The organism is Nakamurella sp. GG22 (genome assembly GCF_052976845.2).
This window is the reverse complement of record NZ_JBRIIO020000015.1, coordinates 1-56,893: the sequence shown is the minus strand read 5'-3', so window position 1 is coordinate 56,893 and position 56,893 is coordinate 1. Positions and strand designations below refer to the sequence as shown.

Genomic DNA, 56,893 nt, shown 5'->3' with positions numbered 1-56,893 from the left:
GAGCGAGAGCGTCAGGCCCTTGGCGTCGACCATCTGGGAGGCGATGGTTCGCTGCCAGATCAGCTCGTACAGGCGGAACTCGTCACCGCTGATCGACCGCGCGACCTGGCCGGGGGTGCGGAAGCTCTCGCCGGCGGGCCGGATCGCTTCGTGCGCCTCCTGCGCGTTCTTCACCTTGCGGGTGTACTGCCGGGGCGCGTCGGGCACGTATTCGGGCCCGTAGAGCTCCCGGGCCTGCGCCCGCGCCGCCTCCTGCGCAGTGCCGCTCAGCGTCGTCGAGTCGGTCCGCATGTAGGTGATGTAGCCGTTCTCGTACAGCCGCTGCGCCGTCCGCATGGTGCGCTCGGAGTTGAAGCCGAGCTTGCGGCCTGCCTCCTGCTGCAGCGTCGACGTCATGAACGGTGGGTACGGGCGGCGGGTGTAGGGCTTCTCCTCGACCGAGCTGACGGTGGCGGTGCCGCCCTGCAGCGACGCGGCCAGGGTGCGGGCGCCGTCCTCGTCGAGCAGCAGCACGTCCGAACCGGCCTTGAGCCCACCGGTGGCGGCGTCGAAATCACGCCCGGCAGCGAGCCGGCGGCCGGCCACCGACGACAGCGACGACTTGAACGCGTCCTTCTCCGCCGATGCCGTCGGCGCCATCGACGCGTCCAGGCCCCAGTAGGTGCCGGCCCGGAACGCCATCCGCTCACGCTCGCGCTGCACGATGATCCGGGTCGCGACGGACTGCACGCGGCCGGCCGACAGCTTCGGCATGACCTTCTTCCACAGCACCGGCGAGACCTCGTAGCCGTACAGCCGGTCCAGGATGCGGCGGGTTTCCTGCGCGTCGACCAGGTTGTCGTCCAGCGCGCGCGGGTTCTCGGCGGCGGCGCGGATCGCGGCGGGGGTGATCTCGTGGAACACCATCCGCTTGACGGGCACCTTGGGCTTGAGCGTCTCCAGCAGGTGCCAGGCGATCGCCTCGCCCTCGCGGTCCTCGTCTGTGGCGAGGTAGAGCTCGTCCGCACCGGCCAGCAGCGACTTCAGCTTCGCCACCTGGGCACGCTTCTCCGGCGAGATGACGTACAGCGGCTCGAAGCCGTTCTCCGTGTTGACGCCGAGGCGCGCCCAAGGCTCACCCTTGTACTTGGCGGGCACGTCCGCGGCGCCGCGCGGCAGATCACGGATGTGCCCGACCGACGACTCGACGATGTAGCCGTCGCCCAGGAAACCGGAAATGGTCTTGGCCTTGCTGGGTGACTCGACGACCACCAGGCGCACGCCGGAACCCGGGCTCGCCGATGATTTTGCAGTGGCCATCAGGCTCACGCTCTCCTCTTATATATGCGCTCCTCCGGCTCCCGCTCCGGGCGGGTAGCTGGAGGGCGGTTGTGCTGATCCACCCGCGATGGCGAAGTGCGCCACCGCCGGGCAACGCGTGCAGGATGCCACAGTCGGTGACCGACGCATCGCTCTTTCCACGATTGCGCCAAGCTGTCAGTTCCCCGACGGCCGTGCGATCCGTGCCACCGCGGTGGTGCGGCCGGCTCAGTGACCGTGCGGCGGGAAGGAGTGCGGGGGCGCCTCCGGCGGTGGGGTACCGATCATTTCGGCCAGCCGCGAACACCGTCGATAGCCGACAATACGCACAGCCGGGCCGCCGCCACGCACGCCCAGCAGGGAGCCGGTCAGTCCGGACGCCGCGCAGGCAGCGGCCAGCGGCTCGTGGGTGTCGGGTGCGTGCGGGTCCAGACCGAGCAGGAACCCGATCTCCGCCGGTCGACCGGCGGCCAGTGTCCAGACCCGCAGGAATCCGGCGCCGACCACCAGGCCAGGCGGAACGGCCTTGACGGCACCCCGTGTCCATTCGTCCGCGAGGCCCGCCAGCAGCGGGCTCCGGTCGGTGGCCAGCAGCGTCCGGCCGACCGGTCGCTCGGGGTCGGCAGCCGGATCGGCAGCCGGATCGATTACGACGTCGGCAGCCGCATCGGGCTCGACGTCGCCCGGAGCTGTGACATCGGACACCTTCGCCGGGATGTCCCGCACCCGGCACTCCCTGAGCAGGGCGGCGGCCCGCCACTCGTCGGCCAGCAGGATCGACACTCTGGTGCCGCCGTCGCCGACCGTCAGCTGACCGTGGGCGGCGAGCAGACCGCCGAGATCGGCGAGCTGCGGAGGGGTGAGGTCGGCAGAGAACAGCGACAGCTGCGTCACACTTGCCCCCTCACCACGGATCGCCAGGGTATCCCCCACCACCCCGGCACACCTGCCGGGTGCGGCGCCGACACCCGGCGGCGCGGGTCAACCGGTGGCAGGATCCGCCGCGGGGAATCGCTCGTACAGCGGTGACGCGCGGTTGAAGACGCCTGACACCGCGTACAGCACGTTCGTGACGACGATCAGCGCCACCGTGGTCACCGCGATCAACCCGGTGGCCAGTGCCGGCACCACGTCCGGCGGCAGCGTGTACGCAAACACAATGCGCAGCAACGCATCTGCCATCGTTCCGAGTCCGTACAGCGCGCTGGACACCCGCCACATCCGGCGCCAGCGCGGTGCGGTCGCCCACAGCCCGTCCCAGTCGGCCGGCCAGTGCAGCCGACCCTCCATCAGCGGTTTCGAGAACAGGTAGGCGAGCGGCCGGTCGGTGAACGCACTGGCGATGAACCAGGCGCCGGTCACACCGGTCAGGACCGCTTCCTTGGCCAGCAGGAACTGCGTGCTGCCCGCCAGCGCGGCGATGACGACGCTGCCCAGCAGCATCGTGGTGAAGTACGCCGACAGCGCGTTCACCCGACCGTTGCGGATCAGGCCGACGATGCTGGGCACGGCGGACGCGAGCGTCGACACCAGGATCGCGGCGTAGACGCCGACGTCGGCCGCCCGCAGCCCGTAGTAGATCGCCAACGGCACGAGCAGGCCGACGACGGCGCGGCCGGCCACCCCCAGCAAGCGGCGACTGACGCTCATTGCTCCGCCCGCGCCGGATGTGCGGTGGCGAGCTCGAACAACGTCACCAGTTCCGCCGCGTATTCCGCGCAGTCCAGGTCGGGTTCCGCGCGCAGCAGGAAGGGCAACCCGTCAACCGATCGCTGCACTGTCGTTGCCATCACCCGGGTGTCGAACCGGCGGAACTCGCCGGTCTGCTGACCGTGCAGCAGGATGGCCGCCACCCCATCGGTGGCCGATCGGTCGGCCTCGATCCCATCGTCGAACCCCGCGCCGAGCACCACCTCGGCGAGCGCGATCATCGAGGCCCGGTCGCGGTCGATGAACCCGACGACGGCGAGGATGTACGCGCTCAACTGGCCGGCAGCAGTCGTCTCGAGGGCGACCCGCTCCCCCACGTGGCGCCCGATCCGCCCGATGACGTCGGTGACGACGGCATCCATCAACTCGGATCGACTGCTGAAGTGGTACGAGATCAGCCTGGTGCTCGACAGGCCGGCATGCTCGGCGATTTTGGCGAACGAGGCCTTCGCGTATCCGACCTCAGCGATGACGGCGATCGCGGCCTCGACGATCTGCGTCCGGCGGGCCTGGGAGGTCACCGAGCGACTGTCCGGCACAGATTTTACTGACACAGGTAAAGAGTAACCTGGCCAAGTAAATTTGTCTGCCGATGCGGGGAACCCGGGTTCAATCGGCTGGTCGCCCCGGGATCAGCATCGAACCGCACAGCCCGAGCTCAGGACCCGACCGTCAGTTCAGGACGTTCTTGCAGGCGGGCAGCGCCTTCGCGGCGGCGATGACGTCCGGATCGACGGACGACATCGAGTCCGGCGTCGAAGCCTTCGCCTCCGCCTCGATGGCATCGATCGCCGCCTTCAGGTCGGACTGATCGGAGGGCTTCAACGCGGCGACGGTTTGCGCCCCGCGGCCATAGACATCCGACACAGCGCTGAACCGCTCGATGGCGATCGACTGCAGATCCTCGCCACCGGCCACCGTGGGCGGCGGGGTGGCCTGCAGCAGGCCGACCGTCGTCGACGCGCTGATCGAGATGTTGCTGTAGGTCTCGACCACGGTGGCCTGCGCCTCGGCGAGCGTCTGGCCGGCGGTGTTCGGCGAGACGTACTGGACCAGGTCGGTGGCGCCGTCGCAGAAGACCGTGAACCACTCCTCCGACGTCGAGTCCAGGCTCGAAGAGCCGGAATCGTCGGAGGTGCTGGTGTCCTCCGAGCTCTCCGTCGACTCCGAGGTGTCCGTGTCGGAGCTGTCGGAGGTCGAGGTCTCGCTGGTCTCCGACGTGGATGTCTCGGAGGTGGAGGTTTCGGAGGTGGACGTGTCGGAGGTCGCCGATGTGGAGACCGGCGAGCTGCCCGCCTGGGCGGTCCCCTGCACCTCGGAAGAGCAGCCGGCCAGCAGCAGGCCCGCCGCCCCGCAGATCGCCACCCAGCCCGAAACAGTGCGCCTCATCGAAGTCCTCTGCCGTGTTGTCGTGTGCGGGTGCGGGTGCGGTGTCGCGATGCCGACGTCAGCCGTTGAGCGCCTGGCAGGCCGGGATCTGCTGGGCGGCTGCGGAGACGTCCGCCGGCAGTTCGCCCAGCGCCTGCAACGGCGCGACAGCGGACTGCAACTGCGTCGCCAGGCCGCTCGATGCCTGCTGCAGGGCAGCGGTGTCGCTCGGGTTGATCGCGCCGAAGGTCTTGGCCAACTCCGCAAGCTTGGGCCCGGACTCGGCGAGCCCGGTGGTCATCTGCGACGCGAACTGCTCGCCGCCCTCGAAGGTCGGCGGCTCGGCCGAGGCCAGTTTCTCACTGGTGTCGGACAGCACGGTGCCGAACTTGGTCAAGGCGTCGACGCCGGTCTTCTGCGCCGTGGCGGGGTCCTGCCCGGAGGTGTCCAGGTTCGACAGCTCCTGGATCGGCGCGACGCCGGTGCACAGCGTGGTGAACCAGGCGACGGTCTGCTCGTCGAGCTCCGCCGGCGCGACGCTGCCGCTGGTGGCGCCCGATCCGCTCGACTCCGACGAACCGGAGGTGACGGCCTCGGACGACGACGCGACCGACGATTCGGCAGCGGAGGAAGCGGCCGACGAGGACGCCGACGATGTGGTGGACCCACCGCTGTCCGAGGAGCTGCAGCCCGCGACCAGCAGGACACCGGCCGCTCCCACCGCCAACAGGGGGCGGGCGGTCCAGAGTGATCGCTTCATGAGGCGTCCTTCCTTGACGTCATCCGGCCCGGGCCGGAAGTGGAACCGATGCGAGGCCCACGGACGTCGATGTCGACCCCCGTCACGGCAACCCCGGACCGCGATGGCTGTGCGCCACGCGATCGAATCACGACGAATCGAAACACTGCTGATCGAAGAACATTGCCCCGGCGAACCGTGCTGCACGGGAGATGCCCGAGAACGCGTGCGGTCAACCCCAGCGGGACGACTCAACCTGTCCCGCCTTGATCATCACCCCGCGTTCACCGTGGTGAACCTACCGCGACGGCCCGCCCCATACGCGGCGAGGCCACCCGCGTGTTCCACGGATGGCCTCGCCGACTGGAGACGAACAGATGCCGGATCAGACCGGTTGGGTCTCCTCGGCGTGCAGGTGCGACTCGCGGCGCTTGGAGACCACCACGGCGCCGACGATGATCACCACGGAGACCGCCGCAATGCCGTACCGGATCGCGCTGTTAGCGCCGTCCCCGACGGTCAGCGAGACGATGGCGGGGGCGATCAGCAGGGCGACGAGGTTCATCACCTTGAGCAGCGGGTTGATGGCCGGCCCGGCGGTGTCCTTGAACGGGTCACCGACGGTGTCACCGATGACGGTGGCCTCGTGGGAGGGCGAACCCTTGCCGCCGAACTTGCCGTCCTCGACGATCTTCTTGGCGTTGTCCCAGGACCCGCCCGAGTTGGCCAGGAAGACGGCCATCAAGGTGCCGGTGGCGATGGTGCCGGCGAGGTAGCCGGCCAGCGGGCCGACGCCGAGACCGAAGCCCACGGCGATCGGCGCGAAAATCGCGAGCAGACCCGGCGTCGCGAGTTCACGCAGCGAGTCCCTCGTGACGATGTCCACGACCTTGCCGTACTCCGGCTTGTTGGTGCCCTCCATGATCCCGGGGATCTCGCGGAACTGGCGACGGACCTCGCGAACGACGGCTCCCGCGGCCCGGGCAACGGCGTTGACCGCCAGGCCGGAGAACAGGAACACCACGGACGCACCGAGCAGCATGCCGACCAGCGTTCCGGGCGACACGACGGTCTCCACGAACGAGGTGAGCCCGGCGGCGATGACGGTGGCGGTGTCGCCGGCCGAGGCCAGCGCCTGGGTGATGGCGTCCGAGTACGAGCCGAACAGCGCGGTCGCCGCGAGCACGGCAGTGGCGATCGCGATGCCCTTGGTGATGGCCTTGGTGGTGTTGCCCACCGCGTCGAGCTCGGTGAGGATCTGGGCGCCCTCGACGGAGACCTCGCCGGACATCTCGGCAACGCCCTGGGCGTTGTCGGAGACGGGGCCGAAGGTGTCCATCGCGACGATGACGCCGACCGTGGTGAGCAGACCGCAACCAGCCAGCGCGATCGCGAAGAGCGCCACGATGATCGAGCCGGACAGCAGGAACGCGCCGTAGACCGCCGCCGCGATGACCAGCGCGGTGTAGACGGCGGACTCGAAGCCGACCGAGATGCCGGCGAGGATGACGGTGGCCGCACCGGTGAGCGAGGAGCGGGCAACGTCCTGGGTGGGCTTGGTCTCGGTGCCGGTGAAGTAGCCGGTCAACCACAGGATGACGCCGGCCAGCACGATGCCGATGATGACGGCGGCGGTGGCGATCAGTGCCGGGTTCCCCGACTGCGTTGCGACGGCCTCGACACCGAGATCCTGGAAATTGCCAGGCAGGTAGGTGAACGCGGCGACCGCACAGAGGACGGCGGAGATGATCGCGGAGATGTAGAACGACCGGTTGATCGTCACCAGACCGGGTTCGCCGACCTTCGCCTTGGTGATGTAGACGCCGATGATCGCGGTGATGACACCGATCGCCGGGACGATCAACGGGAAGATCAGGCCCTTCACGCCGAACGCGGAACTGCCCAGGATCAGCGAGGCGACCAGTGTGACGGCGTAGGACTCGAAGAGGTCGGCGGCCATGCCTGCGCAGTCACCCACGTTGTCGCCGACGTTGTCGGCGATGGTGGCGGCGTTGCGGGGGTCGTCCTCGGGGATGCCCTTCTCGACCTTGCCGACGAGGTCGGCACCGACGTCGGCCGCCTTGGTGAAGATGCCGCCGCCCACCCTCATGAACATGGCGAGCAGAGCGGCACCGAAGCCGAAGCCCTCCAACACCTTCGGGGCGTCCGCTGCGTAGACCAGGACCACGGTCGACGCACCGAGCAGGCCGAGGCCGGTGGTGGCCATGCCGACTGCGCCGCCGGTCCGGAAGGCCACCTGCATCGCCTTCTCGCGGCCGCCGTCACCGTTGGCCGCGGCCGCGACACGGACGTTCGCCCGGGTGGCCAGCCACATGCCGAAATACCCGATGGAGGCCGAGAACAGCGCACCGAGCAGGAAGAAGATCGACCTGCCGATCCGCTCACCGGTGCTGTTGGCGGGCAGCAGGAACAGCAGAACGAACACGATGACGACGAAGATGCCGAGCGTGCGGAATTGCCGGCCGAGGTAGGCGGCGGCACCTTCCTGAACGGCGGCGGAGATCTCCTGCATCTTGGGGGTGCCCTTACCGGCGGCCAACACGCCGGCACGGAGGACGAAAGCGATGACCAGGGCCACCAGCGCGACGACAGCAACGCCGATCACGATTGCTTGATCACTACCGGTAACCACGAGGTCCGCGGCGGCAATTTGGGAAGACATCGAGCTCCTGATCCATGGGACACAAAAGAGTGGACCGGTCAACTCGTTGCAGACCGGCGCTGGTCGAACGGCGTCGCATGCCGGTCACCCGGTGTGACGCTCAGTACTGTAAAGCACCGGTAAGGCCGAGTCCTCCCGAGACGACGTTGTCCGAACACGTCACAACGGAGCGACGCGCCGGATGGACTGTATGTCGGTGGGTGGCGGGAGAATGACCTGGTGACTTCACCGGAGCCGTGGGCGAATCCTGGCGGCTTCGTGGACCTGCTGAACCGGTGTAGCACCGATACAGTGAGCACCGTCACACCATGTATCACCCATGTGGAGCAAATCGCCCCTCGGGCTGGTCGGAGCGCGCCCTGGCCGTCGTGGGTACCCGCCGACGTCCGTGAATCGTTCTGCGCCAAGGGAATCGCGACGCCATGGTCGCACCAGGCGGCGGCGGCCGAGCTGGCGAGGTCGGGCGTCGACGTGGTGCTGGCCACCGGCACGGCATCCGGGAAGTCATTGGCCTACCAACTGCCCGCGCTGGCGGCACTCACCGCCGATCACCGCGCCTCCGTGCTCTACCTCGCCCCGACCAAGGCGCTGGCGGCCGACCAGCTCCAGGCCCTCGAATCGCTCGGGTTGCCGGCGCTGCGGGCAGCCGCCTACGACGGCGACACCCCGATGGCCGACCGCGACTGGGCGCGGTCGCACGCTAACTGGGTGCTGACCAACCCGGACATGCTGCACCGCGGGATACTGCCCGGGCATGCCCGGTGGGCCAGGGTGCTGCGCAGGCTCCGGTACGTGGTCGTCGACGAGTGCCACGCGTACCGCGGGGTCTTCGGGTCGCACGTCGCGCTGGTGCTGCGGCGACTCACCCGGCTCGCCCGGATGTACGGGTCCGATCCGGTGTTCGTGCTGGCCTCGGCCACGTCGGCGGACCCGGAGGTGGCGGCCGGCCGGTTGATCGGCCGTCCGGTGGTGGCCGTGACCGACGACGGGGCCCCGCGGGCGGGAGCCGACTTCGTGCTGTGGGAACCGGGGATCGTTCCCGGGTCCGAGGGCCAGGACGGCGCGCCGGTACGCCGGTCGGCGCCGGCCGAGGCCTCCAGGATGATGGCCGACCTTGTCGCCGCCGGGGCTCGCACGCTCACCTTCGTCCGTTCCCGGCACGGCGCCGAGCAGGCCGCGCTGTCGGCGCAGCGGCGGCTGGCCGACGTCGCACCGGAACTGGTCGACACGGTGGCCGCCTACCGCGGCGGCTACCTACCGGAGGAGCGGCGCGAACTCGAACGCGCGCTGGGCTGCGGGGAGCTGATGGGCGTGGCTTCCACCAACGCGCTCGAACTCGGCGTCGACATTGCGGGTCTGGACGCCGCGGTGCTCGCCGGTTACCCGGGAACGCTGGCGTCGGTCTGGCAACAGGCCGGGAGGGCGGGCCGCCGGGCCGATTCCGGACGCCGCGCGCTGGTGGTGTTCGTCGCCCGCGACGACCCGCTGGACACCTACCTGGTGCACCACCCGGACAGAGTTTTCGGGCACCCGGTGGAGGCTGCCGTCACCGACCCCACCAATCCATACATCCTCGGGCCACACCTGGCCTGCGCGGCTGCGGAGCGGCACCTGACCGCTGACGACGTCGAGCTGTTCGGCGGACCGGACATCAAACCGCTGCTGGACGACCTGGTCGCCCGCAGGGTGCTGCGCAGGCGGCCGACCGGCTACTTCTGGGCCGAGCCGGGTCACCCCGCCGACGGCGTGGATCTTCGCGGTGGCGGCGGCGGGCAGGTCGCGATCGTCGACGAGGACACCGCCCGGCTGCTCGGCACGGTGGACCTGCACCGCGCGCCGTCCGCCGTCCACACCGGGGCGGTGCACCTGCACCGCGGCGACAGCTACGTGGTGCAGGACCTCGACCTGCACCACGGTGTGGCGCTGGTCCGGCGTGAACGCCCGGACTGGTCGACGATCGCCCGATCCCACTCGACCGTGACGATGGGCGAGTTGCAGCGGCAGCGCGGACTGCCCGGTGACGTGACGGTCGGCGTCGGCCCGGTCGAGGTGACAGAGCAGGTGATCGGCTACCTCCGGCGGCGGCCCAACGGCGAACTGCTGGACGTCATCGGGCTGGACATGCCTCAGCACACTCTGCACACCCGGGCCGTCTGGTACACGATCGGCCTCGACGCCCTGCTCGCCGCCGGCATCCCGGAGGGCCGGGTACCGGGGGCGCTGCACGCCGCCGAGCATGCGGCTATCGGACTGCTGCCGCTGTTCGCCGGCTGCGACCGGTGGGACATTGGCGGGTTGTCGACGGCGCTCCACCCGGACACCGGCGAACCGACGGTCATCGTCTACGACGGCTACCCGGGTGGCGCGGGTTTCGCCGACCGCGGCTACGGCGTGCTCGCGGACTGGCTCGGCGCGGTCCGGGATGCGGTGGCGGACTGCGCATGCGAGGCGGGATGCCCGTCCTGCGTGCAGTCGCCCAAGTGTGGCAACGGGAACCACCCGCTGGACAAGGCCGCTGCCGTCACCGTCCTCGAGCTGGTCACCGCGGCGCTCGGCGCTGCCTGACTACTGACACGCGATCCGGCGGCCGCTGTCCGCCACGTCACCCCTGCTCCGAAATGGTCGCGGCGGCCGGGCCGGCCCGCGCTCGCGCCGTCGCGGTCCCGGACAGCGGGCCGGCCCGGATCTCTGCATTCACGATGACGAGCACGTCCGCACCGACGACCGAACAGGATTGCAGGGCCAAGCCGTTGGCCGAGGCGACATCCATGGCCGTCGCGCACGCTGCGTCGGGGCCGCGCAACACCCTCGCGGCACCAGCGAGGGCGGCCAGGTCCGCGGCCGACTCCGCTCGCTGCCTTGCCAACGACGCCGCCCCCAGCTGCGCTGCCAGGCCGGTGACGATCAGCAGCAGGACGCACCCCAGGCATGCGTACACGGTGGCTACTCCGCGATCACCGGCCCTGACCGTGGATTCCGGTTGCAGAACGCCTGCACCGCAGCTCATCTCCTCACCCCTGTTCGCGGGCGGCCGTTGCGGACGCCGAGATCGTCACTCCGGGGAGCAGGCCGCCGACGGGCCGGACGGAGACAGTCGCGACCACCCATTCGTCCTGCGCGCTCAGGTCGAGCACCGCGCCTTGCGGAGCGATCTGCGCAACGGCGCCCGACGCACCGCTGTCGTCGCCGCGGCCCGCCAGCCGGGCTGCTTCCCGGGCGGCATCGGCACATCGGATCTGGGCGATCATGCAGGCCAGCCCGGCCAGACAGGTGACGAGCACGAGCGCGAGAACCGCCAGGGCGATGGCCGCTTCGACCGTCACCCCGCCGGCCTCGCGGTCGATCCGCTGCGGGTGATCCGGGTCGTCCCGTGGTGGCAACGCTGACCGAGCTGGCTGTGCTCGCGGTGTTGAAGGTGCTGTCCGTGCTCGCCGTTCTGTGAGTGCTGTACGGGGAGGTGCCGGGACAGAACAGGATTCGCGCCGTCCCGGAGTTCCCCGGCGGCAACGACATCGTCTCCCCGGCATGGTGTCCGCCTCAGAACGTCGTCGACAACGCCGAATTGATGAGATCGGTCAGGCCGGCGACCACCGAGTCACCGGTGACGATCTTGTACAGAACGGCGGCGAACGCGGCGGCGACGACGGTGCCGACCGCGTACTCGACGGTGCTCATGCCCGCGTCGCTCTCGAAGGGACCTTGCGCTGCGTAGCGGTGTTCCGCCCCCTCGCAGCACACCGTGCCACCCGACTCCGCGGCTCCCGAGAGCCCCGCACGCGCATCCACGGTCGCGCACCCGCACGCCGGCGCGACGAGGGCGAGCAGCGGCACGCTACCTCCGTCGATCCGCGCCTGCCCGTCCCGTCCGCGCACGTTGAACACAGCAGAGATACGTTGCACCACAACCACTCCCCTCGTGGCCGACCGGTTGTCGACCGCTCCCTGAGCTTCCGCCGGCAGCACCGACCGATCCAGGCGCAGCGAACCGGTGTGGATGGAACAGGGCCATGTGAACAAACACTGGCGGTCAGTCCGCGGCCGAATGCGGCGTGGTCAGAACATGTCGAGCTGTCCCAACAACCCGACGACGACCGGCGCCAACCCGAGACAGAGGAATGCAGGCAGGAAGCACACACCGAGTGGTGCCGTCATCAGGACCCCCGCCCGACCCGCGGACCGCAGATCCGCCGCCGCCGTCTGCTGCCGGAGCTGGGCGGCGTGCTCCCGCACGGCCTGTGCGAGCGCACCACCTCCGGTGGCGGAACGGCGCGCGGCCGCGGCGATCGGAGCGAGGTCCTCGCTCGTTTCCGCGGCCCGCCAGGCGGTGGACGGGTCGGCGCCCAGCCGGAGCATCGCCGCGACGGAGTCGAGCAGATCGATCGGTCCGTCCCGCCGGCGCACCGGACCGGCATCTCCGGAACCGAAACCGGTACCCGCCGCGTCGAGGACGGATCCCGCGCCGCCAGGTATCGATCCCGCCGACGGGTCGAAGGCGGCCAGCGCCTCCGAGACGGCCCCGAGCGCACCGGCGACCGCCATTCCGGCGTCCAGGCACGACGCCAGCAACTCGCAGTAGGTGGCGATCAGCTGGCGGTCCGCCGTCCGCGTGGCCGCCGGGGGTCCCGCACTCCGCCGCAGCACGCCGATGACCGTGACGGCAGCGACGATCAGGGCCAGCCACCACAGATCGGGATCGAGCAGAACGATGCCGGTGCCGGTGAGCAGTCCGACCGTCGCCGCCCTCCTGCTCCGCGGAGCGGGTGAAGGCAGCGGCGGGCCGTCGTTGCGCGGGGGCAGCCGGACGGGCGGCGGCACGGCGAGCAGAGCGGCTGAGGCCACCAGCATCGCCGTGATCGTTCCGGTCACCTGCATCAGTGCCCACCTCCCGCGGGCGCTCGAGGTTCGATCGGCGTCACCGGGCGACGATGCGGGCGGACCACAGCAGGCCACCGCAGGTCAGGGCGGTACCCACCAGGAGCAGCACGTTCCCCAGGTGGCTGCGCAGCAGCACCTCGACGGGGTCGGCGCCCATCCCCGCTCCGAGCAGCAACCCCAGGAGCGGCAGCACGGCCATGACATAGCCGGACATCCTCGGCCCGGCGACCTCCCCAGCTCGCTGCGAGTCCGCGACCAGTTGCTCGGCGAGCTCGGCGGCGAGTGCATCGATCAGTGGGGTGAAGGCGATCCCGTGCCGCCGGGTGAGCATCCAGCCGCTGCGGAGTCTGGCCGTCGCACGCCGCCGAGGTTCCAGAGCTGCGGTTCGACGACTCCGCGCGGGTGTGACCGCGTCCGACCGGCTCTGCGGCGGCGCCCCACGGCCAGGCAGCCGGTTCGAGAGCACCCGCGGCCCTGCTGACGGACGATCACCGGTCCCGATCGCCCGGACCAGATCGGCCACCACCAGAGCACCCTCGCCGGTCGCGGCGGCGGCGGTGTTCTGCGCCGCGAGCGCCGGATCCGCGCCTGCATGCAGTTCCCGAGCGAGCATCCGAAGCGCCGCCACGATCTGCTCCAGCGCCACTCGTCGGTAGCTACCGGCCCGGAGTCGTCGCGACAGCGCCCACCCGGTTGCGGCGAGCACCGCTCCAGCAATGGCAACTGCGGCGCCCCAGCGGAGCAGCAGCACGGCGGCAACGGGCACCATCGCGCCACCGACCGCCGCCCGCCCGGTCATCAGTCGGCGGGAATCGCGTCGGCCCGCATCGCGTCGGCCCGCATCGCGTCGGCCTGCGTCGCGTCGGCCGAAGTACCGTCCCGGTCGCCGACCGGCCGCACGCAGCACGGACGGCACCGTGGTCGGCCAGATGACGGCTGCCGCAGCGATCAGCAGGGCGATCACCATGGAACAGGTTCGCCACGATCGGCCAACCACCCGGCGAGGACGGCGGCCCCCGGCCCATCCGGCCGGCCCGCCACAATTGCCGGCTCCGCCGCGACGAAGCCGCTGGAATCCCTGCGCAGGACGGCGATCTCGTGCAGCACCCGTCCCTGCCCCTCGCGTCGAATGTGCATGACGACGCGAACCGCGCCGGCCAGCTGCGCATGAACGGCGTCCCGCCCGATGCCACCGAGCGAGGCCAACGCCTCGAAACGGGCCGGCACGTCCGCCGCTGCATTCGCGTGCAGGGTGCCCGCGCTGCCGTCGTGGCCGGTGTTCAATGCGGCGAGGAGATCGACGACTTCGGCTCCCCGGACCTCCCCCACCACGATCCGGTCGGGCCGCATCCGGAGCGCCTGCCGGACCAGGTCCCGCACCGAGATCACGCCCGCCCCTTCGACGTTGGCCTGACGCGCGACCAGCCGGATGACGTGCGCATGCGGCGGCCGGAGCTCCTCGGCGTCCTCCACCGTGACGATCCGCTCGTCGACGGGAACGGCGGCGAGCAGAGCCGACAGCAGGGTGGTCTTTCCGGAACCTGTGCCGCCGGAGACGACGAAGGACAGGGCGGCGCGCAGCACCGCACACAAGGTCGGATGCGTGACCCCGGGCAGGGTGCCGCTGTCCCGGAGCGCATCGAGATCGTGCCGCACCGGGCGCAGCACCCTCAGCGACAGGCAGGTGCCGGAGGCCGCCACCGGCGCGAGGACCGCATGCAGCCGGGTGCCGTCGGCCAGTCGGGCATCGACGTGCGGGTGGGCGTCGTCGAGCCGACGGCCGGCGGCGGTCGCAAGCCGGCGGGCGAGCCGCTGCACCGCGGCCTCATCGGGAAACGTCACTCCCGTCAACTGCCAGCCGGACCCACGGTCCACCCGCACATCGCCGGGCGCGTTGACCACCACGTCGGTGGTCGCCGGGTCGGCGAGCAAGTCGGACAGCGGGCCCGCGCCGACGAGCTCACGCTGCAGCAGCCGTATCTGGTGCAGCATTTCCGCGTCGGTCAGCAGCACCGCTGACTCCGCCCGCAGTGCTCTGGCGAGCGCCGTCGGGTTCGGGTCCGCACCCTCGTCGACGAGCCGCCGCTGGACCCGCTGGATCACGTCCTCGGGGAGCACCGTTCCCGCCGGAACCATGGGATGGGGAGCTGTCACGGCCGTACGCGTGACAGCGGCGGCCCTCCGAACCGCGGCCCCGCCATCGGGGAACCTGGAACGAGCCGCGCTGTCGCCGCCCGTCATGACGATCGGTCCACCGCGGCGAGGACCCGCCCCGCCGCCCTCGACAGTGGCCGACCCGGACCGGCAACCAGCGCCAAACCGATCTCGAGGTCCCGCGGGAGAGCCGGGTCCGCACGCATCCTGGCCAGCAGCGGCAACTGCAGGACACCGGCGAGATCACCTGCCCCGAGACCTCCCGGTGACGGACCTCGCACGACAACGCCTGCCCGACAACCGACCTCCAGGATTCTGGTGCGGACCCGTTCCGCGGCCCAGCAACCCCGCACGTCCGCCGGCGTCACCACAACGGCGAGGTCGGCGCGCTCCAGGGCACGATCGGCCGCCGGACCGGGATGCCGCGGCAGGTCCACGACGGTGGTCCGTCCCACCCGCCTGCCGGAGGCGAGGACCGCGTCCATCGTGGACGACTCGATGGTGGCCGGTGGGGTTCGACCGAACGACAGCACGGCAACCCGACCCCGTCCCGCACCCACCGACGGCAACGCGCGTTGCAACGCGTCCGCGGGCAGGCGACCGGAGGCCGCGGCGAGGTCAGCCCAGCGCAGTCCCGGTGCGCCTTCGATACCGAGCAGCACATCCGAGCCTGCTCCCCACGGGTCGGCATCGACGAGCAGGCTGTCGGCGCCGGTGCGTGCCGCCGCCAGCGCGAGCGCTGCCGCGAACACCGACGCGCCGGCTCCGCCGCACGCCCCGAGCACCACCAGACACCGTCCACGACCGGATCCGCCGGCGAGGGCATCGGACAGCAGCTCGATCAGGAGCTGCTCGGAGGCGGCGCCGCCGAACGCCACGGTCCGCTCGACGCCGAGCCTGACGCACAGCTCCCACATCTGGTCGGGCGGTTCGCCGACCACGACCACCACGACGCCGGACCGCCGCGGGAGGCCCGCCTGCACGGCGCCCCACAGCTGGGCGGCGTCGAGCAGCACAACGGGCGCGGATATCCACCGGGCCCGCTCAGAGGCGTCCGCGCTGTGCTCCACCTCGACACCGGCGGCCGCTGCAATCCGCTGCAGGTCGCCCAGCAGTGCATCGTCGGCCGTGATCAACAGTGCTCGATCGTCCACGAAGCCCGTCCCGTCCCGGCCTCTCCCGGATCGGATCCGGCCGCACGAACAGTCGAGCACCGATGACCGGGCCGGCCGCCGGTCGGCTGCGGGATTGTGGAGAGAAGCCGGCATGTGCGCAGCTACCCGGGGTCAGTCCGGATGTGGGCGTCCCCTGGCCATTGACGCCGAGGGCGACACCGCGGAGACGTCCATGTAGCCGCATGGAGAGGCAGGGCACGTCAACCGTCACAAACGTTTTCTAGCGATCTGGAGGCCGCGCCCACGACGACAAGTCGGGGAATAGGGGCGGCCCCCGCCAGGGGGGAGGGCGGGGGCCGCGGGGTTCAGCTCCGGGGGGTTGAGCTGAACCTAGTGGTCGGCTCCCGGGGGGGTGGAAACCGACAAGTTCACTGTAGACCTGAGGTCATGGGTTCGTCACCTAAAGACGGGGACAGGTTGCAAAGATCTTCAGCTTCGATCCGCTTCTACCTCATTCGGGTGCATCTGAATCGGTCCCGGCAAATTGGCGGCCGTTCTGCTGTTGCCCGCGGGGCCGTCGCGGCGTATCACTATGTCAGGGACCCCCGATCGGCCAGAGACGGTGTGGAAGAGAAACACCGCCTACCCCCATCGGAGCTCCCCGCGTTGGCCCCGGTACCCACTCACCGCTATAAGCCGCGGGAGGTACGTCGTCAGGGTTACCGACGAAGGTCGCGGAGCCCGTCACGACGAGTCGTGGTGAAGCTTGGTAGCTGGTCAGCCTGCGCAGACGGCGTCTCACTCCGGTGAGGCGCCGTCTTTCACGTCTGCGGTCCGGGCATTCCGCCCGGGCTCATCCGCGGCGACCTAGGGGCGTGTTCTCCGCCCGCCGGGACTGTGACCGCGCCAGCTGTCGAGTGGCCTCGATGGCAGTGCGCTCGCAACAAGTATTTGCCGGCGAAATATCTTTCATGGCATTACGTCGAAACCTTCGCGGGCCGGACCCGACACCATTCCGGCGACCCCGAACATGGATGGTCGTAATCCGTCGGTGCGACGACGCCCGGCACGGTGCGAGGACAAAATCACCCGGTCAGACTAATCACATGCCACGCGCCAGGTCTGGGACATTCGGACAATCCGTAACCTCTGCTCACTGTATGCAGTGGTATGGATCTCCGACTCGGGCCCGACGCCCGGGCGTCTCCTCCTCTCCCGACCAGCGGCGACCGACACACCGTCCGACCGGTCAAACCCGACGGAACCGACCAAACCGAATGGTATTTAGCCCGTGGAATCGCTTCCAATCGGCGCACCCGCCAATTCATACAGCTGCATCGGCGATCGACTGACCCTCGCGCGCGCCTGCAACCAGCCAGCCGCACACAGCCAGCACCCACCGGGTGACGAAATCCGGGTTCCCGGCGGCGAACGCCGAGGCTGCCGCCTCGTAGGAGGTCCGATGGCGGAGAAAGGCCACCTCCGGCACGCCGAGCCCCGCGGGATCGAGTCCTCCGGCCACCACGGTGAGCCTCGCGGCAGCCCTGGCAACAACCCCGTTGGCGTGTTCGAACGGCTGCAGCGTCAGCAGCCGACCGTGGATCATCGCCACCTGAACCGGCGCGGGCCAGGGTGACGAGATCGCCACGCCGGCCAGCCCGCTCAGCGCGGGGGCGAGTCCCACGCCGTCGGACCGGGGGCGCCCCAGGTCTTCCGGGGACGCCAGGTCGGCGGCGGCAAGAGTGTGCAGCCGGGCCAGCACCTGAAGTGGCGAGCGGGTCCAGACAGACGCCATCGATCCGAGCGCGGCCGCCACGCGCAACGAGCCGGCCACGACGGGGTCCGTGACGATCTCCGTGCCGGCATCGAGAGCGAGCGGCGCACCGTCCAGCGCGGCCGATGCCCTCGCCGCGCGCATCGATGCGACCGCCGCGGTCTTCGGCCAGCCCGTGCGGTTGGCCGGGTGCCGCCGGAGCGCGGTGATGGACCCTCTGACCTCTTCCACCGCGGCAGCCACTTCGGGGGGCGAGCGCCAGCCCTCCCAGGGGGCGGCCGACGGGGTGAGGGTCACCGCAGCACGATACGTGCCGCAGCGGTGGCCCCCGACGTCACGCGGGATGTCAGTGGAGCCGGTGACGGCGAGCGGCGGCAGAGGCCGCCCACCGCAGTTTCCCCGCCGTTGACCGATGCCCAACTAACGAAGCGTGGCGGGAAATCGCAGCCAGCGATACCTTCCACCCACTACACCGCTGGTGGCGACCCGTCGGCTTTGTCCCGGGAGGAGGTAGCGGGAGGCCCCGCAGCCGGCACTGCACAGTCCGACAGGACAGTCCGATCAGGGCAGCCATCAGCGCCTCGAATCATCGAAAAGCACTTCTCCACCCGACACTGACACCGCCGTCACCAAGGAGAAACACTGTGAGTGGTCCCGCTACTACGTCCGATCCCACCCCGGCCACAGCGTCCATCGCATTGGACAACCTCGGCACCGAGGCACGCACCTTCCCGCCCTCGACGGAGTTCGCTGCACAGGCCAACGTGACCGCCGAGGCCTACAAGCAGGCCGAAGACGACTTCGAGGGCTTCTGGGCCGAGCAGGCGAATCGACTGTCGTGGGCGACGCCGTTCAGCACGGTGCTCGACTGGTCGAACACCCCGCACGCCAAGTGGTTCGCCGACGGGACGCTCAACGTCTCCTACAACTGCGTCGATCGGCACGTCGAGGACGGCTACGGGGACACCGTCGCGATCCACTGGGAGGGCGAACCCGGCGACTCGCGCACCATCACATATGCGGAGCTGCAGCGCGAGGTCTCGAAGACCGCCAACGCACTGATCTCCCTCGGGCTCAAGACCGGCGATCGGGTGGCCATCTACCTCCCGATGATCCCGGAGGCAGTCTTCGCGATGCTCGCCTGCGCCCGGCTGGGCCTGGCCCACGGCGTCGTCTTCGCCGGCTTCTCGGCCGAGGCGCTGCGCTCGCGGATCGGCGACGCCCAGGCCCGGCTGGTGATCACCGCCGACGGCCAGTACCGACGCGGCACCGCGGTATCTCTCAAGGCGGCGGTCGACGAGGCCATCTCCGGCCCGGACACCAGCGTCGAGAACGTGCTGGTGGTCAGGCGAACCGGCTTCGAGGTCGAATGGAACGCCAAGGACGTCTGGTGGGACGAATTGGTCGAGGGCCAGTCCGATCAGCACACGCCGGAGGCCTTCCCTGCCGAGCAGCCCCTTTTCATCCTCTACACCTCCGGCACCACCGGAAAGCCGAAGGGCATCCTGCACACGTCGGGCGGATACCTCACGCAGGCCGCCTATACCCACAACGCGGTCTTCGACTACAAGCCGGGTAGTGACGTCTATTGGTGCACAGCGGATATCGGCTGGGTGACCGGCCACTCCTACATCGTCTACGGGCCGCTGGCCAACCGGGCGACCGAGGTGATCTACGAAGGCACCCCGAACAGCCCGCACGAGGGCCGGCACTGGGAGATCATCGACAAGTACAAGGTCTCCATCTACTACACCGCACCCACCCTGATCCGCACCTTCATGAAGTGGGGTGCGGAGATCCCGGGCAAGTACGACCTCGGCTCGCTGCGGGTCCTCGGTTCGGTCGGAGAGCCGATCAACCCCGAGGCCTGGATGTGGTACCGGGAGAACGTCGGGCACAACAACTGCCCGATCGTCGACACCTGGTGGCAGACCGAGACCGGCGGCATCATGATCTCCCCGCTGCCTGGCGTCACGGCCTGCAAGCCCGGATCGGCCATGGTCCCGCTGCCCGGCATCAGCGCCAAGGTCGTCAACGACGAAGGCGTCCCGGTCGGCAAGGGCGAGGGCGGATACCTGGTCATCGACAAGCCGTGGCCCGGCATGCTGCGGACGATCTACGGTGACGACGAGCGGTACAAGGACACCTACTGGTCCCGGTTCGCCGCACAGGGTTACTACTTCGCCGGTGACGGCGCGAAGTACGACACCGACGGCGCATTGTGGCTGCTGGGCCGGGTCGATGACGTGATGAACATTTCCGGCCACCGCATCTCGACCACGGAGGTGGAGTCCGCACTGGTGTCGCACCCGTCGGTCGCCGAGGCCGCGGTCGTGGGCGCCAACGACGACATGACCGGACAGGGCATCGTCGCCTTCGTGATCCTTCGGGGTTCGGCCAAGGACACCGACACGCTGGTGGCGGAACTCAAGGCCCACGTCGCCAAGGAGATCGGCCCCATCGCCAAGCCCAAGCGCATCCTGGTCGTCCCTGAACTGCCCAAGACGAGGTCGGGCAAGATCATGCGCCGACTGCTCCGCGACATCGCCGAGAACCGCGCCGTGGGTGACGCCACGACCCTGCAGGACAGCAACGTGCTGAACCTGATCTCGAGCGGGCTGTCCAGCGGCAAGGCCGACTGACCTCTCGCGCAAGGGTGTCACAGTGGAGCGGGTGCGATCTGCACCCGCTCCACTGCTGTCCCACCCCGGTGACGGTCCCACCCGGTCCGAGTGAACCGATCCCTCCGTCGTTCACCGGGGCTGACGACAATCACTCCGTTAATCTGCGACACATGCCGCCGCTTCCTGGTTCCAGCCCTGAGCAGTCCAGCACCGAGCAGTCCAGCACCGAGCAATCCAGCACCCAGCAGTCCAGCCCCGACCGGCCCAGCGCACCCGTCGTCTTCGTCCTCTTCGGCGGGACCGGAGACCTGGCCAAACGCATGGTCATCCCGGCCTTCTTCCGGCTGGCGAAGGAGAACCTGCTGCCGGAGAACTACCTCCTGGTGGGCAACGGACGTGGGGACGTCTCCCATGAGGACTTCCGCGGCCACGTCCACGACGTGCTCACCGAGTTCGGCCCCGCACCGGACACCGGACCGTGGGAGGACTTCAGCTCCCGTTTGCGGTTCGCCGGCGGCGGTTTCGACTCCGACGACCCCGGCAGCCTGCTCGACGTGCTGACCCAGGCCAAGTCCGACCTCGGCGACGAGGCGCAACTGGTCCATTACTTCGCAGTGCCGCCCGTCGCGTTTCCCGAGTTGACGGCCGCGCTCGGCCAACACGACCTGGCCAAGGGTGCACGCGTCGTCTACGAGAAGCCGTTCGGCACATCGCCGGAGAACTTCCGGGCACTGGACAAGGCGGTGCACGAGGTACTGACCGAGTCGCAGGTCTATCGCATCGACCACTTCCTCGGGAAGGAGGCGACCCAGGACCTGCATGTGCTGCGCTTCGCGAACAGCATCTTCGGCGACACCTGGAATTCCCGGCACATCAAGGCCGTGCAGATCGACGCGCCCGAGGACCTCGACATCGACGACCGGGCGGTGTTCTACGACGCCACCGGCGCGATGCTCGACATGCTCATCACCCACCTGTTCCAGGTGGCGGCCGAGGTGGCGATGGAGCCGCCCAAGAGCATGAGCGCCGACGACCTGCAATCGGCCCGCGAACAGGTGATCTCCTGTTTCCGTCCGCTCGATCCGTCCGAGGTGGTCCTGGGCCAGTACGAGGGCTACCTCGATGTGAAGGGCGTCGAGCCGGACTCGACGACGGACACCTACGTCGCGGCCCGGATGTGGGTGGACAACGACCGCTGGCGTGGCGTGCCGTTCCTGATGCGGACCGGCAAGCGCATGGCGGGCTCGACCCAGCGGGTCAGCATCATCCTCCGCGAGCCGACCGGTGCGCCGTTCGACGTCCCGAAAGATGCTGGCGTGCTGACGTTGTCGCTCGCCGGCAGCGGAGCCGTCGAACTGTCGATGGTGGTGAAGGAGCCGGGGCCCGGGTTGAATCTGACGGTCAGCGACGCCTCCATCGTGCTGGGCGAGGTCGACGGTGCGGACGCGTTGCCGCCGTACGTCCGGCTCATCCATGACGTGCTGAACGGCGACCGGTCACTCTTCACCCGACCGGACGGGCTCGCCAGCGCCTGGCGGGTGCTGGAACCTGTGCTGGAGAACCGCCCGGCCGTGCAGTCTTACCCGCAGGGCTCGTGGGGCCCCGCGGATGCCGCCCGGCTGACGGCCCCCGACCGCTGGCTGCTCGGCCAGTAACTCGCCTGGCCGCCGCGCCGGCTGCCCGCCGGGAGGGCCGTGCCCCAGCGTGGCGGCGCGTCGACCGAGGGACGCGCCGTGCGCCGCGCGACCCTGCGGCCAACCGGCGACCAGCGGGCATGGCACGATGAACCCCGCACCGACCAAGCACGGAGCCTTCGGCCGCACCACCGGCCGGCCCGCCGACCTTCAGGAGAGGGCTGTGACGACTTCCGGCACGCCAAAGCCGCCGAACCAGTTCACCGTCGCCGGGTCAACACCAGCGTCCATCCCGCTCGTTGCGGAGCCGGCTGTCGACCGCAACGGGTCGATGGGCGAACTGGTCAAGGACGTCTCGACGCACATGTCCACGCTGATCCGCTCGGAGATCGAGCTGGCCAAGCTGGAGGTGACCCAGACGGTCAAGACCGGCGCCACCGGCGGCGTGATGTTCGCGATCGCCGGCGTCATCGGTGCGTTCTCGCTGTTCTTCTTCTGGTTCATGGTGGGCGAGATCCTGGCGATCTGGCTGCCGAGATGGGCCGCCTTCACGATCGTCTTCGTCCTGATGGTGCTGATCGCCGCGGCCTTTGCGTTCCTCGGCTACCGCAAGGTCAAGAAGGTCAAGAAGCCGGAGAAGACCATCGCGTCGCTGGAACAGACGGCGGCGGCACTGAAGACGGCTGCTACCGGGTCCTGACCGGGATCGTCTTGACCAGCCGTCCACCGAGTCGTCCGCGGTGACCGGGCCGGCGGCACCCGGCGATCCGGAAGGCCCCGGAGTCCAGCCGGACGCCGCTGCCGGAGCTGGGGCACCCCGCGATCCCGGCGCCCTGCCCCGGCGCTGGCGGCGCGTCCGCAGCGCCAGGCAGGAACGTCACCCGACGCCGGAACGGCGCGCGAAGCGGGATCGGCCCGATCGCGCGGCCGACATCGAGGACCTGCTGGGTCCTGCGGAACAGACGCCGGCGACCGAGGACGAGCCGGTTCCCGATGGCTCGATGCTCCGGGACGAAGGGCCTTGGCAGCACCGGGACATCAGTGCCAACGGCATCCGTTTCCACATCGCCGAGGCGGGCAGCGGTCCGCTGATCCTGCTGATGCACGGCTTCGGGCAGTACTGGCGGTCGTGGCGGTACCAACTTCCCGGCCTCGCGCGGGCGGGTTTCCGGGTGGTCGCCCCGGATCTGCGCGGGTACGGCGACAGCGACAAGACGCCACGCGGCTACGACGCCTTCACCCTCGCCGACGACATCGCCGGGCTCGTCCGTTCGCTCGGTGAGCGGGACGCCGTCCTGGTAGGGCAGGGGTACGGCGGAGTGACCGCGTTCGACACCGCCGTGATGAATCCCGCGCAAGTCCGCGGGGTGGTGGCGATCGCCGCGCCGCACCCGATCCGGATGGCGCGGATCCGGCGGCCCGTCACCACCGACCGGTACGGGCGACTGCTGGCCTGGGCGGCGACTCCGGCCTGGCCGGAGCGTCATCTGCTGGCCGGGAACGCCGCCCTGCTCGAGCGGTTGGTGCGGTCGCAGTCCGGGCCCGCGTGGCGGGCGTCGGCGGATTTCGCCGAGACGATGGTCAAGATGCGGCAGGCAATTCGCGTCCCGGGAGCCGCCCGCGGGGCGGTGGAACACCTGCGCTGGGCCGGGCGGTCACCGCTCCGCACCGATGGCCACCGGCACCGCGAGGCGCTGGCCAGGCCGATCACCGCACCGGTGCTGCACGTGGTCGGCGATGCCGACCGTTTCACGCCGCCGTCAGCTCTGGTGGACGCCCGCGAGCAGTGCACGGGCTGGTACACGTTGTCGACGGTCCGCGGGGTCGGTCACTACCCGGCCGAGGAATCGCCGGACGTCCTCACGACGATGATCGCCGGGCTGGCCCGACGGGCGAGCGGGCTGCGGTGAGCTGATCGACTCGGGAAGAACGATGACGGCTCAGGCCGCGGTGCAGGCCTCGGTCGACGCCGCCGAACTGTCGGTCAGACCGGCTTCGACCACCGGTGCGACCTCCTCGGCGGTCAAGGCGAACCCGACGTCGGTCTCGTCGATCGCGGCCCCGAAGATCACGCCGAGGACGGTGCCGTCGGGGGCAAGCAGCGGGCCGCCGGAATTGCCCGGCCGGACCTGCGCCCGGAGGGTGTAGACCTCCCTTGTGACGGTGGCGCTGGAGTAGATGTTGGGCCCGCGGAGCTGGATGGACGCGCGGATTCGGGCCGGCGTCACCAGGTACGGGCCGTCCAGCGGGTACCCGGCGACGATCGCCGAGGCACCGGGGGCCGCCGGCGTCGTCGCGAACTCCAACGGCGCCGCGTCAAGACCCGGGACGTCGAGGACCGCAAGGTCCCGCTCCGCGTCGTAGAGCACGACGGTCGCATCGAGCCGCCCACCGCCGGTCTCCACCTCCGCCCGATCCGACCCGGCGACGACATGCGCGTTCGTCATGAGCTTCTCGGGGGCGATCACGAACCCGGTGCCTTCCATCCGGCGCGCGCACGACTGGGCCACGGACCGCACCTTGAGGATCGAGTCGGCGGCCGCCGCGACCTGCGGCGTTGTTCCGGCGGCCGGGTCGGGTGGCTCCACCGACGTGTTCGGGGTGGGGGCGAGCGGGTCGAGGATGGCCGGGAAGCCGGAGTCGTTCAAGACCTCCCGTAGCTTGCTGGAGACATCCTGCGCCTGGGCCGGCATGACGTCGTTCACCTTCGCCAGCACAGCCGATCCGCGGATCGCCGACGACAGCCAGGGATAGGGAACGGAGGCGAGCGGGACGGCGATCAGCCAGATGACGACGAGCACCGCGATCGCGTACCCGAACAGGCCGAGGGTGCGGTCCACGGCCTGTGCCGGCCGCCAGCTCACCCGCTGCGAAATGGCCTTGCCGACAGTGGAGCCGGCGACCTCACCGATCCCGACACCCACCACGACGCACGCGATGCCGATGGCGATCTTGGCCGTCGGATCGTCGACCTTCTCCATCAGGAACGGCGCGAGCTGAATCGCCACCACCGCGCCGGCGATCGCTGTCACCAGGGTGAAGATCGCGGTGATCAGGCCCTGCCGGAATCCGGAGACGGCGGCCGCGATGACCAGCAGCACCACGATGATGTCGACGATGCTCATGTGGCGCCCGTCATCGGAATTCCGGCAGGTCGAAGATCCGGTCCTCGTCCCACGGGACGGCCCAGCCGCCGAGCTCGAGCAGCACGTCGACCAGGCCGGCGGTGAAGCCCCAGACCAGCAGTTCGGCGACCTGGAACGCCGGGCCGACGTACCCGCTGGAGTGCCGCACGCGGCCGCGGTTCGCGGGGTCGACCAGTTCAGCGACCGGGACCCGGGCGACCACCGCGGTCTCCGCCGGATCGACCGCCCGCACCTCCCCCGGCTCGCGCCAGTAGGCCAGCACCGGACGCACCACGAAACCCGAGGGCGGCAGGAAGAGCTCGGGCAGCAGCGCCGCGGGCACGACCGATGACGGCAGCAGCCCGGTCTCCTCGAAGCCCTCGCGCAGCGCCGCCTGGATGGCATCCTCCCCGGGGTCGGTGGCCCCGCCGGGGAAAGCAGGCTGCCCCGGGTGCGAGCGCATCGTCGCCGACCGCTGGGTGAGCAGCAGGTCAGGGCCCTGCGCGCCCTCGCCGAACAACATCAGCACCGCGCTGTGCCGGGCGTGCGCGGGTGCCTGACCGGTCAGGCTGTGGATCGGCCCGGGGAGTTGCGCGCCGTCGACCCGGCGGATCAGCGGATGCAGCCAGGAGGGCAGCACCTCGTCGTCGACGAGGCGGTGCCCAAAGGGATCGCCGCCCTGCGGCGGTGCAACCAGCGGTCCGGGCTGACCCGCCGAGGGGCGGGTCGTCACGCGCTGTTCGTCGGAAGCATCCACCGGGACCGAGCCGGCCGGCTCCATCACTCGGCGTCCGCGAGGCCGACCATCGACAGCAGGTGCGGCCGCTCCGGGCCGACGACGAGGGCAGCCGCCGCAACCGGGTCCGTCGTGCCGATCCCGTAGGACGCACACAGGGGGGCGAGGAAGCACGCCCCGCAGGCCGGTTTCTTGGCGTGACACACCCGGCGGCCGTGGAAGATCGCCTGATCCGAGAACACGGTCCACCGGTCCGGCGGCAGCTGCGCGTTCAGCTCGAATTCGATCTTGACCGGGTCGGTGTTCGTGGTCAGGCCCCAGCGGGTCGCCATTCGGGTGACGTGGGTGTCCACCGTGATCCCCGGTACGCCGAACGCGTGCCCGAGCACCACGTTCGCCGTCTTCCGGCCGAAGCCGGGCAGGCTGACCAGTTCGGGAAGCGTCGACGGCAACTCCCCGTCGAAGCGTTCGACCAGCGCCTGGCCCAGTCCGATCAGCGACGCCGCCTTGTTCCGGAAGAAGCCGGTGGACTGGATCATCGTCTCGAGTTCGGCTCTCGGCGCGGCCGCGTAGTCGGCCGCTGTCCTGAACCGGGCGAACAGGGCCGGTGTCACCATGTTCACCCTGGCGTCCGTCGACTGGGCGGACAGGATTGTCGCAACGGCCAGCTCGAGCGGGGTGCTGAAGTCCAGTTCGCAGTCCGCGTCCGGGTATCCGTCGGCCAGCCGGGCAGCGATCTGCCGGGCGCGCCGGGTACGGGCCAGCGGCGTCGCGGGCGTCTTCGCCCGCCGCATCCGTCCCGGTGTCGCCACGCTGCCAGGTTGCCATAAGCACCTGACGTCCGGATCGCAGGATGGTTGCCCGGCACGCCGTGCAGCGGGGTCCGGAGCCGGGGGGCCGACCGTGGGGGATGATGTTCGGACCATGACCGTCTTCCTGGTGCTGCTCATCCCCCTGCTGCTGATGGTGTTCGCCCTTTTCATGGAGCGTGTCGAGAAACGACTGCAGACCTCGACGGTCAGTGAGGCCGACGTGCAGGAGTTCCTCGACACCGCCCGGCCCGAAGAGGTCAACACCCTGATCCGGGAGGGCTGGACCAAGGCGTTCGCCAAGTTCCGGCTCCGCCGCCGGTCCCGCGGCCGCCGCAAGCTGAAGGACTGACCTCCCGGGCCCGAGCCCGAGCGTCCGAGAAGCCGATGCGTGAGGTGTGGACCCACCCGGTGAGACGGACGACACGAAGCCGGATTCCCATCCAGCGCGAGCGGCGGGCAGCGCCGAGGGGTCGCCCCCTACACTGTGCTCTGCGTCTCAGCCGGGACGCTATTTTCTTGGGTGTACTCGGCGGTCCGATCAGGAGGACAGGGTGGAAGAAACGCTCGCAAAGGCTGGCATCTTCCAGGGGGTCGATCCGGAAGCGGCGCTCGCCCTTGGATCACAGCTGGAAACGGTCGACTACGCGCGCGGTAGCTCCATCTTCGCCGAGGGTGAGCTGGGCGACCGGCTGTACGTGATCCTCTCCGGCAAGGTGAAGCTCGGCCGGCATTCCCCGGACGGCCGGGAGAACCTCCTCGCCGTGATGGGGCCGTCGGATATGTTCGGCGAGTTGTCCGTCTTCGATCCCGGGCCGCGAACGTCCTCCGCCACCGCCGTCACCGACGTCCGGCTGGCGACGATGGACCGTGACGCGCTCAAGGAATGGATCAACAAGCGCCCCGAGATCGCCGAGCAGCTGCTGCGGGTGCTCGCGCGCAGGCTGCGGCGGACCAACAACGCGCTGGCCGACCTGATCTTCACCGATGTCCCCGGCAGGGTCGCCAAGGCCCTGCTGCAGCTGGCCCGGCAGTTCGGCCAACAGGAGGGCGGCCACCTGCGGGTCACCCACGACCTGACCCAGGAGGAACTGGCGCAGCTGGTCGGCGCCTCCCGGGAGACGGTCAACAAGGCGTTGGCCGACTTCGGCCACCGCGGTTGGCTGCGGCTCGAGGGCAAGAGTGTCGTGCTGCTGGATGCCGAACGGCTGGTCCGCAGGGCCCGCTGACCTCTGCCGGAACCAGGGTCAGATAACCGACGCCGGGTGCCGGCGAGCCTGCGTGACGAGCGGCGGCCGCCCCGACACGCGCGGCCGCGGATGCGATTCGACGCGCCGTTTGATGCCGCGCAGCATCCCGCTGGCCATGATCGCGTCCGACGGGACGATGGTGGCCGAGTAGAGCGCCGCGAACCACCACGGCGTCATCCGGCCGCGCACCCTTGCGTGCAACCGTGATCGACCGGCGGAATGGTCGGTCAACGAGAAACACCAGGTCCAGTTGATGGTTGCGCCGTACTTCGCCGCCCAGCCGGGCGGAACGTGCGTCGTCGAGTGCAGCACCAGCAGGCGCGGCGCCTGCGCCTGACGAACCTCGTAGTAGGCGGTGCCGGGCGCCCCGTCGGGGATCTGGTCGCCGACCTCGAGGTGACGCAGCAGGTCGGGGTCCAGCGCGTCCAAGCTCGCCCAGTTCTGCGGGAACAGCAGGCGGTCGACCCATTCCGGGCCGTAGTACCCACCCAGGTGCCATCCCATCTGGGTCAGCCACGGCCAGACATCGGCGGCCGGCGCGTTGATGGTGATCGCGTGGTTGGTGACGAGCTGTGGATCGGGCACGACGTCGTCACCGGGCAGCATCGCGGTGCGTTCGTCGGCGGTCGAACCCGCGCGTCTGCCGAGGAGTTGCAGCCCGGCATACCCGGCGGCTGCGGCGACACCGATCGAGCGGGCGATGTGCGACATGGGACGTCACCTCCGTGCCAGGCCGGTCCTGTTCACCCATCTCAATCTCCCGGACCGTGGGTGACCAGGGTCGAACGACCCTGCCGCTGCATCGCTACCGGTGTGAACGCGCCGGAACGGCCGCGGCCGGCACCGCCGGTTCCAGCACCTGACGGAGGTTCTGCGCGATCGGGTGGTGACTGCCCAGCGTCCGGTTGCAGCGCAGCAGAGCGTCGGCGCCGAGCGCCCTGGCTGCTACCTCTTGACCGGCGGCCGCCAGTGCGAACGTCCTGGCGGCGGCGGCGATCAAGGTCACCCAGTGGTCGGCGCCGAAGGCCGTCCGGGCACGCTCCACGATGTCGCTGCTGGTCCGCACCGCTCGCTCGCCTGCCGTGCGGTCCGCCTGCGCCAGCCCGACGAAGCCGAAGGTCAGCGCTGCCTCGGTGACCAGGGCGAGCCAGTGGTCGACCCCGAACGCCTGTTGGCACCCTTCCACGGACGCAATGCCCAGATCGCAGGCCTCCTGCGCCTGGCCGAGCCATGCGTAGGAGAAGACCAGCGCCGCCGCAGCGACCATCGTGGTCGGATGGTCTGGGCCGAGCGCCTGCTGACACCGCCGGACGGTCTCGGCGCTCAGTTCGCGCGCCGCCTCGACGTCTCCGAGTCCGAGCAGGGTGAACGCCCACTGCGCGGCCGAACCGAGGGTGGCGGGGTGATCCGCGCCGAGCGTCCGGCGGCACCGCTGCAGGGTGTCGTGGCCGAGGGCGGCGGCCTCCTCACTTCTGCCGATCCACCCCAGGGCCGATGTCAGGGAGGTGGCCGTGCTCAGCGTCGTCGGGTGGTCGGGCCCGAGGGTCCACCGGCATTGTTCGAGGGTTTCCTGGCCGAGCTCGCACGCGCGTCCTGCTTCTCCGAGCCAGGCAAGCGTCCCGGTGAGGATGCCGGCCAGCGTCAACGTCGTCGGGTGCATGAGGCCGAGCACCCGGCGCCACCGCATGAGCAGTTCCTCGGCGATCAGCCGACCGGCCCGGGTCTCACCTCTGGCCGTCAGGTACTGGACGGTGTCCAGCATCAGGGCCCGGCCGTCCGGGTCCTCGTCGCCGAGGTGCCCGGTCGCCAGGATGTGCGGGGCTAGCCGGGCGTACGCGGGCCAGTGCGCGGGATCGTGTGGGTCGCCGGGGTGCGCCGCCGACAGCAGAGCCACCGTGAGCGCCCCGAGGTCACGCTGCCGCTGGGGTGGAAGCCGGTGGCGGATCACCGCCTGCACCAGCCGATGCAGCTGGAAGCTGTCCGGCCCACGCGACACCAGCGACAAGGCGACGGCTGCCCCGACGGCATCAGAGAGCGCATCCGGACCGGCCGCCGCGGCCTGCTGCAGCGATCCGGTAAGGAGTTCCGTGTGCCCGGTGAACAACGTCAGCGGAATCGGTTCGGGCGCCATGAACGCCCCCACCTCGAGAAGTTCGACCGAGACGGGATCGGTGGCATGGAGGCGCTCGAGGGACAGCGCCCAGGTGGTGTCGACGCGACGTTGGTAACCGACGACATCCCCGTGTGCGAGCAAGCTTTCCCGACGGGTGCGGAACCTGGACAGGTAGTCGGCCGGGCCCATTCCGGTTTGCTCCAGATAGGCAGCGGCCTGCGCCGCGGCAAGCGGAAGGTCGCCGAGTTCCGCCGCGAGTCCCTGCGCGACCGATCCCGCCATCTCCGGGATCCGAGCCCGCAGCAGTGCGACGGTGTCGGTGCGCGGCAGAACATCCACCTGGATCCGGCCGCCCAACGACCCCCAACCCGGAAAGCGGGACGTCACCAGCAGGTGCCCGGACCCGCCCGGGCGGTAATCCGCGATATCCGCCGGATGCTCGGCGTTGTCGAAGATCAGCAACCAGTCGGTGGTATCGGTCAGCTCGGAGAGCAGGTGATCGACGACGTCGGTGGTGCTGCCGTGCGTCGGGAGCCCGAGCCGCCCCGCCAGGGCCACCAACTGATCGGGGATCAACACCGGCTGCTCGGCGTCGACCCACCAGACCACCCGGTAGTCGGCGGCGTACCGGTGGGCGTACTCGATCGCCAGCTGCGTCTTACCCACGCCGCCGAGACCGAACAGCGCCTCGACCACCAGTGAGTTCTCGCCTGCCTGCAGTCGGGACCGCAGCTGGTCGAGCAACGTTGCCCGGCCGGTGAAGTGCGGATTCCGGGCGGGCACCTTCCACACCCTGGCCTGCAGCGGCGGTCGTCCGACCTCCGTCGGGCGGCCGGGTGGTTCCCACTCCAGGTTCGGATCCCGGGCCAGGATGGCGGACTCAAGTTCGCTGAGCCGTCGGCCCGGGTCGATGCCGAGTTCCTCGGCGAAGATCTGCTGAGCGCGTCGGTAGGCGGCCAGCGCCTCTGCCTGGCGGCCGGACCGGAACAGCCCCAGCATCAGCTGCGCCCAGATTTCCTCGTGCAGGGGATGCCCGGCGACCAACAGCTCGAGTTCGGCGACCACATCGGCGTGCCGGCCGACTTCCAGGTCCGCACCGATCCGCGAGACGAGGACGCTGAGCCGCTCCTCCTCGAGCCGGTGCTGCTCGGCCACCGCGAAGGGGAGTTCGCCGAATTCCGCCAGAGCGGGTCCGCGCCAGATGTCCAACGCTGCTTGCAGCGTCGTGGACGCTGCACCCGCATCGACGGCGCGTTGCTGGGTGCCCTCGCGGACCAACCGCTGGAACCGGTACAGGTCGAAGTGCTCCGGATCCAATGCGAGCAGGTAGCCAGGGCGGCAGCGGCGCACTCCGCCGAAGCCCGAGTCGTCACCGGCCGAACCCAGAATCCCGCGGATCCGCGAGATGTAGGTCTGCACGACATTGGTGGCGCTGTCGGGAACGAGCTCGCCCCACAGCCCATCGACCAGTGAATCGACCGCGACAACCTGGTTGATGCGCAGCAACAGCATGGCCAGTACTGCGCGCTGCTTGGTGCCACCCAGCTCCAGCGATCGCGCGCCTTCTCTGGCCTCCAGCGCCCCGAGGATGCCGATATCCACTCGCGCGCTCTCCCGTTCGGGTCAGTGGCCACGGTTGGAAGTCCTGCGCCGGGATCTCGGAGAAGCTCTGTGCCCTCCGGAGCGCGCTCCGATTTCCACGGGCCCGCACCAATGTCCCAACGCCGCACCCTGCAGTCAAGGAGCGCGACCCACCGAGAATAGATACCGCACTTGGCCGGCGAAAGTGGATTTCCGGACCGGTCGATTTCCCGAAACCGTATCAATTACTCGTCGGCATTTCCGCGGTGGGAGCACGGCGAGCACTGTGACGTGGCCAACGGGAGCGCATCACTGTCAGACTGATTCGGCAGTCCGGCGACGGAAGGAATACCGGTGGAAACGCAACCGCTGAGCGCCACCCGCGGCACCACATCCGGCACCCGGACGATCCTTCTCATCGCCAGCGTGCTGGTGTTCATGGTCGGCGTCCAGCTGTTCGTGCTGACCGAATCGACCGACCGGTTGTTTGCCTGGACGATCAATTCACCGCTCACCGCAGCGTTTCTCGGCGCCGCCTACTGGGCGAGTTGCGTCATGGAATTCACCGCGTCCCGGCGGCGCAGGTGGGCTGACGCGCGGATCGCCATACCGGCGGTGCTGGTCTTCACCGCGGTGACCCTGGTGATCACCCTGGTCCACATCGATCTCTTCCACCTGAACGAGCCGAGCCTGGTGACCCGTTTCCTCACCTGGTCATGGCTGTTCGTTTACGCGGTGGTGCCACTGGTCATGCTCGTGCTGCTCGTCCGGCAGGTGCGCGCGCCCGGCGCCGATCCGGTGCGGCGGTGGACGCTGCCGGCCTGGTTCCGCGCCCTGCTGGGCATTCATGCGGCCATCCTCATTCCGATGGGTATCGCCCTGCTCGCGTTACCCACCGTTGCCGCCGAATGGTGGCCCTGGGCGCTGACGCCGTTGACCGGGCGGGCCATCGGTGCCTGGTTGGTCGGACTCGGCATCGCCGCGGCCCAGGTTGTCGGAGAGAACGACTGGCTGCGGATACGCCCCGCGACGATGAGCTACACCGCCTTCGCCGTCCTCGAGTTCGCAGCGCTGGCGCGATATCCCGACGAGGTGGCGTGGGCGACCCCCGAGGCGTGGGTCTACCTGCTGTTTCTCGCCAGCTCACTCGGCATCGGTGCGTACGGCTGGTGGCGGGCCGCCCAGTGTGCGAGGGCGATCAGCGCCGACGGAGCCGGCGGAAGGTAGGTCCCGGGGGGATCGTTGCCGCTGGGTCGACCGCGGCTCGATCGACTGCACCCGGGTCGACCGCGCCCGCGTCCTGCCGGCGGCGAAGCTCCAGTCGAAGGCTCTCCAGGCCGCGTGCCATCGCCCACCTGTGATTTGCGGCGAAGAGTGGCCGCAGCAACCAACTGAGCCGCCGCACCACCGGCTTGTTCACGCTGATCCGCCAGTCGAAAGCCAGGACGACCTCGGGCCCGGCCTGCTTGAAGATCCACCGCCCCGTCCCGTTGAAATCTCCCTCGGCCCTGAACGCGAACCCCTCATCGGTCACCGGCTCGGTGAGGACGGAGATCCACGACAGCGTGTACGGGAGCCAGCCGGTGGTGTGCAGCTCGGACCGCCGGCCGACGCCGTTCGGTTCCCCGTCGGAGAGCCGGCGCACCGAGAGGTACACCGACGGCCACCACCGCGGCAGGGATTCGACGTCGTCGAAGATCGCAATGACGTCAGACATTGCCGCGGGCGTTCGCCACACCGTCCGCAGTCGATAGCTCGGGACACTCACGGCCGGATCAACCGAACCGACGTCGAGTGCTGCGGACCGCCACCGGTGAATCATAGTTCGAGATCCGTGCATTGTCCGGGTGTGATCGGTCGATCGGATATCTCGAACACGCCGAAATCCCGCGTCGACCGGAGTCGGCGCGGGATATCGGTGTTCGTGTGGGGATTACGGAATGTTGACCTGGATCTCACAGCTGGTTGCGGTGTCGAATCCGAGGAGACCGTTGCACCGATCGAACCCGGGACCGCCGGCCAACCGGTTCGGCCCATTGTTTCCGGTCAGGATGTCGTTGCCGTTCCCGCCGGTCAGATTCTCGAACGCGGTGATGGTGTCGATGCCCGCTCCCACGGTGTTCTGGGCGAGCGCTGTCGCGAGCGAAACCCTCACCGCGGCACCGTTCACGGCGTAGCTCACGGTGTCGGTTCCGGCGTTGCCCGTGACCCTGTCGTCGCCGACCCGCGCCACCACCAGATCGTTGCCAGTGCCCGCATCGACCCGATCATTACCGCCGGCGCCGTCCACCCGATCGTTCCCGGCACCGGCCAGGATCAGGTTCGCCAGGCCATTCCCCGCCAGCACGTCATTGCCGTTGCCACCGGTCAGGTTCTCGAACGCGGTGATGGTGTCGATACCGGCACCCACCGTGTTCTGGGCGACCACCGTCGCGAGCGAAACCCTCACCCCGACGACGTTCCCGGCGTAGCTCACGGTGTCGGTTCCGGCGTTGCCCGTGACCCTGTCGTCGCCGACCCGCGCCACCACCAGATCGTTGCCGGTGCCGGCATCGACCCGATCATTACCGCCGGCGCCGTCCACCCGGTCATTCCCGGGACCGGCCACGATCACATTCGCCAGCCCATTCCCCGCCAGGACGTCATTGCCATTCCCACCGGTCAGGTTTTCCGTCGAGGAGATCGTGTCGATACCCGCACCAACGGTGTTCTGGGCCACCAGCGTCGCCAGCGAAACCCGAACCCCGGCGACGTTGCCGGCGTAGCTCACCGTGTCGGTGCCCGCATTGCCGCGGACCGTGTCGTTGCCGTCCCTGGCGACGATGAGATCGTTGCCCAGTCCCGCGTCGACCGCATCGCTGCCGAGGCCGCCGTCTACCCGGTCGTTGCCGGCCAGCGAGCAGATCCTGTCGTTGCCGCCCAGACCGTTGATGATGTCGAGCCCGGGGGTTCCCAGGATGACGTCGTTGAAGGGCGTTCCCGGTGTGATCACGCCCGGCTGGGCGAAGATGGTCGGGAATTGCCCGAAACAGGTGGGCACCGCCGCCGCGGCAGCTGCCGGACTGCTCGCCAGCAGCGGCGCGGCCATCGCCAGCAGGACCGCCAGAACGGCGCCTCCCGCGGCTCCTCGGGCTCCCCGGTGTCCGACCAGTTCTCGTGTGCTCGTGCTCATCTGCAGATCTCCTTCATGCTGATGGGACCGGTCGGCTTGACCGGTGGAATTGCTCGGCTGTCGAGTGCGGGCGGAACCAGCGACACACCCTGCTGGCCGTCAAGGAGCCGGGCATCGGCCCTTGTGCGACGGAGAGCGGTGGGTGCCGGGGGCGCTTCACATGTCGCAGCCGGGCGTCGGCTGCGGTGTGTCTGCGAAGGGTTCGGACCTGGAACGCAATGACCTGCCTCGGAGCTACCTTTGGCTGAGATGCGAAAGCCTGCGCATGCTTTCGGTGAATCCCATCCGCTGGAACCGCTGGGTGGAGGACATGCTCAGAAGAGTGCTCCGCAGCGCATGAGAGAACCTGTCACGTCTCTGGAACCCGTCATGAGACCCACCGAGGACACGTTGGGCTCAGTTTTGCGCGACCCGCGTCAGGTCTTGGCTGCCGACGTCAGGTCTTGGCCACCAGCGTGAGGACGTCGTACGTCGCAACGGGCTCGTCGTGCTGGTTGACGACGACGGCGTCCCACACCACTTCGCCGTAGTCGGCGTCAGCGCGCGGGGAGATGCTCTTGGCGGTCAACGTCACGCGCAGGGCGTCGCCCGGGTAGACCGGCGTCAGGAACCGCAGCCGCTCGAGCCCGTAGTTCGCCAGCACCGGCCCCGGTTCTGGGGAGACGAACAGTCCTGCCGCGAGGGACACCACGAAGTAACCGTGCGCCACCCGGCCCTCGAAGAACGGATTCGCGGCGGCCGCTTCTTCGTCGGTGTGGGCGTAGAACCTGTCGCCCGAGAGGTCGGCGAAGGCGTCGATGTCGTCGAGCGTGACGGTGCGCGGGCCGGCTTCGACCGTGTCGCCCACCCGGAGCTCGGCCAGGCTCTTGCGGAACGGGTGAACGCCGTCGGCGCTGCGGGGCGCCCCTGCGACCCAGGTCCCGGTGATCGCGGCGATGGCTTTCGGCGAGCCCTGGACGGCGGTGCGCTGCATGTAGTGCAGCACCGACCGGATGCCGCCGAGCTCCTCGCCGTCCCCTGCCCGGCCCGGTCCGCCGTGCACCAGGTGCGGCAACGGGGAGCCGTGCCCGGTTGATTCCGCCGCGCTGTCGGTGTCCAGGACGAGCACCCGCCCGTGCCATGGTGCGACCCCGAGTACGAGGTCACGCACCACCGTCGGGTCGGCCGACACGACCGAGCCGACCAGGCTGCCGCGTCCCCGTCGTGCCAGGTCGATGGCGTGATGGGTGTCCCGGTAGCCCAGCACCGCACTGACCGGACCGAAGACCTCCACGTCGTGCGGCTCGGGACGTCCGACGTCCCCGGCCAGCAGCAGAATCGGCGGCAGGAACGCGCCGGTGCGCGGGTCGCCGCTCAGCACCTCGAAGTCGTCCGGGTTCCCGACGACGACATCGGCTGCGGTGCGCAGTTTCTCGAGGTGCTCGAGGACCTGCCCCCGCTGCTCCAGACCGGCCAGGGCGCCCATCGTCACGCCCTCCGCGCTGGGGTTGCCGACCCGCACCTTCGCTGCGATGCGCGCGCCGACGGCGTCGATCACTGCGGGGACCAGCGCCTGCGGTACCAGTGCGCGGCGGATCGCGGTGCATTTCTGCCCGGCCTTCGACGTCATCTCGGTCACCAGTTGGCGGACGTACAGGTCGAATTCCGCACTCTCCGGCGCGATGTCGACGCCGAGCACGGAGAAGTTCAGCGAGTCGGCCTCCGAGCTGAATCGCACGCCGCCGCGCTGCACGGATGGGTGCGACCGCAGCAGTACCGCGGTCGAGGCGGACCCGGTGAAGGCGACGGTGTCCTGGTCGTCGAGCAGGTCGAGCAGGCCCCTCGACCCGCCGGTCACCAGTTGCAGGCTGCCCTCGGGCAGCAACCCGGACGCGATGATCTCGTGCACCACCGCGGCGGCCAGGTATGACGTCTGCGACGCCGGTTTGACGACGGTCGGCACCCCCGCCAGGAACGCCGGCGCGAGCTTCTCGAGCATCCCCCAGACCGGGAAGTTGAAAGCGTTGATCTGCAGCGCCACCCCGCGGCGGGGGGTGTAGATGTGCTGGCCGAGGAACTGACCAGTCCTGCCCAACCGCTCCGCCGGCCCGTCCAGCAGCACGGTCGAGTTCGGCAGCTCCCGCCGGCCCTTGCTCGCGAAGGTGAAAAGAACGCCGATGCCGCCATCGATGTCGACCATCGAATCCCGGCGGGTCGCTCCGGTCCAGGCCGAGATCGGGTAGAGCTCGTCCCGCTTGCCGTTCAGGTGGGTGGCAAGTCGCTTGAGTGCCATTGCCCGTTCGTGGAACGGCAGCTCGCGCAGCGCCGGTCCACCGACGGACCGTGCGTGGCCCAGCACCGGGAACAGATCGATGGGATCGGTGCCGACGACCGCCACCGCTTCGCCGGTCGAGGCGTCCAGCAGCGGTGCGCCCGCGCGCGGCCCGTGCCAGCGGCCGGCCGCGTAGCTCTCGACGACCATCGTCATTGCTGGTCCCCCTTCGTCGGTGTGCGAATCCTCATCGGTCGTAGTCGACAACGACCCTGGCGGTCAACGGGTGCGACTGGCAGGTGAGCACGTACCCGCGGGCGACCTCGTCCGGCTCGAGGGCGTAGTTGGAGTCCATCTCCACCCGGCCCTCGACCACCTTCGCCCGGCAGGTACCGCACACCGCGTTCTTGCAGGCGAACGGGGCATCGGGCCGCACCTTCAGCGTCGCTTCCAGGATGGAATCGCCGTCGGGTGGCACGGTCAGGTTCAATGATCGACCGTCGAGCACGACGGTGACCGTCGAGGCGTTCCCGGGAGCGCCCGCACTGTGCGCCGGCCGTGGACGAGCCGGCAGATCGCCGACGTGAAAGAGCTCCCGGTGCACGTGCGCGGTTTCGACGCCGCGCTCGACGAGCACACCGCGCACGGCGTCGGTCATCTGCAGCGGGCCGCAGAGGAACCATTCGTCGACGTCGTCGACCGGCAGGATGCTGTCCAGGATGCGTCCCAGCCGCTCGACATCCAACCTGCCGGACAGCATCTCGACGTCGGTCGCCTCCTGGCCGAGCACGTGGATCAACTCGAAGCGGTCGGGATACCGGTTCTTCAGGTCTTCGAGTTCCTCGAGGAACATGATCGTCGAGGTGCGTCGGTTGACGTACACCAGCGCCGCCGTGCTGTCCCGCTCGACCTCCAGCGCCGTCGCGAGGATGGACAGCACCGGGGTGATCCCGGACCCGGCAGCGACGGCGACGTAGCGCTTGGCCTGGTCGGGATGCAGTGCGGTCGTGAACGTCCCGCTCGGTGTCATCACGTCCAGCACGTCGCCGGGCCGCAGCTCCCGTCCGGCGTACCGCGAGAATGCACCGTCCGGGATCTCCTTCACCGCGATGCGCAGGGGTCCGGTGGTGGCCGGCGAGCAGATCGAATAGTTGCGCCGCACGTCGTCGCCGACCGTCGCGGACCGGACCGAGACATGCTGGCCCGCAACGAAGGTGAATTCGCCGCGGAGTTCCGGCGGGACGTCGAACGTGATGCCGACCGCGTCGTCGGTGAGCCGGTCGACGGCGGCGACCTTCAGCTGATGGAACACCGCGTGACGCCGTGCTGCCGGCGTCGGCGTGGGCGTTGGCGTCGTGACCTGGGATGCCATCAGATCGACTTGAAGGAGTCGAAGGGTTCCAGGCAGGACAGGCACGACCACAGCGACTTGCACGGTGTGGAGCCGAACCTGCTGATCTCCCTGGTGCTGGTGGAGCCGCACCGCGGGCAGCGTGCCGTGAGGATCAGCCCGACGCCTGCGGGGTGGCACGCCCCGGGCGGCGCGATCCCGTACTCCCGCAGCTTCCGGCGACCCTGTTCGCTCATCCAGTCGGTGCTCCAGGCCGGTGACAGCACCGTCCTCACGACGGCGCGCTCGACTCCGCTCGCCAACAGGGCCTTCTCGACATCACCGGCGATGACGGCGGTCGCCGGGCAACCGGTGTAGGTCGGCGTCAGGTCCACCTCGACGGTCCCGTCGTCGTCGATGGTGAGCCCTCGGACGATGCCGAGATCGTCCAGCGTGAGCACCGGAATCTCCGGATCGGGCACCGCGCCGGCTACCGTCCGGAGGCGTTGCTGCTCGGTCAGCGTTGGCATCGACGGTGGCATCGAAGTCGCGCTCACCACTTCGCGCCCGGGTGTGCGCGGTGCAGATACTGCATCTCCGGCAGCAGGTGCCCGATATGCTCGGTGTGCACGCCGCGGCGACCACCGCGGGCATGCCACACGGGTTGCGGCACATCGAGTGTGGCCTCTGTGACGGTGGCGCTGATGAAGGCCTCGAAGGGTGCCCGCAGAGCGACCGGATCGGCGGCGAGTCCTGCCAGGTCGGCAACGACGGGCCAGGGATCGAACAGTTCGTCGACATACGGCCACACCCGGTCGACCGCGTCCTGCATCCGGCGGTGCGATTCCGCCGTGCCGTCACCCAGCCGCAACGTCCACTGCCGGGCGTGATCGCGATGGTAGGCAACCTCTTTCACGGCCTTGCCGGCCAGACCGGCCAGGATCGGGTCCGTCGAGCCCAGCAAGGTCCGGTAGAGCTCGTACTGGTAGCCGGAGAACACCAGTTGACGGGCGATCGTCACGGCGAAGTCACCGTTCGGTATCTCCACCAGGTGGACGTTGCGGAAGTCGTGCTCGTCGCGCAGGAAGGCCAGGTCGTCCTCGGTGCGGCCGGCACCGCCCAGCCCGCCGGCGTAGGCGAGCAACGTGCTTGCCTGGCCGAGCAGGTCGAGGGCGATGTTGGCCAGCGCGATATCCTCCTCGATCTGCGGCGCGTGGGTCACCCACTCCCCCAGTCGTTGCGCCAGGATGAGCGCGTCGTCACCAAGCCCGGTGACGTACTCGGCGAGAGCTGTTGCTGTGACCGCAGTGTCCGGCAGACTCACAGATGTGCCACCCCGTCCGGAACCTCGTAGAAGGTCGGGTGCCGGTACGCCTTGTCCAGCGCGGGGTCGAAGAACGGGTCCTTCTCGTCCGGGCTCGACGCGGCGATGGCCGTGGACGGCACCACCCAGATCGAGACGCCCTCGCCGCGTCGGGTGTAGACGTCGCGGGCGTTGCGCAGTGCCATCGCCGCGTCCGGAGCGTGCAGGCTGCCGACGTGCTGGTGGGAGAGTCCCCGACGGGCCCGGACGAACACCTCCCAGAGCGGCCAGCCGCGGCGCGAGGTCCGGACGCGTTTATGCGGAACCGGCTCGGGCACAGGCACTCCCGACGTCGGTACAGCGCCGTGACCACCCTCTGCACTGAGGTTGGACCCGCTCATGCGACCGCACCCACCGGCTGGGCGTGCTTCTCGGCGTAGGCGTCCGCGGCCTCCCGCACCCAGGCGCCGTCCTCGTGGGCGGAGCGGCGGCGCTCCATCCGCTGCGCGTTGCACGGCCCGTCGCCCTTGATCACCCGGGTCAACTCCGACCAGTCGATGGCGCCGAAGTCGTAGTGCCCGTGTTCGTCGTTCCAGCGCAGGTCGGGGTCGGGTAGCGAGAGTCCCAACGCCTCCGCCTGCGGCACCGTCATGTCCACGAACCGTTGGCGGAGTTCGTCATTGGTGAATCGCTTGATCCCCCAGGCCATCGACTGCGCCGAGTGCGGCGAGTCCCCGTCGGGTGGGCCGAACATCATCAGCGACGGCCACCAGAACCGGTTCACCGCGTCCTGTGCCATGTCGTGCTGCGCCGGCGTGCCGTGCGAGAGGGTGTTCAGGATCTCGAAGCCCTGCCGCTGGTGGAAGGACTCCTCCTTGCAGACCCGGACCATCGCCCGTCCGTAGGGGCCGTAGGAGCAGCGGCACAGCGGCACCTGGTTCATGATCGCCGCGCCGTCGACCAGCCAGCCGATGGCACCCATGTCGGCCCAGGTGAGGGTCGGGTAGTTGAAGATGCTGGAGTACTTCTGCTTCCCGCTGTGCAGCAGATCCAGGAGGTCCGCGCGGTCGACGCCGAGGGTCTCGGCCGCGGAGTAGAGGTACAGGCCGTGGCCCGCTTCGTCCTGCACCTTCGCGATAAGGATCGCTTTCCGCCGCAGGCTCGGCGCCCGGGTGATCCAGTTCCCCTCCGGCTGCATGCCGATGATCTCCGAGTGCGCGTGCTGGGCGATCTGCCGGATCAGCGTCCTGCGGTAGCCGTCGGGCATCCAGTCGCGTGGCTCGATCCGCTGGTCGGCCGCGATGAGGTCGTCGAAGCGTTGTTGCAGGAGGGCGTCCTCGTCCTGCGCAGCGGGATTTGGCTGCGGGTCCTGCACGTCGACGTTGCCGTACACGCGACCTCCTCGAGTTACCGACCGAACGGTCAGTAAATTATGTGCGGCACAATCGCGCCATGTCAACGGGACCCGGTCGCGGGCGGGGCCGCCCGGCCAGGTACACCCGCGACGACCTGCTGGACCTAGTGGTCCGGGTGTTCAACGAGCGCGGGTACGAGGCCGCGAGCATGGACGACCTCGCCAAGGCCACCGGATTGACGAAGTCGACGTTCTACCACCACGTGACGGGCAAGGAAGAGCTGCTGGGCATGGCCGTCGACCGGGCGCTCGGGGCACTGGCGGCCGTGTTCGACGAGGAGGTCCGGATGCCGGCCGAGGATGTTCCGTTCGAGGAGGTCGGGAGGCCGGCCGACGGTGTTCGGGTCGCCCGGGCCGCAAGACCGGTCGACGGCCCTCCGCTCGCGCAGCGCCCCGTCGACCGGCTGCAGGACGCCCTCCGCCGGACGACCGAGGTCCTGCTCGCCGAGCTGCCTTACGTCACCCTGCTGCTCCGGGTACGCGGGAACACCGTCATCGAGCGGTCGGCGCTGGCCTGCCGCAGGGACTTCGACGACCGCCTCGCCGCGCTGGTTCGGGACGCCGCGGAGGCCGGCCAGATCAGGGACGACATCGAACCGCGCCTGGTGTCCAGGCTGCTGTTCGGGATGGTCAACTCCATCACCGAGTGGTACCGGCCCGGCTCCCGCTCCGCCCCACCACAGATCGTGGACGCCGTCGTCGAGCTGGCGATGGCCGGTTTGCGCGCCTCAGGGGTTCATTCGCACCCCCGCGCGGATTGAGCGGCCTTCGTGCGCCCGTGCCCTTCCCAACCGCGATCGATATGCCAGGTGCTAATGCTCACACCGAGCGCGAAGGTCCGCGAGTGGCATATCGATTGCGCGCCACAGCAGACGCGTTGACTCACTCTGTCCGGATCGCCTCGGGGCGAACGATCCTCGGAACCAGGAGCGCGATCGGTAAGGTCGCAATCACCACGAGTGAGACGGCAGCGGTGGCATACGCGGCGATGGACGTCCAGGGCAGATGCCCACCCTGTTGGGTCAACGTCAGCAGAAACGCGCTGAGCCCACCGCCGATGACCACCGCCAAACCGACACCCACCAGAACCGGGATCGTCGCTCCGATCATCAGCGATCTGGTGATGACAGCGCGCGGTACCCCGGTGGCGATGGTGTACGCCAGTGTTCGCCGCCGTGCGGTGAGCTGTTCGATGCTCATCACGAGAAGGCCCGCGGCGGCCACCAGCATGGTGAGACCGACGCCGACAGCCAGCGCCGTTCGAACGCTGTTGGCCACCTGAGCCCGGCTCCCGGTTGCCTCCGCGGTGGTCGCCACAGTCGCGCGCCAGGTCATACTCGACATCTCGGAACGCCATCGGTCCGCAACGGCACTGCTGGGTTCCGCCGATTTCACCCGGAGATCCAGGGTGATGTCTTTGAGTAACGCGTCGGCACCAGAACCCAGAGCGCCGCGAGTGATCAACAAAGAGGCGAACCCGAAGCCGCTCACTGCAGGGTCGAGGCGGACGGTGCCGGATGGGACCGGCATCGTCCACGTCAGATCGTCGCCGAACGTCGGTCCGAAGTTGACGGTCACTCCTGGACGAAGCGCTGTGGTCTGTGGGTCCAACATGCGTAGGTCGCTGTTGTCTGCCAGATAGACGTCGCCATCCACGCACCCCGCGACCGCAATCGCCGCACAGGTCGTCACGAAAGCGCCGAACTCGTTTGTCATGTCGATCTCCCCGCTGGGCAGCGGCTGTGCGGGCGGACCGACCGATCCACCGATCGGCACCCCACCGGAGACCGCGGTGACGCCCTCCGTCCTCGCGATCATGTCGATAACGGAGGCGAATTCGACCGGCGTGGGATTCCTGACGAACACCCGGTACGCAGGGACCCCGGCGCCGTAATCCCCTCCCGTGTTGTCCACGGACACCGACGTCAGCACCGGTTGGATTGCGATCACACCGGCCAGCACCACACAGATGCCCGCTACCACCTGGGACGGCGTGACCGGATCGAGCTGAAGTCGCCGGACGGCCAACTGCCAAGCGGAACCCGTCACCGGCAGACGGTTGACCGACCACTGCAGCGCCCACGGCAACAGCACTGCCACAGCCGTCAACAGCGTCGCAATGGACAGTGCCAGGAGGACGGTCGCCTGGATGTCAGTCGACAATGCTCCTGCGTAGAGGCTTCCGATCATCGCCAATGCGCCGAGCGCGAGCAGAACGAGACCGAGCCCGGGCCGTCGCGCCCGTGTCGTCCGCACCTCCCGAACGACGGCCAGTGGTTCCGCGTCCACCCGCCGGGAACCGATCCAGCCCGCCGCGACAGCCAGCACCGGCACCAGTAGGACGACAGCGAGGACGGCCGCCGGATGCGGCGTGAGGTCCTGCGGGTAGAACGCCGCCGGTCCCACCGTCAGCAGACCTGCGCCGGATCGCACGATCAGGAACCCGCCGAGCCCGAGGATCAGGCCAGCAACGGACGCGAGCAGGGCTTCGACGGCGGCAATCCTGCGCAACTGCATCCCCGAGGCGCCGAGCAACCGCAGCACCGCAAACCTGCGGTCGCTGGCAGCGGAACCGAGCCTGGACATCAACCAGACGAAGATCAACAACGGCACACCGACGATCGCCGTGCCCGCAACAGTGAGCGCGGGCGCGAAGACAGCCATTGGGTCCCCGAGTGGCGGAATCGTCATACCCCAACCGGTTGCGACAGTGTTGCTGTCGATGTCAGCGGTTGCGGTCGTCCCCCGATAGACCCGCAACTCGCCGGGGCCGAGCAGCCCCTCAGGCCCGATGGAACCGATGATCTCGCCGGCAACTCGTGGGCGCAGCTGCGCACCGTCCGGGGACCCCAGCAGATCAAGCAACGAAGGAGACACCACCAACTCCCCGGGCCCGGGAAACCGATCGACACCGGGTGGTGGCTGCGCCTTCGAGAGGTTTTCCGCTGTGGTCGAAAGGTCGGTCGATCGAACCGGTTGCTGCCGGTACGGGATCTCGTAGTCGTTCGCCGCGAAGGATCCGGGCTCCGACAGTGACCCGACGGGAGGCGTCTCGTCAGTCGTCCACCACGGTGAGACCAGCTGCGGAGTCATCGTGTCCGACCGGCCGTCCCGGGCATCCAGCGCCGGTCCCATCGCCGCAGCCAGGAGCAGAACCGTTGTGCACAAGCCGATTCCAACAGCGCTGCAGGACAGGCGAACCCATGTCGAGCGGCCGCCGTTCACCACCAGCAGCAGGCCGAGGCGCAGATCATCCAAGAGCAATCCGGTACCCCTCGAACCGGAACGCTCCTGCAGTTGATCAGCCCCCGCCGGGCTTCGGGTCGTCATGCCGCTGCGGCATTGTCGGCTGTGCGGCCGTCCCGGACCAGCACTTCACGGTCCGAGTAGGCGGCCAACCGTGATTCATGGGTCACCAGGATCAACGCGCTGCCGGAGTCCCGCACCGCGGCCACCAACAGCTGCATGACCTGCTCACCCTGCAGTGAGTCCAGTGCGCCGGTCGGCTCGTCGGCGAAGATCACCCGGGGCTCACCCGCCAGAGCCCGGGCCACAGCGATCCGTTGGGCCTGACCCCCGGAAACCTCTCCAGGACGTTGGCCGCTCACATCCACCACACCCAGCCGCTCGAGCCAGGATTCGGCAACGGCGGCAGCGCGCCGATGTGGCATCCCGTTCAACCGCAACGGCAGGGCGACGTTCTCCCCGCAGGTGAGTTCCGGGATCAGTTGCCCGAATTGGAAGACGAAACCGAACTCGGCGAGCCGCAGGGCCGATCTCGAACGGTTGGACATCGTTGTCAGCTCGGTATCCCGGTATCTCACCGACCCGGCGTCGGTGCGCAGGATGCCGGCCGCACAGTGCAACAGGGTCGACTTCCCGGATCCCGACGGCCCCATTACCGCGACGATCTCGCCGGCATCGACACAGAGGTCCGCGTTCACCAAAGCGTGCGTGGCACCGAACGAGACCGCGAGATTCGAGGCAGTCAGCAGCGTCGTCACGGGGAGACCTCCGCGCGGAGTTCGGCGAGCCGCGAGGCGGTGATGTCGAGCCATCTCATGTCCGCCTCCAGATGGAAAAGCGCGTGATCACAGATCAACTGGTCGGCGAGGTCGCCGGATTGCTTGCGACGGGTGAACTCGCGCATCGCCGCCAGATGCTCACGGCGTTGAGCGTCCAAGATTTGATCGGCGGAACGGTGCGAGAGCAAGGCCAGCACCACCTTTGTGTAGAGGGTGTTCTGCAGATACTCCTGTGGTCGTTCCGGCGTGCTCAGCCATTGATCCACGTCACTGACACCGGCGTCGGTGATGGCGTAGCGCTTCCGATCCGGACCCTCACCCGGCTCTGTGCCCTCGGCCGTGACCAAGCCGTTCTTCAGCAGCCGGGCCAACGTCGCATAAACCTGCCCGTACGCAAGCGGGCGCTCAGTACGGAACAGTTCGTCGTGCGCCCGTTTGAGGTCGTAGCCGTGCCGGGGAGCGGTCTCCAGCAGTCCCAGAAGTGAGCGTGACACCGACATGCACCGGACTATACACACAGTGTGTACTCGTAGTACCTAGCTGGCTCGCGAGGGGGCTGACGCGGTGGTTCGGCCCACAGGCTGGTGCTCGCGGTGCGGCCCCCACTCAGCATCCGCAGAGTTCATCCGCAGGTGGTCGAATAATCAATGACCGGGCTCGACGCTTCCCAGGCATCGAGCGAGAAACGGCGATGAAACCCATCAGAACGACGACCGTTTCGCTCAAAATGGTCCAACTGCATCGCCGACGAGCAACCACTTGGATCGGTCTGTCCCGGCACACTTTCGTCTTTCAGGGGGCGCCCGCAGTCTCAGCTGCAGAGGTCAGAACCCTGTGTGACGAGAACTGCTTCGCTGTAACGATACTGCGACTGAGACGCGGCAAGGTCGGCTGTCGGTGGTCGCCGGTAGGTTACCGATATGAGCAATTCAAAGGCGCGCCGCCGAGCGGGAGCGGGACCAATAGCCGGCTCGGCCGCGGCCGGCGTGATCGACGAATTGGCCGAGAACATGAAACGTCTCGCGCAGGCTCAGGCGCGACATGCGGAATTGATGGTGGAATTCACCGACATCCGCCGCGCTGTGGATCAGGACGTCATCAACGATGTACGGCATCAGGGCGGGCGACCACAGTTCAAGGCCGCTGAATTTGCCTGCACCGAGATCAGCTTGGCTGTCACAGCCTCGAAGTTCACCGTTCAGCGCACCGTGTCGATGGCCCGCCGGGTCAAGGCCGAAGCACCCGACGCCTGGGATGCCTGGGTCGCCGGTGACATCGACCAGGACAAGGTCGTCCGGATCAACCGGGCGTTGCGTCGTCTGGTGCGGGATGCCTCGAAGGAACTCCTGAACTCCCTGGTCGTCGACCTCGCCGTCTGTCGCACCCCGGAAATCCTTGGTAGGTGCCTGAATCAGTTCATCGTCCGGATCGAACCCGACCTGCAGAACGAGCGCTTGCATCGGTCACTGGAGGATCGGTACGTCTCCATTCGCCCGGACCTGGATGGCATCAGCTTCCTGTCCGCGGCGATGTCCTCGGTTGATGCACATGCCATCGACCAGGTCTTGCGCGCCGTCGCCGCCATCGCTGAACCCACCGACCCTCGAACACTGCAACAACGCAGAGCCGACGCCCTGGTGGACCTGCTGCTGGGCCGGACGAGCAACGGGTGCCACGTGGTGTGGGACACCAACAGCGACATCGACGACCACCTCGACGACGACCACCACGATCAGGAGCACCTCGACGCAAGCTGTGACGGCAGCGACGCGGCTGCCCCGGGTGAAGCCATGCCGGATTCGCCGGATCGCGAAAGCCCCACAGAAGGAACCGATCTCGACCGCGACTGGGATCTCCCGGCCTCGGCGTTCCGCCCCGACCCGCCCACGTCCCTCGCCGGCATGCAGACCACCGATCCTGGGCAGCGCGCGGCCGGAGTGGCTCGGGTGGTCCGCTGCTCGGGAGGCGGTGATCCCCGGCCGTTGCCCGTGACCATCGGGGTCGTCGTCTCCGTTCAATCCCTGCTCGGCGTCACCCAGACACCCGGGCAGTTGATGGACCGCAGCGCCTCTGTTCCCGCCGACATCATTCGCGACATCGCGCAGCAACCGGGCACCCTGTTCTACCGCCTGCTCACCGATCCGCAGGGCAACCTCCTCGACGCCACAGAGATGGGCCGGTTCCCGTCCGGGAGGCTCGGCACTGCGATCAAGTTCCGCGACGGAGTCTGCGCCAACCCAGCGTGCACCGTGCCCGCCACCCGCTGCGACCTCGATCACCTCATACCGGTCCCGGCTGGTCCGACGACGGCCGCCAATCTCAGCGCCGAATGTCGCCACGAGCACCGCGCCAAAACGCACGGCGGACACCGATGCGTTCGCACGGGTCCGCACAGTACGGAGTGGACGACCCCGACCGGCCACACCTACACGGGCCACGACGAAGAACTACCCGTCGAGAACTGGTTCAGCGCAGTGCCCCCCGACGAATAGCTCGGCCGCTGGCAGGAATGGTCATTCAACGACAAGTGCGCGAGGAACCACCCGGGATGAGGCATGCACCGACGAGACCTGGAGTGAGCAATCCCTCCTCGCCGACGACGTTCGAAAGGTCCCCGACTTGCAGTACTTCATTGCGCTGCTCGTGGTCGAAGCGGACCAGATGGCATTTTTGCGGAGCACGCGTTCTACCGCTTCTGTGTGCCGGATACGCACGGTGGCCGTCGGCCGACCGCGACGAAGTACCGTGATCAACGTGACGAAACGGGCAGAGCAATGACGGCCGTTCTCGAGGTACTGCCCCTCGCGGTCGGCCTCGCACTGGCAGCGCTACCCATCGTGCTCATTCCGCTGGCATTGGCGACCAACCGGCCCGCCGGGGCGGCGCGGGCCTTCCTGTTCGGCTGGCTGCTCGGCGTACTCGGGGTGGGCGCGGTCGTCATCGCCGTGGCGGACCTCATCGTCCGACCCGAAGAGCATCCGCAGTGGCTGAGTTGGGTCAAAGTCGCAGTGGGTGTGGCGCTGCTCGCGCTGGCAGCGCGCAAATGGCTCTCCCGGACTCCTGCGGGCACTGAACCGGAACCCGCGAAATGGATGTCGTCGGTGGCGACGATGACCGCCGGCAAGGCGTTCCGGGTGGCGTTGCTGCTCGCCTGCCTCAACCCCAAGAATCTGCTGCTGGTGGTCGGCGGCGCGACGGTGATCGCCGACGCGACCTACCGGCCGCTCGAGCAGGCCGTGGCGCTCCTGGTCTTCGCCGTTGTCGGCAGCATCGGCGTCGCCGTACCGGTGGTGTTGCCGCTGCTTCTCGGCAAGCGGGCGGAACCCGTGCTGGCCGGGGCGAATCGATGGATGACCCGGCAGAGCACGACCATCGTGGCGGCGGTGCTGCTGGTGCTGGGTGCCCTGCTGGTGTGGAACGGTATCGCCGGGGTCTGACCCGTCCGGCACTTGTCCTACGTTCAGCTGATAGCGACGGCACCCAGGTTCAAGGCGCTCCGCATTCTCTGCTGCATCGGGGAACGACAGACGACAATCGAGGTCCGTCATGAACATTCGTGCACAGAATCCGGAGCAGGGACTCGACAGCAGCGGCAGAGCCGGGCATGACGGTCCGGCACGCCAGCTCAGCGACATCGCGCGGCTCCTCCAGGCCGAACCCGACTTGGAACAGACATTGAAAGGCATCGTCAGGGCCGCGGTCGACAATGTTGCCGGTGCCGACTTCGCCGGAATCACACTGCGCACCAAGGGCGGGGCGCTGCGCACGCCTGCGGTGTCCGACGCTGTGGTCGAGGCGATCGACCGGCTGCAGTACGAGGTGGGACAGGGTCCGTGCGTCAGCTCGGCCTGGGACGGACTGACGATTCGATCCGACGACCTCCGGTCCGAGCAACGCTGGCCGGCATTCGCACCGCGAGCCGCGGACCTCGGAGTGCAATCCATGCTCGCCTTCCAGCTCAGCACGAGGACTCGCTCAACGCTGCCCTGGTCGGCAGGGACATCATCGGCCAGGCGAAAGGAATACTGATGGAGCGCTATGGCATCAGCGCCCACTCCGCCTTCGCGCTGCTGGTTCGTTCGTCACAGTCCAGCAATCGGAAAATTCGTGACGTCGCACAGACTCTCGCCACCACCGGCACCATCACGCTGACCCCGACTTCCTGACCGCAACGGGGCTGACCAGCGGGATCAGCCCGCCATGAGCGTGGTGATCGTCACCGACAGCGTCACCGGCAGGGTCGCCGGGAGATCGGCGACGGCCGCGCGCAACTCCTGCGGGGAGAGGTGCCGCGCCGTCGGGCCCATCCTCACCAACGCGTCGACGTCATCCGGACGCAGCGTCATCCGCTGCCTCAGCGGCTGACGACCGACCGTCTCGAGGCGTCCGGCGAAGGCCTCGGTCAGCCGCTCCGGTTTACCGGCGTCCACGGCCAGAAGGCTGAGCGCGGACCGGATCTCAGCCAGATGATCGGGTTCCGGGGTGACGACGACCACCCTGCCACCCGGCATCAGGACCCTGGTGAACTCGGCCGGATCCCGCGGCGCGAACACACTCAGCACGGTTCCGACGACGCCGTCCCGAACGGGCAGCCGCGACCACGCGTCCGCCACCACCGAGCCGATCATGCCGTCCGCGGCGGCCGCGCGGCGGGCCGCGTACCGGGAGGAATCGAGAGCGACACCGACGGTGCGCACACCCCCGGTACGGCCGCGCAGGTTCCGGAGAGCCGTGGCGAGGTAGTAGCCCGTGCCGGCCCCCACTTCCAGAACCGGACCGACATCCACGCAGTCGGCGACCGCGTCGGCGAGCGGCTCGTAGTGCTTACCCGTCAAGAAGTCCGTGCGTGCGGTCACCATGTCCGCGGAGTCGCCCGTGTCGGTACGAGAGCCCTTGCCCAGCAACGAGAGGTAGCCCTGGCGGGCCACGTCGAAACGATGCCCGAGCGCGCAGCCGACCACCCCGGCATCCTGCCGGGAGATGGCTTGTCCGCAGTGCGGGCAGGCCAACAGCGGTAGTGCCGCGTCCAAACCGGCGGACCGCTCCGTGCCGGCCGGGCCATCCCGCTCGCTCACCGCGGCGGCCGGCCCGCTCCACGCACGTACTCCAACTGCGCGGCCACCGAGTGCTCCGCCGCTGCCCGGACAGCGGAATCGATGTCGTCGTAGACCAGATCGGTGATCGCCGGCACGCCGGCGTCCGGGCCGAGAATGTTTAGCGCGGAACGGATCTGGTCGAGCCGCTGCTGGCGGTGGGAGCGATAGGCGCCGGCGACGACGGACAGATCGGGCAGCTGCGGACCGTGCGCCGGCAGCACCCGCCGTGGTCCAAGACCGGCGAGCAGATCCAGGGACGCCAGGTACGCGGCGAGGCTGCCGTCCGGCGGCGCCAGCACGGTCGTTCCGCGGCCGAGGATGGTGTCGCCGGTCAGCACCGACCCGGTGGCGCCGTCGGCGTCGAGCAGGAAGCTGACGGAGTCGTCGGTGTGCCCGGGCGTCCGGAGCACGGTCACCACAACCCCTGCTGCTTCGATGGTCTCGCCGTCGACCAGCGGAGCCGCCCCCTGGCAGTGCGCCGGATCGAGGGCACGCACCGGGGCGCCGGTACGGCGCGACAGCTCGGGCGCACCCTCGGTGTGGTCACCGTGCCGGTGGGTGATGAGGATCAGCTCGATCAGGCCGGCAGCGGCCAGCGCACCGAGGTGCCCGGCGTCGTCCGGACCAGGATCCACGACGATCCTTCTCGCCGAATCCGGTGCGGAAAGCAGGTAGGTATTCGTGCCGTCCAGCGTCATCGGGCCCGGATTGGGTGCCAGCAGCACCTGTGCCTGCGGGCTCACCGGCCGCGGGATTGCCATCGTCATCAGCGAATTCTCTCAGCCGGCGGCGTGCGCGGGCTCCCACCTCGCAGATTCAGGCCCGGGAAGTCCGACGCCCGGACCCGGACCGGTGTGACGACCCTGGCGGCCGCCATCACGTCGGCGACCGTATCGAAGTCCACGAGATCGGTGAGCATGGCGACTGTGGGCGGCATCAGCGCGGCGGCGCCGATGTCGGACTCGGCGAGGAGCGCGGCCGGGGTGCGCCACTGACCGAGGTCCGCCTCGGAGGTGAGCATCCGGGCGTCCTGGCCGTCCGGGAGTGCCGCAGCGAAGAAGAACGTGTCGTATCTGCGGGTACGGCCGGGCGGTGTGATCCAATTCGCCCACGGCCGGAGGAGATCGGGTCGCACCCGCAACCCGGCCGACGCCAGGACGTCGGCGAAGTGACGCTCACGGTGCAGGATCGCCAGCCGGTCCGCGTCAGCGAGCAGTGCCCCGGACTGCACTGCACCCGAAAGGGCGGATGCCAGCAGGACACCGGTCTCCTCGAACAGCTCCCGGATGGCGGCGATGACGAAAGCGCGCGCACTCTCCGGTTCGGCACCGAGCGCCGCCGACCACCGCTGCGTGTCGGCATCGGTCCAGCCGGGGATGTCCGCGTGATCCGAGGGATCCACGGCTCCGCCGGGGAACACCGTCATCCCGGGGGCGAACGCCATCGCGGCCACTCGCCGGAGCACGAACACCTCCAGCTCGTCGTCCGCCGCGTCCCGCAGCAACATCACCGTTGCCGCGGGCCTGATCTCGGGCACACCACGACCGCCTTCGGAGGCGACGCCATCGTCGCCGACAGCATCGGTGATCCGCATCGGCTCAACATATCCGCGGACTCAGTGATCATGCTCGGACCGACCACAGGTGAACCGCGAGCGCAGCGGGCTCAGGCGCTGACCTGGACGATCGCCTCGATCTCCACCGGGGCACCCAGCGGCAGTTCCGCGACGCCGACAGCGGACCGCGCGTGCCGGCCGTCCTCGCCGAAGACCTCCGCGAACAGGTCCGATGCGCCGTTCACCACACCGGGCTGACCGGTGAATCCCTCCGCGGAGGCGACGAACCCGACAACCTTGACGATCCGCTCCACCCGGTCCAGGCCGACTGCGGCGTCCACGGCGGCCAGCACGTTCAGCGCGGCCTGGCGGGCGTAGCCCTTCGCATCCTCCGGTGACACCTCGGCACCGACCCGGCCGGTGGCGGGCAGGCGTCCGTCCACGAACGGCAGTTGCCCCGCGGTGAACACCAAGTTCCCGGTCTGCACGGTCGGCAGGTACGAGCCGGCGGCCGCGGCCACCGCGGGGAGCTCGATCCCGAGCTCCGCGAGGCGGGCGCCGACCGTCATGCGCGCTCCCGCTTGAGGTAGGCCACCAGCTGCTCGGGGTTGGGACCGGGGATCACCTGCACGAGTTCCCAGCCGTCCTCGCCCCAGGTATCCAGGATCGCCTTGGTGGCATGGGTGATCAACGGGACCGTGGCGTATTCGTAGGTGCGCCGTGCGGCAGCGGGGTTCGACATGCCCTGACTCTAGAACGCCGGGGTGCTCCGCCGGGACCGGCGCGGCAGACGCTTCTATCCTCGAGCGATGGCGGCTGACGGATGGCACTGGGCGGCCGCGATCATCGCGGCGCTCCTGCTGCTGATCCTGGTGTTGCTCTGGTACGACACGCTGCGCGAACGGCCCGAGCTGACGACCGGGCAGGCGACCGTCCGGGCGTTGCCGTCGCTCGTCGTGGTACCCATCGGCTTCTTCCTCGCGCTGTTGCTGCCGCTGTGGGTCGGCGGGGCGCTGATCGTCGTGCCGCTGATCGTGCTGACCGTGATGGCCCTGGCCGACTGAGAACCGGCGTTTACCGCCGGGCGCTCGCGGGCACCGGACCCATGGCCGACTTGCCGACCGGAGGGAGACGTCATGGCCGCGACCACCTGGAAACCGCACACCGAGCACGGCTCGCTCAGCAGCGCCGACCGGAAGGACCTGCCGGACTCGGTGTATGCATTCCCGGACAAGCGGAAGGTACCGCTGACCGACGCCGGTCACGTCCGGACCGCGTTGGCCCGTTTCGATCAGGTCAAGGACGTCTCCGACGAGGAGCGGGACCCCACCTTCGCCAACATCCGCACGGCAGCCCGGCACTACGACGTCGAGGTCGCGGAAACGGACTGGCGTCAGCTCGGCAAGAAGCCGCACACTGCGAACGACGCGCACTAGCCAGCCGTGGACGAGGGCGTCGTGACCGCCGGGCAGCACCGAGACCGCCGGTTCCCCTTGTTGCGCAGCATCGACGCCGTGACCGTTCCGGTGCCCGACCTCGACGCCGGTCTGGGGTTCTACGGCGTACGTCTCGGGCATCGGGTGGTGTGGCGTAACGACGACGTCGGTCAGGCCGGTCTGCTGCTGCCGGATGGCGAGAGCGAGTTGGTGCTCAGCACCCGGCAACCGTACGAACCGAACTGGCTGGTTTCCTCCGCCGATGACGCCGCCGACAGCATCCGTGCCGCCGGTGGCACGGTGATCGTCGAGCCGTTCGACATTCCCGTCGGACGCGTGACTGTCGTCGCCGATCCGTTCGGGAACAGGCTGGTCCTGGTCGACCTCTCAGCGGGCCGGTACAGCACAGACGAGAGCAAGGCCGCGGATAACCGTCAGCCGGACAGGGCCTACGCCGAGCCAGAAGGCGACCGGTCAGCGGCCGACCGACCCAACGACGGCCGACCCGCCGGCTGACCGGGTCTTCACCATCAACGACGGCCGTTGCTGCCCTGCGCTGACGTACGTCCCTCCCGCACCAAACGCGAGCAGCACAGCGGCGAGCTGCGGCCCCGCGATGGGAGCATGATCCGTCCCCCTCAGCCGCGGTCGTGCAACGTGACGTTGTAGCCGTCGGGGTCGGCGAAGGTGAACGTGCGGCCGAAGGGCCCGTCGATCGGAGCGGAGACGATCGTGCGGTCGTCGGCGGCGAGGGCGTCGTGAATGGCTTGGACGTCGGTGGCGTGCAACCAGATCGCGGCACCGATACCCGGCTGAGCCACGGAGGTCAGGTCGGTGCCGGGAACGATCTCCCGCAGCGCGAACGCAATGGGCGTCGTCTCGAAGACGACGGCATGCGGCGGGCCTGCCTGCGAGCGGACGAGGCCGAGGTACTGCTCGTAGAAGGCCTGCGACGCGTCGAGATCGCGAGCCTGCAGGGAGATGAAGTCGGGGCCGGTGACGGGCATGATGGAGCTCCTCCTGTTGTGTCAGTTTCCTGACAATCAGCAATCTATGTCAGACTACTGACATGAGTCAAGACGGAGTCGCTGTGGACCTCGATACGTCGCTGGGCTACCTGCTGAAAGCCGCGTCGAGTGCCCTTCGCGCGGCCATGGAGGCAGCGCTGCGGCCGCTCGGGATGACCGTGACGCACTACTCGTGCCTGGAGCTGCTCGCCCAGCGCCCTGGCCTGTCCAACTCCGAGCTCGCGCGCGGGGCGTTCGTGACCAGGCAGTCGATGAACGTGCTGCTGCAGGCCCTGGAACGGGACGGCTACGTGACCAGGCCCGCGCAGGCCCAGGTCGGGAAGGTCCTACCCGCGCGGCTCACGCCACGCGGTCGCCGGAGCCTCGAGAAGGCTTCCGCTGCAGTCCGTTCCGTCGAGGTCAGAATGCTGGACGGCATGACGCAGGAGCAGCAATCGGCGGCGTTCACGGTGCTGCAGAGCATGATCCACTCCCTGCGCGACGACAACGAGGGTGCGTGAGTCGTTCCCTGCGATCAGAACCCGGGTCACGGCGACGATGCGTCGGCCCAAGCCTCTTCCTGCAGGATGATCTTCTGCAGTGCCGCAGACTTCTCCGCCGTCCAACCTGGCGGCTGGATCACCTGCGCCCAGCCGTCCACGTACTGCGCCGTGAAGCTGTGGCCATGCCCGGACGGCACCGGAACCGGTTCGACCATGTCCGCGGTGACCTGCCAGAACGTCACGAACGGGATCCACACCATCTCCGGCAGCACGTCGGCCCCTCGCGGTTCGGCCAGCCAATCGGGCTTGCGGAGCAGCAGATCGGTGCTCCACCAGGTGATCGGGTCCGAGGGATGCGACAGGTACAGCACCCTGGTGCCGTCCCACGGTGCCGAGGCCGGCGGCGCGGGCACGTCGGGATTGTCGGTGAAGCGCACGGTCCGCCCGTCGCGGAACACCGGCTGGATCTCCGGGCTGCCCGCATCGCGGCCGTCGGTGAACTCGCGGAACAGTGAGTTGAAGTTCGGTGGGCCGGCCCACAGCACCCCGTCGGTCCGGTTCCGCAGGTCGAACTCGCCACTGAAGGCGGCCTCGGTGGAGAACGACCCGAGGCTGACGCCGAACACCAGCAGCTTCGGGCGGTCGTTCGCCGGCAGGTCGATCCACCGGTCGTAGACCGCGTCGACCAGGGCGCGGCCGGCTTCCCTTGCCCGGGTCTGGTCGACGATGAACGACACCCAGGACGGCAGGTACGAGTACTGGATCGCGACGCTCGCGACATTGCCGTTGGTCATGTACTCGAGGCTGTCGATTCCGCCGGGGTCGACCCAGCCGGTGCCCGTGGTGCCGGCGATGAGCAGATAGTCGCGCTCGAACCCGCCCAACTTGATCAGGTCGTCCACCGCCAGAATGGCGCGCTGCTCCACGTCCGGCGCGGAGACAATGCCGGCGTACGCGCGGATCGGCTCCAGCGCGGGCGATCCGGAGTAGTCCTCGATCTGCTGCGCGGTGGGGCCGGTGCCGACGAAGTTCCTGCCCTGGAAGCCCAGGCTGTCGAACGGCACCGAAGAGTCCACTGCGCCGGAACGGACCGGCGACAGCGGGCCCGACACCGCCTCGTTCGTCGTGGTGTCCAGAACCGAGAAGCTCCGATCCGCCACCGCGATCGCCCCGTCCAGCACCACCCCGCTGAGCACCCCGACGGTGACGGCGGCGACCAGCACCCAGCCGACCCCGCGAGCGGCGCGCCGCCCCATCCAACGACCCAGCAGCCGGGCAACCCAGCGGAACAGCCCACGGATCCCGCGGCTCGCGGCGATCAGCCCAACGAAGACCAGTACTGCGGCGATCGGCAGCAGGATCTGGGCGTTGAAGGACTCGGCGACGACGCCCATCAGTTCGCGGATCTGGTTCTGCCAGCGGCGGCCGAGCAGGTATGACGACAACAGCGCGACCGCCGCAACGATGAAGAACACCCGCCAGGACAGCGGCCGCGCAGGCCTGGCCGGACGATCGGCGAACTGGCGCCACACCCACGCACCGAGGACGCCGAGGCCGTACCCGATGGCACCGTTGACGCCACAGACGAACCCCTGGAAGGCCGCCGGCCGGGGCAGCAGCGACGGCGTGAACGACAGGCAGACGAACGCCAGTGCCACCCACGAGCCGGGGAGGGTGTAGCGAAACCAGTTGTACCGCTTCTTATCCCCACGCAGATGCGAGGTCGGTTCGGCGGCGGATGGCGCCTCGTCCGGACCTGCTGACGCGGGCTGCTGGTCGGGCTGAGCCGCCGTGCCCGGCTGCGTCGTCATACATCATCCACCCTCTGCTCGGAACGCCTACCCGGTTGGCAGTATCCGTCACGATTGCGACCTGGCGGGCAAGGCGTCCGGTTTCAGGCCAGTTGCAGCCAGAGCTCGCCGATGCCGTTGACCGCCCAATGCAGGCCGATGGGCGCCAGCAGGCTGTCGCTCCGATCCCGCAGGACACCGAACACCACGCCGGCCGCCGTGGTGAACAGCACGGTGCCGACCACCAGGAACACCGATCCGCCCGTCCCGCCGCCGACTACGCCGGATACCGACTCGTTCGCGGCGCCGCCACCCAGCGCCGGGAGCACGTGCCAGAGCCCGAACAACACCGACGACACGGCTGTTGCCGCCACCACCGTCCTCGGCACGGTGCTGCCGGCGCTCGGCATCGCCATGCTCGC

General features: G+C 69.2%; 56 protein-coding genes (1 of these 56 cut by a window edge). 17 read left to right on the top strand and 39 right to left on the bottom strand.

Annotated elements, in window-relative coordinates:
* The 7 genes from topA to ACVBEQ_RS15930 form a co-directional block, all read right to left on the bottom strand.
* A protein-coding gene (gene topA, locus ACVBEQ_RS15960; protein WP_447154298.1) for a type I DNA topoisomerase crosses the window boundary here: on the bottom strand, positions 1-1,299 show its start. The gene continues 1,581 nt to the left of window position 1, outside the view; only the first 1,299 of its 2,880 coding nucleotides appear in the window; it begins with the start codon at positions 1,297-1,299; the stop codon falls past the left edge of the window.
* A 228-nt stretch (positions 1,300-1,527) separates the two neighbouring features.
* The gene (locus ACVBEQ_RS15955; RefSeq protein ID WP_447154297.1) at positions 1,528-2,193 is read right to left on the bottom strand and encodes a hypothetical protein; all 666 of its coding nucleotides are present in this window, start codon (positions 2,191-2,193) and stop codon (positions 1,528-1,530) included.
* Positions 2,194-2,280: 87 nt separating this feature from the next.
* The gene (locus ACVBEQ_RS15950) at positions 2,281-2,949 is read right to left on the bottom strand and encodes a VC0807 family protein (protein WP_447154296.1); all 669 of its coding nucleotides are present in this window, start codon (positions 2,947-2,949) and stop codon (positions 2,281-2,283) included.
* Positions 2,946-3,530, bottom strand: coding sequence for a TetR/AcrR family transcriptional regulator (locus ACVBEQ_RS15945; protein ID WP_447154295.1), 585 nt, complete (start codon positions 3,528-3,530; stop codon positions 2,946-2,948). The genes ACVBEQ_RS15950 and ACVBEQ_RS15945 overlap by 4 nt, the downstream gene beginning before the upstream one ends.
* Before the next feature lie 151 nt (positions 3,531-3,681).
* Complete coding sequence (locus tag ACVBEQ_RS15940; RefSeq protein WP_447154294.1) at positions 3,682-4,398, bottom strand: hypothetical protein; 717 nt, start codon at positions 4,396-4,398, stop codon at positions 3,682-3,684.
* 58 nt (positions 4,399-4,456) lie between these two features.
* Positions 4,457-5,137, bottom strand: coding sequence for a hypothetical protein (locus tag ACVBEQ_RS15935; protein ID WP_447154293.1), 681 nt, complete (start codon positions 5,135-5,137; stop codon positions 4,457-4,459).
* A gap of 364 nt (positions 5,138-5,501) precedes the next feature.
* Positions 5,502-7,799: a sodium-translocating pyrophosphatase gene (locus tag ACVBEQ_RS15930; protein WP_447154292.1), complete on the bottom strand. Its 2,298-nt coding sequence runs from the start codon at positions 7,797-7,799 to the stop codon at positions 5,502-5,504.
* Positions 7,800-8,090: 291 nt separating this feature from the next.
* Here ACVBEQ_RS15930 and ACVBEQ_RS15925 point away from each other — a divergent pair, with 291 nt between their 5' ends.
* Complete coding sequence (locus tag ACVBEQ_RS15925; protein WP_447154291.1) at positions 8,091-10,364, top strand: DEAD/DEAH box helicase; 2,274 nt, start codon at positions 8,091-8,093, stop codon at positions 10,362-10,364.
* A gap of 37 nt (positions 10,365-10,401) precedes the next feature.
* On the opposite strand, the gene ACVBEQ_RS15920 is transcribed toward ACVBEQ_RS15925, so the two are convergent.
* The 8 genes from ACVBEQ_RS15920 to ACVBEQ_RS15885 all read right to left on the bottom strand — a co-directional run bounded on the left by ACVBEQ_RS15920 (position 10,402) and on the right by ACVBEQ_RS15885 (position 18,014).
* Complete coding sequence (locus tag ACVBEQ_RS15920; protein ID WP_447154290.1) at positions 10,402-10,806, bottom strand: Rv3654c family TadE-like protein; 405 nt, start codon at positions 10,804-10,806, stop codon at positions 10,402-10,404.
* A 4-nt stretch (positions 10,807-10,810) separates the two neighbouring features.
* Entirely contained in the window at positions 10,811-11,179 is a 369-nt protein-coding gene (locus ACVBEQ_RS15915; RefSeq protein WP_447154289.1) for a TadE family type IV pilus minor pilin, read from the bottom strand.
* Positions 11,180-11,336: 157 nt separating this feature from the next.
* Positions 11,337-11,537: a DUF4244 domain-containing protein gene (locus ACVBEQ_RS15910; protein ID WP_447154368.1), complete on the bottom strand. Its 201-nt coding sequence runs from the start codon at positions 11,535-11,537 to the stop codon at positions 11,337-11,339.
* 315 nt (positions 11,538-11,852) lie between these two features.
* The gene (locus tag ACVBEQ_RS15905) at positions 11,853-12,671 is read right to left on the bottom strand and encodes a type II secretion system F family protein (protein ID WP_447154288.1); all 819 of its coding nucleotides are present in this window, start codon (positions 12,669-12,671) and stop codon (positions 11,853-11,855) included.
* A gap of 40 nt (positions 12,672-12,711) precedes the next feature.
* Entirely contained in the window at positions 12,712-13,641 is a 930-nt protein-coding gene (locus tag ACVBEQ_RS15900; protein ID WP_447154287.1) for a type II secretion system F family protein, read from the bottom strand.
* Complete coding sequence (locus ACVBEQ_RS15895) at positions 13,635-14,810, bottom strand: TadA family conjugal transfer-associated ATPase (RefSeq protein WP_447154367.1); 1,176 nt, start codon at positions 14,808-14,810, stop codon at positions 13,635-13,637. The genes ACVBEQ_RS15900 and ACVBEQ_RS15895 overlap by 7 nt, the downstream gene beginning before the upstream one ends.
* A gap of 101 nt (positions 14,811-14,911) precedes the next feature.
* Complete coding sequence (gene ssd / locus ACVBEQ_RS15890; RefSeq protein WP_447154286.1) at positions 14,912-15,982, bottom strand: septum site-determining protein Ssd; 1,071 nt, start codon at positions 15,980-15,982, stop codon at positions 14,912-14,914.
* 1,285 nt (positions 15,983-17,267) lie between these two features.
* Positions 17,268-18,014 carry a Fic family protein gene (locus ACVBEQ_RS15885; RefSeq protein ID WP_447154285.1) on the bottom strand — a complete coding sequence of 249 codons (747 nt, stop codon included), beginning with the start codon at positions 18,012-18,014 and terminating at the stop codon, positions 17,268-17,270.
* A 347-nt stretch (positions 18,015-18,361) separates the two neighbouring features.
* Here ACVBEQ_RS15885 and acs point away from each other — a divergent pair, with 347 nt between their 5' ends.
* The 4 genes from acs (at position 18,362) to ACVBEQ_RS15865 (ending at position 23,885) form a co-directional block, all read left to right on the top strand.
* Entirely contained in the window at positions 18,362-20,359 is a 1,998-nt protein-coding gene (acs, locus tag ACVBEQ_RS15880) for an acetate--CoA ligase (protein ID WP_447154284.1), read from the top strand.
* A gap of 152 nt (positions 20,360-20,511) precedes the next feature.
* On the top strand, positions 20,512-21,996 hold the full coding sequence (locus ACVBEQ_RS15875) for a glucose-6-phosphate dehydrogenase (protein WP_447154283.1): 1,485 nt from the start codon (positions 20,512-20,514) through the stop codon (positions 21,994-21,996).
* A gap of 202 nt (positions 21,997-22,198) precedes the next feature.
* The gene (locus tag ACVBEQ_RS15870) at positions 22,199-22,675 is read left to right on the top strand and encodes a phage holin family protein (protein ID WP_447154282.1); all 477 of its coding nucleotides are present in this window, start codon (positions 22,199-22,201) and stop codon (positions 22,673-22,675) included.
* 40 nt (positions 22,676-22,715) lie between these two features.
* Positions 22,716-23,885 carry an alpha/beta fold hydrolase gene (locus ACVBEQ_RS15865; protein WP_447154281.1) on the top strand — a complete coding sequence of 390 codons (1,170 nt, stop codon included), beginning with the start codon at positions 22,716-22,718 and terminating at the stop codon, positions 23,883-23,885.
* 30 nt (positions 23,886-23,915) lie between these two features.
* On the opposite strand, the gene ACVBEQ_RS15860 is transcribed toward ACVBEQ_RS15865, so the two are convergent.
* From ACVBEQ_RS15860 to nth, 3 genes are read right to left on the bottom strand one after another with little or no spacing between them, the layout of a single operon-like run.
* A complete protein-coding gene (locus ACVBEQ_RS15860; RefSeq protein ID WP_447154280.1) occupies positions 23,916-25,100 on the bottom strand; it encodes a MarP family serine protease in 1,185 nt (394 codons plus the stop codon).
* A 10-nt stretch (positions 25,101-25,110) separates the two neighbouring features.
* Positions 25,111-25,833 (bottom strand): NUDIX hydrolase, encoded by a 723-nt coding sequence (locus ACVBEQ_RS15855; RefSeq protein WP_447154279.1) that lies wholly within the window; start codon positions 25,831-25,833, stop codon positions 25,111-25,113.
* Between the two features lie 47 nt (positions 25,834-25,880).
* Positions 25,881-26,630 (bottom strand): endonuclease III, encoded by a 750-nt coding sequence (gene nth / locus ACVBEQ_RS15850; protein ID WP_447154366.1) that lies wholly within the window; start codon positions 26,628-26,630, stop codon positions 25,881-25,883.
* 130 nt (positions 26,631-26,760) lie between these two features.
* Between nth and ACVBEQ_RS15845 the strand changes: the two genes are divergently transcribed.
* On the top strand, positions 26,761-26,997 hold the full coding sequence (locus tag ACVBEQ_RS15845) for a hypothetical protein (protein ID WP_447154278.1): 237 nt from the start codon (positions 26,761-26,763) through the stop codon (positions 26,995-26,997).
* A gap of 202 nt (positions 26,998-27,199) precedes the next feature.
* A complete protein-coding gene (locus ACVBEQ_RS15840; protein WP_447154277.1) occupies positions 27,200-27,874 on the top strand; it encodes a Crp/Fnr family transcriptional regulator in 675 nt (224 codons plus the stop codon).
* Positions 27,875-27,892: 18 nt separating this feature from the next.
* On the opposite strand, the gene ACVBEQ_RS15835 is transcribed toward ACVBEQ_RS15840, so the two are convergent.
* Both ACVBEQ_RS15835 and fxsT read right to left on the bottom strand, forming a co-directional pair.
* A complete protein-coding gene (locus ACVBEQ_RS15835; protein ID WP_447154276.1) occupies positions 27,893-28,606 on the bottom strand; it encodes an SRPBCC family protein in 714 nt (237 codons plus the stop codon).
* A gap of 94 nt (positions 28,607-28,700) precedes the next feature.
* Entirely contained in the window at positions 28,701-31,610 is a 2,910-nt protein-coding gene (fxsT, locus tag ACVBEQ_RS15830) for an FxSxx-COOH system tetratricopeptide repeat protein (RefSeq protein ID WP_447154275.1), read from the bottom strand.
* 333 nt (positions 31,611-31,943) lie between these two features.
* Here fxsT and ACVBEQ_RS15825 point away from each other — a divergent pair, with 333 nt between their 5' ends.
* Positions 31,944-32,816, top strand: a complete 873-nt coding sequence (locus tag ACVBEQ_RS15825; RefSeq protein ID WP_447154274.1) for a hypothetical protein — start codon at positions 31,944-31,946, stop codon at positions 32,814-32,816.
* Here the strand turns inward: ACVBEQ_RS15825 and ACVBEQ_RS15820 are convergent.
* The 8 genes from ACVBEQ_RS15820 to paaA form a co-directional block, all read right to left on the bottom strand.
* On the bottom strand, positions 32,788-33,306 hold the full coding sequence (locus tag ACVBEQ_RS15820) for an SRPBCC family protein (protein WP_447154273.1): 519 nt from the start codon (positions 33,304-33,306) through the stop codon (positions 32,788-32,790). The two genes, ACVBEQ_RS15825 and ACVBEQ_RS15820, sit on opposite strands and share 29 nt — an antisense overlap.
* Before the next feature lie 216 nt (positions 33,307-33,522).
* Positions 33,523-34,761 (bottom strand): calcium-binding protein, encoded by a 1,239-nt coding sequence (locus ACVBEQ_RS15815; protein ID WP_447154272.1) that lies wholly within the window; start codon positions 34,759-34,761, stop codon positions 33,523-33,525.
* Positions 34,762-35,197: 436 nt separating this feature from the next.
* A complete protein-coding gene (paaZ, locus tag ACVBEQ_RS15810; protein ID WP_447154271.1) occupies positions 35,198-37,228 on the bottom strand; it encodes a phenylacetic acid degradation bifunctional protein PaaZ in 2,031 nt (676 codons plus the stop codon).
* A gap of 31 nt (positions 37,229-37,259) precedes the next feature.
* On the bottom strand, positions 37,260-38,384 hold the full coding sequence (gene paaE, locus ACVBEQ_RS15805) for a 1,2-phenylacetyl-CoA epoxidase subunit PaaE (protein WP_447154270.1): 1,125 nt from the start codon (positions 38,382-38,384) through the stop codon (positions 37,260-37,262).
* A complete protein-coding gene (gene paaD, locus ACVBEQ_RS15800) occupies positions 38,384-38,872 on the bottom strand; it encodes a 1,2-phenylacetyl-CoA epoxidase subunit PaaD (protein ID WP_447154269.1) in 489 nt (162 codons plus the stop codon). The genes paaE and paaD overlap by 1 nt, the downstream gene beginning before the upstream one ends.
* Positions 38,873-38,895: 23 nt before the next feature.
* On the bottom strand, positions 38,896-39,666 hold the full coding sequence (gene paaC / locus ACVBEQ_RS15795; RefSeq protein ID WP_447154268.1) for a 1,2-phenylacetyl-CoA epoxidase subunit PaaC: 771 nt from the start codon (positions 39,664-39,666) through the stop codon (positions 38,896-38,898).
* The gene (gene paaB, locus ACVBEQ_RS15790; RefSeq protein ID WP_447154267.1) at positions 39,663-40,046 is read right to left on the bottom strand and encodes a 1,2-phenylacetyl-CoA epoxidase subunit PaaB; all 384 of its coding nucleotides are present in this window, start codon (positions 40,044-40,046) and stop codon (positions 39,663-39,665) included. The genes paaC and paaB overlap by 4 nt, the downstream gene beginning before the upstream one ends.
* Complete coding sequence (gene paaA / locus ACVBEQ_RS15785; RefSeq protein WP_447154365.1) at positions 40,043-40,912, bottom strand: 1,2-phenylacetyl-CoA epoxidase subunit PaaA; 870 nt, start codon at positions 40,910-40,912, stop codon at positions 40,043-40,045. The genes paaB and paaA overlap by 4 nt, the downstream gene beginning before the upstream one ends.
* A 185-nt stretch (positions 40,913-41,097) precedes the next feature.
* Here paaA and ACVBEQ_RS15780 point away from each other — a divergent pair, with 185 nt between their 5' ends.
* A complete protein-coding gene (locus ACVBEQ_RS15780) occupies positions 41,098-41,820 on the top strand; it encodes a TetR/AcrR family transcriptional regulator (RefSeq protein ID WP_447154266.1) in 723 nt (240 codons plus the stop codon).
* Positions 41,821-41,941: 121 nt separating this feature from the next.
* Here ACVBEQ_RS15780 and ACVBEQ_RS15775 read toward each other — a convergent pair whose 3' ends face one another.
* The 3 genes from ACVBEQ_RS15775 to ACVBEQ_RS15765 form a co-directional block, all read right to left on the bottom strand.
* Positions 41,942-44,317, bottom strand: coding sequence for an FtsX-like permease family protein (locus tag ACVBEQ_RS15775; RefSeq protein ID WP_447154265.1), 2,376 nt, complete (start codon positions 44,315-44,317; stop codon positions 41,942-41,944).
* Positions 44,318-44,385: 68 nt separating this feature from the next.
* Positions 44,386-45,117 carry an ABC transporter ATP-binding protein gene (locus tag ACVBEQ_RS15770; RefSeq protein ID WP_447154264.1) on the bottom strand — a complete coding sequence of 244 codons (732 nt, stop codon included), beginning with the start codon at positions 45,115-45,117 and terminating at the stop codon, positions 44,386-44,388.
* Positions 45,060-45,584: a PadR family transcriptional regulator gene (locus ACVBEQ_RS15765; protein WP_447154263.1), complete on the bottom strand. Its 525-nt coding sequence runs from the start codon at positions 45,582-45,584 to the stop codon at positions 45,060-45,062. Before ACVBEQ_RS15765 ends, ACVBEQ_RS15770 begins: the two co-directional genes overlap by 58 nt.
* A 420-nt stretch (positions 45,585-46,004) precedes the next feature.
* On the opposite strand from ACVBEQ_RS15765, the gene ACVBEQ_RS15760 reads away from it, so the two are divergent.
* The 4 genes from ACVBEQ_RS15760 (at position 46,005) to ACVBEQ_RS15745 (ending at position 49,250) form a co-directional block, all read left to right on the top strand.
* Positions 46,005-47,576, top strand: a complete 1,572-nt coding sequence (locus ACVBEQ_RS15760) for an HNH endonuclease signature motif containing protein (RefSeq protein WP_447154262.1) — start codon at positions 46,005-46,007, stop codon at positions 47,574-47,576.
* A gap of 282 nt (positions 47,577-47,858) precedes the next feature.
* Positions 47,859-48,521: a GAP family protein gene (locus tag ACVBEQ_RS15755; protein ID WP_447154261.1), complete on the top strand. Its 663-nt coding sequence runs from the start codon at positions 47,859-47,861 to the stop codon at positions 48,519-48,521.
* A 109-nt stretch (positions 48,522-48,630) separates the two neighbouring features.
* Complete coding sequence (locus ACVBEQ_RS15750) at positions 48,631-49,113, top strand: hypothetical protein (protein WP_447154260.1); 483 nt, start codon at positions 48,631-48,633, stop codon at positions 49,111-49,113.
* On the top strand, positions 49,113-49,250 hold the full coding sequence (locus ACVBEQ_RS15745) for an ANTAR domain-containing protein (RefSeq protein ID WP_447154259.1): 138 nt from the start codon (positions 49,113-49,115) through the stop codon (positions 49,248-49,250). The genes ACVBEQ_RS15750 and ACVBEQ_RS15745 overlap by 1 nt, the downstream gene beginning before the upstream one ends.
* A gap of 24 nt (positions 49,251-49,274) precedes the next feature.
* On the opposite strand, the gene ACVBEQ_RS15740 is transcribed toward ACVBEQ_RS15745, so the two are convergent.
* The 5 genes from ACVBEQ_RS15740 to ACVBEQ_RS15720 form a co-directional block, all read right to left on the bottom strand.
* Positions 49,275-50,159: a putative RNA methyltransferase gene (locus ACVBEQ_RS15740; RefSeq protein WP_447154258.1), complete on the bottom strand. Its 885-nt coding sequence runs from the start codon at positions 50,157-50,159 to the stop codon at positions 49,275-49,277.
* Positions 50,156-50,947, bottom strand: coding sequence for an MBL fold metallo-hydrolase (locus ACVBEQ_RS15735; protein WP_447154257.1), 792 nt, complete (start codon positions 50,945-50,947; stop codon positions 50,156-50,158). Before ACVBEQ_RS15735 ends, ACVBEQ_RS15740 begins: the two co-directional genes overlap by 4 nt.
* Positions 50,947-51,774: an NUDIX hydrolase gene (locus ACVBEQ_RS15730; RefSeq protein ID WP_447154256.1), complete on the bottom strand. Its 828-nt coding sequence runs from the start codon at positions 51,772-51,774 to the stop codon at positions 50,947-50,949. Before ACVBEQ_RS15730 ends, ACVBEQ_RS15735 begins: the two co-directional genes overlap by 1 nt.
* A gap of 71 nt (positions 51,775-51,845) precedes the next feature.
* Entirely contained in the window at positions 51,846-52,304 is a 459-nt protein-coding gene (locus ACVBEQ_RS15725) for a RidA family protein (RefSeq protein ID WP_447154255.1), read from the bottom strand.
* Positions 52,301-52,477: a DUF4177 domain-containing protein gene (locus tag ACVBEQ_RS15720; protein WP_447154254.1), complete on the bottom strand. Its 177-nt coding sequence runs from the start codon at positions 52,475-52,477 to the stop codon at positions 52,301-52,303. The genes ACVBEQ_RS15725 and ACVBEQ_RS15720 overlap by 4 nt, the downstream gene beginning before the upstream one ends.
* A 67-nt stretch (positions 52,478-52,544) precedes the next feature.
* Between ACVBEQ_RS15720 and ACVBEQ_RS15715 the strand changes: the two genes are divergently transcribed.
* From ACVBEQ_RS15715 to ACVBEQ_RS15705, 3 genes are all read left to right on the top strand, one after another.
* Positions 52,545-52,799 carry a hypothetical protein gene (locus tag ACVBEQ_RS15715; protein ID WP_447154253.1) on the top strand — a complete coding sequence of 85 codons (255 nt, stop codon included), beginning with the start codon at positions 52,545-52,547 and terminating at the stop codon, positions 52,797-52,799.
* 72 nt (positions 52,800-52,871) lie between these two features.
* Positions 52,872-53,171: a DUF6582 domain-containing protein gene (locus ACVBEQ_RS15710; protein ID WP_447154252.1), complete on the top strand. Its 300-nt coding sequence runs from the start codon at positions 52,872-52,874 to the stop codon at positions 53,169-53,171.
* Positions 53,172-53,249: 78 nt separating this feature from the next.
* A complete protein-coding gene (locus ACVBEQ_RS15705) occupies positions 53,250-53,687 on the top strand; it encodes a VOC family protein (protein WP_447154251.1) in 438 nt (145 codons plus the stop codon).
* A 122-nt stretch (positions 53,688-53,809) separates the two neighbouring features.
* On the opposite strand, the gene ACVBEQ_RS15700 is transcribed toward ACVBEQ_RS15705, so the two are convergent.
* Positions 53,810-54,178, bottom strand: a complete 369-nt coding sequence (locus ACVBEQ_RS15700) for a VOC family protein (protein ID WP_447154250.1) — start codon at positions 54,176-54,178, stop codon at positions 53,810-53,812.
* A 62-nt stretch (positions 54,179-54,240) separates the two neighbouring features.
* Here ACVBEQ_RS15700 and ACVBEQ_RS15695 point away from each other — a divergent pair, with 62 nt between their 5' ends.
* Positions 54,241-54,699, top strand: a complete 459-nt coding sequence (locus tag ACVBEQ_RS15695; protein WP_447154249.1) for a MarR family winged helix-turn-helix transcriptional regulator — start codon at positions 54,241-54,243, stop codon at positions 54,697-54,699.
* Positions 54,700-54,725: 26 nt separating this feature from the next.
* Here ACVBEQ_RS15695 and ACVBEQ_RS15690 read toward each other — a convergent pair whose 3' ends face one another.
* Positions 54,726-56,492: an alpha/beta hydrolase gene (locus ACVBEQ_RS15690; RefSeq protein ID WP_447154248.1), complete on the bottom strand. Its 1,767-nt coding sequence runs from the start codon at positions 56,490-56,492 to the stop codon at positions 54,726-54,728.
* An 83-nt stretch (positions 56,493-56,575) separates the two neighbouring features.
* On the bottom strand, positions 56,576-56,893 hold a 318-nt coding region (locus ACVBEQ_RS15685), incomplete at its 5' end, for a CPBP family glutamic-type intramembrane protease (protein WP_447154247.1).

Coding starts and splice junctions, on each gene's coding strand:
- ACVBEQ_RS15765 (WP_447154263.1), bottom strand. CDS start 45,584: ATGTCGGTGTCACGCTCACTTCTGGGACTGCTGGAGACCGCTCCCCGG.
- ACVBEQ_RS15745 (WP_447154259.1), top strand. CDS start 49,113: ATGGAGCGCTATGGCATCAGCGCCCACTCCGCCTTCGCGCTGCTGGTT.
- ACVBEQ_RS15750 (WP_447154260.1), top strand. CDS start 48,631: ATGAACATTCGTGCACAGAATCCGGAGCAGGGACTCGACAGCAGCGGC.
- ACVBEQ_RS15780 (WP_447154266.1), top strand. CDS start 41,098: ATGTCAACGGGACCCGGTCGCGGGCGGGGCCGCCCGGCCAGGTACACC.
- ACVBEQ_RS15875 (WP_447154283.1), top strand. CDS start 20,512: ATGCCGCCGCTTCCTGGTTCCAGCCCTGAGCAGTCCAGCACCGAGCAG.
- ACVBEQ_RS15755 (WP_447154261.1), top strand. CDS start 47,859: ATGACGGCCGTTCTCGAGGTACTGCCCCTCGCGGTCGGCCTCGCACTG.
- ACVBEQ_RS15935 (WP_447154293.1), bottom strand. CDS start 5,137: ATGAAGCGATCACTCTGGACCGCCCGCCCCCTGTTGGCGGTGGGAGCG.
- ACVBEQ_RS15725 (WP_447154255.1), bottom strand. CDS start 52,304: ATGACGGTCGGCGCCCGCCTCGCGGAGCTCGGGATCGAGCTCCCCGCG.
- ACVBEQ_RS15860 (WP_447154280.1), bottom strand. CDS start 25,100: ATGAGCATCGTCGACATCATCGTGGTGCTGCTGGTCATCGCGGCCGCC.
- ACVBEQ_RS15845 (WP_447154278.1), top strand. CDS start 26,761: ATGACCGTCTTCCTGGTGCTGCTCATCCCCCTGCTGCTGATGGTGTTC.
- paaE (WP_447154270.1), bottom strand. CDS start 38,384: ATGGCATCCCAGGTCACGACGCCAACGCCCACGCCGACGCCGGCAGCA.
- ACVBEQ_RS15760 (WP_447154262.1), top strand. CDS start 46,005: ATGAGCAATTCAAAGGCGCGCCGCCGAGCGGGAGCGGGACCAATAGCC.
- ACVBEQ_RS15920 (WP_447154290.1), bottom strand. CDS start 10,806: ATGAGCTGCGGTGCAGGCGTTCTGCAACCGGAATCCACGGTCAGGGCC.
- ACVBEQ_RS15950 (WP_447154296.1), bottom strand. CDS start 2,949: ATGAGCGTCAGTCGCCGCTTGCTGGGGGTGGCCGGCCGCGCCGTCGTC.
- ACVBEQ_RS15815 (WP_447154272.1), bottom strand. CDS start 34,761: ATGAGCACGAGCACACGAGAACTGGTCGGACACCGGGGAGCCCGAGGA.
- ACVBEQ_RS15710 (WP_447154252.1), top strand. CDS start 52,872: ATGGCCGCGACCACCTGGAAACCGCACACCGAGCACGGCTCGCTCAGC.
- ACVBEQ_RS15695 (WP_447154249.1), top strand. CDS start 54,241: ATGAGTCAAGACGGAGTCGCTGTGGACCTCGATACGTCGCTGGGCTAC.
- nth (WP_447154366.1), bottom strand. CDS start 26,630: ATGCGGCGGGCGAAGACGCCCGCGACGCCGCTGGCCCGTACCCGGCGC.
- ACVBEQ_RS15820 (WP_447154273.1), bottom strand. CDS start 33,306: ATGTCTGACGTCATTGCGATCTTCGACGACGTCGAATCCCTGCCGCGG.
- paaB (WP_447154267.1), bottom strand. CDS start 40,046: ATGAGCGGGTCCAACCTCAGTGCAGAGGGTGGTCACGGCGCTGTACCG.
- paaZ (WP_447154271.1), bottom strand. CDS start 37,228: ATGACGATGGTCGTCGAGAGCTACGCGGCCGGCCGCTGGCACGGGCCG.
- ACVBEQ_RS15905 (WP_447154288.1), bottom strand. CDS start 12,671: ATGCAGGTGACCGGAACGATCACGGCGATGCTGGTGGCCTCAGCCGCT.
- ACVBEQ_RS15700 (WP_447154250.1), bottom strand. CDS start 54,178: ATGCCCGTCACCGGCCCCGACTTCATCTCCCTGCAGGCTCGCGATCTC.
- ACVBEQ_RS15735 (WP_447154257.1), bottom strand. CDS start 50,947: ATGACGATGGCAATCCCGCGGCCGGTGAGCCCGCAGGCACAGGTGCTG.
- paaD (WP_447154269.1), bottom strand. CDS start 38,872: ATGCCAACGCTGACCGAGCAGCAACGCCTCCGGACGGTAGCCGGCGCG.
- ACVBEQ_RS15720 (WP_447154254.1), bottom strand. CDS start 52,477: ATGTCGAACCCCGCTGCCGCACGGCGCACCTACGAATACGCCACGGTC.
- ACVBEQ_RS15730 (WP_447154256.1), bottom strand. CDS start 51,774: ATGCGGATCACCGATGCTGTCGGCGACGATGGCGTCGCCTCCGAAGGC.
- ACVBEQ_RS15835 (WP_447154276.1), bottom strand. CDS start 28,606: ATGTCGCACATCGCCCGCTCGATCGGTGTCGCCGCAGCCGCCGGGTAT.
- ACVBEQ_RS15930 (WP_447154292.1), bottom strand. CDS start 7,799: ATGTCTTCCCAAATTGCCGCCGCGGACCTCGTGGTTACCGGTAGTGAT.
- ACVBEQ_RS15940 (WP_447154294.1), bottom strand. CDS start 4,398: ATGAGGCGCACTGTTTCGGGCTGGGTGGCGATCTGCGGGGCGGCGGGC.
- ACVBEQ_RS15715 (WP_447154253.1), top strand. CDS start 52,545: ATGGCGGCTGACGGATGGCACTGGGCGGCCGCGATCATCGCGGCGCTC.
- ACVBEQ_RS15900 (WP_447154287.1), bottom strand. CDS start 13,641: ATGGTGATCGCCCTGCTGATCGCTGCGGCAGCCGTCATCTGGCCGACC.
- ACVBEQ_RS15690 (WP_447154248.1), bottom strand. CDS start 56,492: ATGACGACGCAGCCGGGCACGGCGGCTCAGCCCGACCAGCAGCCCGCG.
- paaA (WP_447154365.1), bottom strand. CDS start 40,912: ATGCCCGACGGCTACCGCAGGACGCTGATCCGGCAGATCGCCCAGCAC.
- ACVBEQ_RS15770 (WP_447154264.1), bottom strand. CDS start 45,117: ATGGCTCGACATCACCGCCTCGCGGCTCGCCGAACTCCGCGCGGAGGT.
- ACVBEQ_RS15895 (WP_447154367.1), bottom strand. CDS start 14,810: ATGGTTCCGGCGGGAACGGTGCTCCCCGAGGACGTGATCCAGCGGGTC.